At 35.4% G+C, this 57671-nt stretch carries 52 protein-coding genes (2 of these 52 only partly in view); 6 read left to right on the top strand and 46 right to left on the bottom strand.

Annotation, left to right across the window (positions count from 1 at the left end; genetic code table 11):
• The 11 genes from ACZ5R4_RS20545 to ACZ5R4_RS20495 form a co-directional block, all read right to left on the bottom strand.
• Nucleotides 1-314: the 5' portion of an acyltransferase gene (locus tag ACZ5R4_RS20545; protein ID WP_054859912.1), read on the bottom strand. It extends 208 nt beyond the left edge of the window; 314 of the gene's 522 nt are visible here — the first part of the coding sequence; it begins with the start codon at nucleotides 312-314; its stop codon lies beyond the left edge, outside the window.
• Between the two features lie 2 nt (nucleotides 315-316).
• Nucleotides 317-958 carry a pyrophosphatase PpaX gene (gene ppaX / locus ACZ5R4_RS20540; RefSeq protein ID WP_109983531.1) on the bottom strand — a complete coding sequence of 214 codons (642 nt, stop codon included), beginning with the start codon at nucleotides 956-958 and terminating at the stop codon, nucleotides 317-319.
• 325 nt (nucleotides 959-1283) lie between these two features.
• Nucleotides 1284-2120, bottom strand: a complete 837-nt coding sequence (gene lgt / locus ACZ5R4_RS20535; RefSeq protein WP_109983532.1) for a prolipoprotein diacylglyceryl transferase — start codon at nucleotides 2118-2120, stop codon at nucleotides 1284-1286.
• A gap of 27 nt (nucleotides 2121-2147) precedes the next feature.
• Nucleotides 2148-3107 carry an HPr(Ser) kinase/phosphatase gene (gene hprK, locus ACZ5R4_RS20530; RefSeq protein ID WP_109983533.1) on the bottom strand — a complete coding sequence of 320 codons (960 nt, stop codon included), beginning with the start codon at nucleotides 3105-3107 and terminating at the stop codon, nucleotides 2148-2150.
• A gap of 355 nt (nucleotides 3108-3462) precedes the next feature.
• Complete coding sequence (locus ACZ5R4_RS20525; protein WP_054787055.1) at nucleotides 3463-3804, bottom strand: phage holin family protein; 342 nt, start codon at nucleotides 3802-3804, stop codon at nucleotides 3463-3465.
• A 2-nt stretch (nucleotides 3805-3806) separates the two neighbouring features.
• A complete protein-coding gene (locus ACZ5R4_RS20520; RefSeq protein ID WP_109983535.1) occupies nucleotides 3807-4004 on the bottom strand; it encodes a PspC domain-containing protein in 198 nt (65 codons plus the stop codon).
• Between the two features lie 103 nt (nucleotides 4005-4107).
• Nucleotides 4108-4773 carry a bacillithiol biosynthesis deacetylase BshB2 gene (gene bshB2, locus ACZ5R4_RS20515; RefSeq protein ID WP_054859907.1) on the bottom strand — a complete coding sequence of 222 codons (666 nt, stop codon included), beginning with the start codon at nucleotides 4771-4773 and terminating at the stop codon, nucleotides 4108-4110.
• 23 nt (nucleotides 4774-4796) lie between these two features.
• Nucleotides 4797-5150, bottom strand: a complete 354-nt coding sequence (locus ACZ5R4_RS20510) for a YojF family protein (RefSeq protein WP_054787057.1) — start codon at nucleotides 5148-5150, stop codon at nucleotides 4797-4799.
• A gap of 252 nt (nucleotides 5151-5402) precedes the next feature.
• On the bottom strand, nucleotides 5403-8258 hold the full coding sequence (gene uvrA, locus ACZ5R4_RS20505) for an excinuclease ABC subunit UvrA (protein WP_277678764.1): 2856 nt from the start codon (nucleotides 8256-8258) through the stop codon (nucleotides 5403-5405).
• 6 nt (nucleotides 8259-8264) lie between these two features.
• Nucleotides 8265-10250, bottom strand: a complete 1986-nt coding sequence (gene uvrB, locus ACZ5R4_RS20500; RefSeq protein ID WP_464367921.1) for an excinuclease ABC subunit UvrB — start codon at nucleotides 10248-10250, stop codon at nucleotides 8265-8267.
• Nucleotides 10251-10417: 167 nt separating this feature from the next.
• Nucleotides 10418-12004: a peptide chain release factor 3 gene (locus tag ACZ5R4_RS20495; RefSeq protein WP_109983538.1), complete on the bottom strand. Its 1587-nt coding sequence runs from the start codon at nucleotides 12002-12004 to the stop codon at nucleotides 10418-10420.
• 170 nt (nucleotides 12005-12174) lie between these two features.
• Here ACZ5R4_RS20495 and ACZ5R4_RS20490 point away from each other — a divergent pair, with 170 nt between their 5' ends.
• Complete coding sequence (locus ACZ5R4_RS20490) at nucleotides 12175-15384, top strand: SNF2 helicase associated domain-containing protein (protein WP_464367920.1); 3210 nt, start codon at nucleotides 12175-12177, stop codon at nucleotides 15382-15384.
• Nucleotides 15385-15655: 271 nt separating this feature from the next.
• Here ACZ5R4_RS20490 and ACZ5R4_RS20485 read toward each other — a convergent pair whose 3' ends face one another.
• The 16 genes from ACZ5R4_RS20485 to ACZ5R4_RS20410 form a co-directional block, all read right to left on the bottom strand.
• Nucleotides 15656-16813 (bottom strand): PDZ domain-containing protein, encoded by a 1158-nt coding sequence (locus ACZ5R4_RS20485; protein WP_464367919.1) that lies wholly within the window; start codon nucleotides 16811-16813, stop codon nucleotides 15656-15658.
• Nucleotides 16814-16947: 134 nt separating this feature from the next.
• Nucleotides 16948-18429, bottom strand: coding sequence for a S41 family peptidase (locus ACZ5R4_RS20480; RefSeq protein WP_109983541.1), 1482 nt, complete (start codon nucleotides 18427-18429; stop codon nucleotides 16948-16950).
• 180 nt (nucleotides 18430-18609) lie between these two features.
• Nucleotides 18610-20001, bottom strand: coding sequence for a murein hydrolase activator EnvC family protein (locus tag ACZ5R4_RS20475; protein WP_277678761.1), 1392 nt, complete (start codon nucleotides 19999-20001; stop codon nucleotides 18610-18612).
• Nucleotides 20002-20127: 126 nt separating this feature from the next.
• On the bottom strand, nucleotides 20128-21021 hold the full coding sequence (ftsX, locus tag ACZ5R4_RS20470) for a permease-like cell division protein FtsX (protein ID WP_109983543.1): 894 nt from the start codon (nucleotides 21019-21021) through the stop codon (nucleotides 20128-20130).
• On the bottom strand, nucleotides 21011-21697 hold the full coding sequence (gene ftsE / locus ACZ5R4_RS20465) for a cell division ATP-binding protein FtsE (RefSeq protein WP_054859900.1): 687 nt from the start codon (nucleotides 21695-21697) through the stop codon (nucleotides 21011-21013). Before ftsE ends, ftsX begins: the two co-directional genes overlap by 11 nt.
• 472 nt (nucleotides 21698-22169) lie before the next feature.
• Nucleotides 22170-23274, bottom strand: a protein-coding gene (prfB, locus tag ACZ5R4_RS20460; protein ID WP_109983544.1) for a peptide chain release factor 2 whose coding sequence is annotated in 2 segments (ribosomal slippage) — nucleotides 22170-23201 and nucleotides 23203-23274 — 1104 coding nt in all. Because the reading frame shifts where the segments join, the coding sequence is not laid out codon by codon here.
• Between the two features lie 19 nt (nucleotides 23275-23293).
• Nucleotides 23294-25801 carry a preprotein translocase subunit SecA gene (secA, locus tag ACZ5R4_RS20455; protein WP_109983545.1) on the bottom strand — a complete coding sequence of 836 codons (2508 nt, stop codon included), beginning with the start codon at nucleotides 25799-25801 and terminating at the stop codon, nucleotides 23294-23296.
• A gap of 466 nt (nucleotides 25802-26267) precedes the next feature.
• Nucleotides 26268-26828, bottom strand: a complete 561-nt coding sequence (hpf, locus tag ACZ5R4_RS20450; RefSeq protein ID WP_054787065.1) for a ribosome hibernation-promoting factor, HPF/YfiA family — start codon at nucleotides 26826-26828, stop codon at nucleotides 26268-26270.
• A gap of 554 nt (nucleotides 26829-27382) precedes the next feature.
• Nucleotides 27383-27736, bottom strand: a complete 354-nt coding sequence (fliT, locus tag ACZ5R4_RS20445; protein WP_054859898.1) for a flagellar protein FliT — start codon at nucleotides 27734-27736, stop codon at nucleotides 27383-27385.
• The gene (gene fliS / locus ACZ5R4_RS20440) at nucleotides 27736-28131 is read right to left on the bottom strand and encodes a flagellar export chaperone FliS (protein WP_054859897.1); all 396 of its coding nucleotides are present in this window, start codon (nucleotides 28129-28131) and stop codon (nucleotides 27736-27738) included. Before fliS ends, fliT begins: the two co-directional genes overlap by 1 nt.
• 15 nt (nucleotides 28132-28146) lie before the next feature.
• The gene (flaG, locus tag ACZ5R4_RS20435) at nucleotides 28147-28509 is read right to left on the bottom strand and encodes a flagellar protein FlaG (RefSeq protein WP_054859896.1); all 363 of its coding nucleotides are present in this window, start codon (nucleotides 28507-28509) and stop codon (nucleotides 28147-28149) included.
• 112 nt (nucleotides 28510-28621) lie between these two features.
• The gene (locus tag ACZ5R4_RS20430; RefSeq protein ID WP_109983546.1) at nucleotides 28622-28798 is read right to left on the bottom strand and encodes a YjfB family protein; all 177 of its coding nucleotides are present in this window, start codon (nucleotides 28796-28798) and stop codon (nucleotides 28622-28624) included.
• A 21-nt stretch (nucleotides 28799-28819) separates the two neighbouring features.
• Nucleotides 28820-30874, bottom strand: a complete 2055-nt coding sequence (fliD, locus tag ACZ5R4_RS20425) for a flagellar filament capping protein FliD (RefSeq protein WP_109983547.1) — start codon at nucleotides 30872-30874, stop codon at nucleotides 28820-28822.
• Nucleotides 30875-30971: 97 nt separating this feature from the next.
• Nucleotides 30972-32291, bottom strand: a complete 1320-nt coding sequence (locus ACZ5R4_RS20420) for a DUF4129 domain-containing protein (protein WP_277679283.1) — start codon at nucleotides 32289-32291, stop codon at nucleotides 30972-30974.
• On the bottom strand, nucleotides 32272-33393 hold the full coding sequence (locus ACZ5R4_RS20415; protein ID WP_277679284.1) for a DUF58 domain-containing protein: 1122 nt from the start codon (nucleotides 33391-33393) through the stop codon (nucleotides 32272-32274). Before ACZ5R4_RS20415 ends, ACZ5R4_RS20420 begins: the two co-directional genes overlap by 20 nt.
• Entirely contained in the window at nucleotides 33390-34352 is a 963-nt protein-coding gene (locus ACZ5R4_RS20410; RefSeq protein WP_277679285.1) for an AAA family ATPase, read from the bottom strand. Before ACZ5R4_RS20410 ends, ACZ5R4_RS20415 begins: the two co-directional genes overlap by 4 nt.
• 318 nt (nucleotides 34353-34670) lie before the next feature.
• Here ACZ5R4_RS20410 and ACZ5R4_RS20405 point away from each other — a divergent pair, with 318 nt between their 5' ends.
• The 5 genes from ACZ5R4_RS20405 (at nucleotide 34671) to ACZ5R4_RS20385 (ending at nucleotide 38622) form a co-directional block, all read left to right on the top strand.
• Nucleotides 34671-35732, top strand: a complete 1062-nt coding sequence (locus ACZ5R4_RS20405; protein WP_109983551.1) for an NAD(P)/FAD-dependent oxidoreductase — start codon at nucleotides 34671-34673, stop codon at nucleotides 35730-35732.
• 162 nt (nucleotides 35733-35894) lie between these two features.
• Nucleotides 35895-36515, top strand: a complete 621-nt coding sequence (locus tag ACZ5R4_RS20400; RefSeq protein ID WP_054787073.1) for a CalY family protein — start codon at nucleotides 35895-35897, stop codon at nucleotides 36513-36515.
• A 112-nt stretch (nucleotides 36516-36627) separates the two neighbouring features.
• Nucleotides 36628-37440 carry an amyloid fiber anchoring/assembly protein TapA gene (gene tapA / locus ACZ5R4_RS20395; RefSeq protein WP_109983552.1) on the top strand — a complete coding sequence of 271 codons (813 nt, stop codon included), beginning with the start codon at nucleotides 36628-36630 and terminating at the stop codon, nucleotides 37438-37440.
• On the top strand, nucleotides 37379-37969 hold the full coding sequence (sipW, locus tag ACZ5R4_RS20390; protein ID WP_245902255.1) for a signal peptidase I SipW: 591 nt from the start codon (nucleotides 37379-37381) through the stop codon (nucleotides 37967-37969). The genes tapA and sipW overlap by 62 nt, the downstream gene beginning before the upstream one ends.
• A gap of 23 nt (nucleotides 37970-37992) precedes the next feature.
• Nucleotides 37993-38622 (top strand): hypothetical protein, encoded by a 630-nt coding sequence (locus ACZ5R4_RS20385; RefSeq protein ID WP_109983553.1) that lies wholly within the window; start codon nucleotides 37993-37995, stop codon nucleotides 38620-38622.
• Here the strand turns inward: ACZ5R4_RS20385 and ACZ5R4_RS20380 are convergent.
• The 19 genes from ACZ5R4_RS20380 to ACZ5R4_RS20290 form a co-directional block, all read right to left on the bottom strand.
• Nucleotides 38600-39589 (bottom strand): hypothetical protein, encoded by a 990-nt coding sequence (locus ACZ5R4_RS20380; RefSeq protein WP_464367918.1) that lies wholly within the window; start codon nucleotides 39587-39589, stop codon nucleotides 38600-38602. The two genes, ACZ5R4_RS20385 and ACZ5R4_RS20380, sit on opposite strands and share 23 nt — an antisense overlap.
• A 966-nt stretch (nucleotides 39590-40555) precedes the next feature.
• Nucleotides 40556-42787 (bottom strand): glycosyltransferase, encoded by a 2232-nt coding sequence (locus ACZ5R4_RS20375; RefSeq protein WP_464367917.1) that lies wholly within the window; start codon nucleotides 42785-42787, stop codon nucleotides 40556-40558.
• A gap of 18 nt (nucleotides 42788-42805) precedes the next feature.
• The gene (pseI, locus tag ACZ5R4_RS20370) at nucleotides 42806-43849 is read right to left on the bottom strand and encodes a pseudaminic acid synthase (protein ID WP_464367916.1); all 1044 of its coding nucleotides are present in this window, start codon (nucleotides 43847-43849) and stop codon (nucleotides 42806-42808) included.
• The gene (locus ACZ5R4_RS20365; protein WP_464367915.1) at nucleotides 43842-45284 is read right to left on the bottom strand and encodes a GNAT family N-acetyltransferase; all 1443 of its coding nucleotides are present in this window, start codon (nucleotides 45282-45284) and stop codon (nucleotides 43842-43844) included. Before ACZ5R4_RS20365 ends, pseI begins: the two co-directional genes overlap by 8 nt.
• Nucleotides 45281-46030, bottom strand: coding sequence for a cytidylyltransferase domain-containing protein (locus tag ACZ5R4_RS20360; protein WP_464367914.1), 750 nt, complete (start codon nucleotides 46028-46030; stop codon nucleotides 45281-45283). Before ACZ5R4_RS20360 ends, ACZ5R4_RS20365 begins: the two co-directional genes overlap by 4 nt.
• 11 nt (nucleotides 46031-46041) lie before the next feature.
• Nucleotides 46042-47214 carry a UDP-4-amino-4,6-dideoxy-N-acetyl-beta-L-altrosamine transaminase gene (pseC, locus tag ACZ5R4_RS20355; protein WP_464367913.1) on the bottom strand — a complete coding sequence of 391 codons (1173 nt, stop codon included), beginning with the start codon at nucleotides 47212-47214 and terminating at the stop codon, nucleotides 46042-46044.
• An 11-nt stretch (nucleotides 47215-47225) separates the two neighbouring features.
• Nucleotides 47226-48194: a UDP-N-acetylglucosamine 4,6-dehydratase (inverting) gene (gene pseB, locus ACZ5R4_RS20350; protein WP_464367912.1), complete on the bottom strand. Its 969-nt coding sequence runs from the start codon at nucleotides 48192-48194 to the stop codon at nucleotides 47226-47228.
• A gap of 5 nt (nucleotides 48195-48199) precedes the next feature.
• Nucleotides 48200-50044, bottom strand: coding sequence for a motility associated factor glycosyltransferase family protein (locus tag ACZ5R4_RS20345; protein WP_464367911.1), 1845 nt, complete (start codon nucleotides 50042-50044; stop codon nucleotides 48200-48202).
• Nucleotides 50034-50642 (bottom strand): hypothetical protein, encoded by a 609-nt coding sequence (locus ACZ5R4_RS20340; RefSeq protein ID WP_464367910.1) that lies wholly within the window; start codon nucleotides 50640-50642, stop codon nucleotides 50034-50036. Before ACZ5R4_RS20340 ends, ACZ5R4_RS20345 begins: the two co-directional genes overlap by 11 nt.
• Nucleotides 50643-50760: 118 nt before the next feature.
• On the bottom strand, nucleotides 50761-51720 hold the full coding sequence (locus ACZ5R4_RS20335) for a flagellin N-terminal helical domain-containing protein (RefSeq protein ID WP_464367909.1): 960 nt from the start codon (nucleotides 51718-51720) through the stop codon (nucleotides 50761-50763).
• A gap of 126 nt (nucleotides 51721-51846) precedes the next feature.
• A complete protein-coding gene (gene csrA, locus ACZ5R4_RS20330) occupies nucleotides 51847-52077 on the bottom strand; it encodes a carbon storage regulator CsrA (RefSeq protein WP_054787088.1) in 231 nt (76 codons plus the stop codon).
• Between the two features lies 1 nt (nucleotide 52078).
• Complete coding sequence (gene fliW / locus ACZ5R4_RS20325; RefSeq protein ID WP_054859878.1) at nucleotides 52079-52525, bottom strand: flagellar assembly protein FliW; 447 nt, start codon at nucleotides 52523-52525, stop codon at nucleotides 52079-52081.
• A 12-nt stretch (nucleotides 52526-52537) separates the two neighbouring features.
• Nucleotides 52538-53128: a DUF6470 family protein gene (locus ACZ5R4_RS20320; protein ID WP_464367908.1), complete on the bottom strand. Its 591-nt coding sequence runs from the start codon at nucleotides 53126-53128 to the stop codon at nucleotides 52538-52540.
• Nucleotides 53129-53186: 58 nt separating this feature from the next.
• The gene (flgL, locus tag ACZ5R4_RS20315) at nucleotides 53187-54107 is read right to left on the bottom strand and encodes a flagellar hook-associated protein FlgL (protein WP_109983562.1); all 921 of its coding nucleotides are present in this window, start codon (nucleotides 54105-54107) and stop codon (nucleotides 53187-53189) included.
• 9 nt (nucleotides 54108-54116) lie between these two features.
• A complete protein-coding gene (gene flgK / locus ACZ5R4_RS20310) occupies nucleotides 54117-55793 on the bottom strand; it encodes a flagellar hook-associated protein FlgK (RefSeq protein WP_109983563.1) in 1677 nt (558 codons plus the stop codon).
• Nucleotides 55794-55808: 15 nt separating this feature from the next.
• A complete protein-coding gene (locus tag ACZ5R4_RS20305) occupies nucleotides 55809-56300 on the bottom strand; it encodes a flagellar export chaperone FlgN (protein ID WP_054859971.1) in 492 nt (163 codons plus the stop codon).
• 26 nt (nucleotides 56301-56326) lie between these two features.
• The gene (gene flgM / locus ACZ5R4_RS20300; RefSeq protein ID WP_054859875.1) at nucleotides 56327-56575 is read right to left on the bottom strand and encodes a flagellar biosynthesis anti-sigma factor FlgM; all 249 of its coding nucleotides are present in this window, start codon (nucleotides 56573-56575) and stop codon (nucleotides 56327-56329) included.
• 133 nt (nucleotides 56576-56708) lie between these two features.
• Complete coding sequence (locus ACZ5R4_RS20295; protein ID WP_464367907.1) at nucleotides 56709-57119, bottom strand: TIGR03826 family flagellar region protein; 411 nt, start codon at nucleotides 57117-57119, stop codon at nucleotides 56709-56711.
• Between the two features lie 21 nt (nucleotides 57120-57140).
• Nucleotides 57141-57671, bottom strand: partial view of a double zinc ribbon domain-containing protein gene (locus ACZ5R4_RS20290; protein WP_464367906.1) — the 3' portion only. 168 nt of this gene lie beyond the right edge of the window; 531 of the gene's 699 nt are visible here — the last part of the coding sequence; its start codon lies beyond the right edge, outside the window; its stop codon occupies nucleotides 57141-57143.

The raw sequence follows: 57671 nt of genomic DNA, 5'->3' as shown, positions 1-57671 counted from the left end.
CCTAGCCTGTATTCCTTAATCAAGTATTCATGGGCCAAAATGGTTGTATTATAACCAATTACCGAATTCTTACCAACATGTATTTTCTCAGGGAACATAATATCTAGCATGACCATTAAAGCAAAAGCCGTCTTATCTCCTACCTCCATTTTTAACAATGTTCGGTATAACCAGTTTTTTACTTTTAAAAAGGGGGTATATCTTGCTAATTGGATCACAGTGAAGTTTTTTATAACCTTCCAAAAAGGAACGGTTTTATAGACATGCCACAATGAATTAGCTCCATATACTTTATAACGGTCTGTTTTTCGCATGATTATTCCACTCCAACTATTGCTAATAAATCGCGCATTTCTTCAAGCATGTAATCTGGATCATGCTTTTCTAAGACCTTTCTTCCCTTTAGTGACCATGCAACCCCGGCTGTTTTTACTCCAGCATTATGCCCTGCTTCGATATCATGATAATTATCTCCAACCATCAAAGTTGTCATTGGATTTGCATGTAAGAGATTCATCGCCTTTAATATTGGCTCTGGGTGTGGTTTAGCATTCTCTACATCATCTAGACCAATAAGCACATCAAATAGTTGATCCATTCCTGTAATTTTCAGTCCTAGCTTTGCTGTATCAGACAATTTTGTTGTGACGATTCCTAGCTTCAGCCCAGCTTGTTTTAGTTCATTTATTGTCTCTACAACGGTTGGATATGCTTCTACATATTGCTCATGATGGGCATAATTGTGTTCCCGATATGTCGCCATCATTTCTTCTACTAGGTCAGGATTTACTTTTTGGAAACTATCGATTAAAGGGGGGCCGATAAAGTCAATAATTTCCTCTCTCGTGTATGGTCGATCAGCATATTTCTCTATCGTATGAGTAAATGAAGCGATAATTAATTCATTCGTATCAATTAACGTTCCATCTAAATCAAACAAAACAGTTTCCATCCTCATTTTAATCCTCCTACTTTTATGAAAAAGTTTGGCTGGGACAAAAGTAATAAGGAAGAAAAAATCCGAACATTAATATTTATGCACTGAAACCGCTCCGTCAAAATACTTCGCTTTTACCGATAGGGCGTCAACATCTGCTCAAGTAAACTTTCGCAGTGTTTCCTTTACAGTGGGCACGGCAATCTGCTAACTTTGCAAAGTCGCAAAGTAAATCCAGCTCGTACTGTTCCCAAAGAGTCTACGTATTTTGACTACGCTCAGTCAGAAGATGTTCGGATTCTCATTCTCCCTATTTAGTTATGTCTCAGTCAATTACTACACCATATTATTTTTTCTCTATTTTTTTACCTTGATACGTTTTATCGGATAATCCTTTCTTACGACGATAAATAATGAGAGCAATCGCAACAATAATTAATATTACAGAAAGTAATTGTGCTGCTCTTAGATTCGCTACCACATATAAGCTATCCGTTCTCATTCCTTCGATAAAGTATCTGCCAATTGAATACCAAATGACATAGGATAAGAATAGCTCCCCTCTTCGTAGTGGATATTTTCGTAATAAAAGGAGTAAACCGAAACCAAGAATATTCCAGATCGATTCATATAAGAAGGTCGGATGATACATTGTTCCATCTATACACATTTGATTCATGATAAAATCAGGCAAATATTGATGGAAATTGTTATATGTAGCTTCTGAAATTGGACCACCATGAGCCTCCTGATTCATAAAATTACCCCAGCGGCCAATTGCTTGTCCTAAGATAATACTCGGTGCAAGGATATCTGCAATTTGCCAGAATGACAAACGACGAACTCTTGTAAACACAATAGCGGTTAGTACTGCACCGATCAGTGCACCGTGTATCGCAATTCCGCCTTCCCAAACAGCGAAGACCTTCCACCAAGGCCCGCCAGCATAACGATCCCATTCAAATATAACATAATATATCCTAGCAAATAGAATGGCAATCGGAATAGCAAAGACAACTAAATCAATGATATAATCCTTTTTAACTCCTAAACGATCTGCTTCTCTTGTTGCAACCCAAAGTCCTAAAAATGCTCCAGAAGCAATAATCACCCCATACCAATAAATAGGTAAGGAGCCAACCCAGAGAAATACTGGATCTAATGCGGGTGCTTCACATGCCAAGCTCCATCTCCTCCATTTCCGTTCCGCTTATTCGATATCGAGATCAAATTCTGATTCGATTTCGCGTTCTCCATTTTGAATCATTTTAGATAATCTTTGTGAAAACTCCTCTGCTGCGTTGACACCCATTCGCTTCAATCGGAAGTTCATTGCAGCCACTTCTATAATAACAGCAAGGTTACGTCCAGGTCGAACAGGAAGGGTTGCCTTAGGTACCTTTACATCAATAATTTGCATCGTCTCTTCCTCTAGACCTAATCGGTCATACTGCTTTTTTTGATCCCATGTCTCTAAGTTTATGACTAACGAAATTCGTTTATGAGAACGTACAGATCCCGCACCGAATAATGTCATCACATTAATAATACCAAGTCCTCTAATTTCAAGAAGGTGTTCAATCAATGGAGGAGAAGAACCGATTAATCGATCATAATCCTCTTGACGAATCTCGACACTATCATCTGCTACAAGACGATGTCCTCTCTTTACAAGCTCTAATGCAGTTTCACTTTTCCCTACACCACTCTGGCCTGTAATAAGAACGCCAATCCCATATATATCTACAAGTACACCATGGACTGCTGTAAATGGTGCAAATTTCGCTTCTAAAAAATTGGTGATCCGACTTATCACACGTGTTGTCTTATAGGGTGATCGCATAAGTGGCACCCCGGAATTTTCACATGCCTCTACTAATTCTTCCGGAACCTCCATATCTCTTGTTACTACAATGCCTGGTGTAATGTCCGTACATAATTTATAAGAGCGATCCTTTTTCTCCTCCACTGTTAGCTCAGAAAAATAAGATAACTCTGTCTTACCTAATAATTGCAGTCTATCCTTTGGGTAATATTTAAAATAACCAGTTAATTCAATCCCTGGTCGAGATACCTCACTCATAAAGATTTCTCGGTGAACCCCTTCTTTACCTGCAATAAGCTCCATCTTAAACCGATCAAGTAAATCCTGTGTACGAACTTTCGCCATTTCTAAAGCCCCCCTTTAACTACCACTTCATCTGTTGTTTTTGTTCTCGTGTTTTGTGAACGACACCTTACTATATAGCACGAATAATTTCATTATATATTGTAGCATTTTTTTAAAGTTTTCGTATACTTTTATTCTGATTTGTTGAAAAAGTGCGGTATGGATTATGTCCGGTTCATTTCACGGAATCTCTTTATTTTGCTAGGTTAATCTATTAGTAAAACGCAGATGGTTAGCTTTTCTTATACTTTGGACTTCAAAATTTTCGATTCGTCGCTTTACTTCCTGCAAAAAATTTATACTTTCCTAACGTACAAAAAAACCGTTATAACTAAATAGTCATAACGGCTCATTTCTAATCTTTTATGATTCGGTTGATGAATAAGTTTAGTATCGAAAATAGAATAGCAGCAAGAATAGCTGTTCCAAAGCCTTCAATAATAAAACCATCCCCTAATAAAAGCTGTGTAATCATTAATGTTATCGCATTAATGATGAACAAAAACAAACCTAAAGTTAAGATGGTAATGGGCAATGTTAATACTACTAAAATTGGCTTTACGATCACATTAAGAATAGATAATATGAGGCTTGCTAATATGGCGATGAGAAAGCCATCAATAATAATTGAGTCAAATAAATAATCGATAAGCATTAAGGCTAGTGCATTTAGGACGAGAGAAATGAGCCAACGCATTCTTACTCAGCCTCTCTTCTTGGAATAATAATCGCACTTGCTATATAAAGCACAAAAAGGGGAAAACCAGCAGTGAAAATAGTTAAAATCACGTAAATAATTCTTAAAATGGTTGCATCTAGATCAGTTAACTCTGCTACCCCACCGAGTACTCCTGCTAGCATTTTGTCATGATCTGAGCGGTATAGTTTCTTACCCATTGCATTTCCTCCTTAGGAAAATCATTAAAGCCTATAAGTAGAATTCCACATATTCACGATACTAAACTTATTTTATGCTAAATATTTGTTATGATGCCAATCCTTAAGACTTAAAATCCCAAATATAAAAGGATTCTACGCCCAACCAACTTTGTGCTGCCTTTTCAGCATCTTCTGACTCTTTTTTTACCTTTGCCAGCATACCATCTGCTTGTGATTTGTGAGCGGTAATTGCTGCAAATTTTTGTTTAAATACTGGTGTAATGTCATTTTTAATTTGCGGCTCTCCTAATTCCTCGACATGTGTTAAACTAATTGCTTGGGCCCATACAGTAGGTCGCTCGTCTACTGGAAACTTTTCAACAGCCGCTATTGCTGCAGCCCCAAAAGCATCATGATCCGGATGAACGGCATGTCCTGGGTAGTGTGTAATAACTAGACTAGGTTTTATTTTATTCAAATACGAAAATAAATGCTCTGCCATTTCCTCCTTTGATTCAAACTCTAATGTTTTATCCCGGTAACCAAGCATCTCTAATTGAACATCCATGATTTCACATGCCTTGATCAATTCTTTTTTCCGTATTTCTGGTAGGGTTTCTCTTGTAGCAAATGTTGGGTTTCCCATATTTCTCCCCATTTCGCCTAATGTACCACATAAGTATGTAACTGGAATTCCCTTTTCCCTAAATGTTGCAATGGTTCCGGAAGCCCCGAACGCTTCATCATCTGGATGTGGGTATATGACAACAACATGTTCCTCCTGCATGTTGATTCCTCCTTTTTTCTAAATTAGTAATGAAATGGTGTTTCACCTATTTGGAGTGCAACCATTAAACGGCCTTCTCGATCATGTCCTGCCATCAGAAGTCTACCCTCTTCATCTACTTCAAATTGGTTAACGCCCTCTGCATAAATCCAGCCGATGTCTAATTTCAAGCCAACTCGATATGTACTCCCCGTACCGACGACCTTTCCTCTTTGATAGGTTACTTTCGCATTACGTATAAACGCTCCAACATTATAAGCATCTTTATTAAAATGACTAGCATACGCTCCATTCGTCGTTTCCAAATGTACATATACTTCTCTATTGGCTAATTGATCAATTTCTACTTGTAGCTTCTTCATTTCAATTGGTTCCATGTTCGTTGCCTCCTTTGCCTCTTAATGATACATAGAATATTTTATCACAGACATGTTTTAAACGCTTGTAATGGAGCTTAGATAGAAGCTTTTAATTAGATAATAACAAAACTGCACCATCGGATGATGTCATCCATCCAAGGTGCAGTATCTTGAGGTGCTGGAACAAGAGAGTTGTAAGCAGGATCCGATCAATAATATCTGTATATTTTATCCGCTCTGTCAAAATACTTCTCTTTCCGGGGCACGGCTTCAGCTTGTTACTTCGATTCCCATTCTTTTCTTATCTCGTTCTAAAATAGGTTTTAAATAACGACCAGTATGTGATTCTTCTACCTCTGCAATCTCTTCTGGCGTACCAGTAGCTACTATGGTACCTCCACCATCTCCCCCCTCTGGGCCAAGGTCAATGATGTAATCCGCAGCTTTGATTACATCGAGGTTATGTTCAATAATAACGACAGTATCACCATTTTTGACTAGTCTTTGAATAACGTCTAACAATCTAGAAATATCATCAACATGTAAACCAGTTGTCGGCTCATCAAGAATGTAGAGAGACTTCCCATTCGAGCGACGGTGTAATTCACTCGCTAGCTTCACCCTTTGTGCTTCCCCTCCAGAAAGAGTAGTAGCAGGCTGTCCTAGACGTACATAGCCAAGCCCAACATCAAACACTGTTTCCAGTTTTCTTTTAATTTTCGGGATATTTTCGAAAAATTTTAGTGCTTCTTCAATGGTCATGTTTAGAACATCGGCAATATTTTTCCCTTTATATTTCACTTCCAATGTTTCTCGATTATAGCGTTTTCCTTCACATACTTCACACGGAACGTAAACATCTGGTAAAAAGTGCATTTCGATTTTTATAATCCCATCTCCCCGGCAGGCTTCACAGCGACCACCTTTTACATTAAAGCTAAAACGACCTTTTTTATAGCCCCTGATTTTGGCTTCGTTTGTTTGGGAGAAAACATCTCGAATATCATCAAATACCCCTGTATATGTTGCCGGATTGGAGCGGGGTGTTCTACCAATTGGGGATTGATCGATATCTATAACCTTTTCAAGGTGTTCGATCCCTTTAATCTCTTTATGCTTACCGGGCTTATGTTTAGCTCGGTGTAATTTTGCTGCAACGCTTTTGTGTAAGATTTCATTGATCAGACTACTTTTCCCTGATCCAGATACACCTGTTATAGCAGTAAATACACCGATCGGAATTTTAGTATTGACATTTTTTAGATTATTCTCGCTTGCCCCGATAATTTCAATAAAACGATCTTTAATTTCATGGCGCTCGCTTGGAATAGGGATGAATTTATTACCAGAAAGGTACTGTCCTGTTAACGAGCCTTTCTTTTTCATTACCTGTTTAGGTGTACCTTGAGCAACAATTTCCCCACCATGCTCTCCAGCTCCTGGACCGATATCAACTAAATAATCAGCAGCAAGCATCGTATCCTCATCATGTTCGACGACAATCAACGTATTGCCAAGATCTCGCATTCTTTCTAATGTTGCAATTAACCGATCATTATCACGTTGATGCAGACCAATCGATGGCTCATCCAATACATATAAAACTCCCGTTAAAGCTGAACCAATTTGAGTCGCAAGACGTATACGTTGTGCTTCTCCACCAGATAATGTCCCTGCAGCTCTCGATAAGGTTAAGTAATCCAGTCCCACATTGGACAAAAAGGTTAGGCGATCATCCAATTCTCGAATGATCATCGCAGATATCTGTCGCTCTTTCTCTGATAAATTCAATGTTGTAAAAAAATGATGTGCCTCCGTGACAGATAATTCGGTAACTTGTCCTATATGTTTTTGATTAACTTTTACTGCCATCGCTTCTTGGTTCAATCGATAGCCTTCACAAGTTGGACATGCTTTTGTTGCCATATATTTTTCCATCTGCTCACGAATGAAATCAGAGGAGGTTTCTCTATATCGACGAGCAATATTGTTTAAAACACCTTCAAAATAAATATCATTCTCTCTCGTCATTCCATAATCATTTTCATAGCGGAAGTTTATCTTTTCTTTGCCACTACCTTTTAAAATTTTATCCAACTGGCTTTTCGGAAGCTTCTTCACAGCTATATCCATATCAATACCATAATGATCACAAACACTTCTCAACAACTGGGGATAGTATTGCGAGCTAGTCGGCTCCCATGCTGAAATAGCCCCTTCATTTAGTGATAGATCACGATTTGGAATAACCAAATCTACATCAACCTCTAACTGTGAGCCAAGCCCATCACATGTTGGACAAGCACCAAAAGGACTGTTAAATGAAAATAGTCTTGGTTCTAGTTCGTTAATAGAAAATCCACAAATTGGACAGGCATGCTTCTCACTAAATAGTAATTCTTCTTGACCGATAACATCTACTACTACTTGACCGTCTCCTAATCGAAGGGCTGTTTCAAGCGAATCGGAAAGACGTCCTTCTATGCCTTCTTTGACGACAATTCGATCAATAACTACTTCAATCGAATGCTTTTTATTTTTATCCAATTGAATTTCATCACTTATTTCACGCATCTCTCCATCTACGCGTAGTCGAACATATCCTTCTTTTTGGAGATCTTCTAATACTTTAGTATGCGTTCCTTTACGTCCAGTCACAACTGGAGACAGGATCTGAAGTTTGGTTCTTTCTTCATATTCCAATATTCGGTCAACCATTTGCTCGACCGTTTGAGAAGTGATTTCAACCCCATGATGAGGACAAACGGGGTGCCCGACACGTGCAAACAGTAGTCTCATATAGTCATATATCTCCGTGACCGTGCCTACGGTAGAACGAGGATTTCTACTGGTTGTTTTTTGATCAATCGAAATGGCCGGTGATAATCCTTCAATTGCATCGACATCTGGTTTGTCCATCTGTCCTAAAAATTGACGTGCATAGGCAGATAAAGACTCAACATACCGGCGCTGTCCTTCTGCATAGATTGTGTCAAAAGCTAGTGATGATTTACCTGATCCTGATAAACCAGTTAAAACGACGAGCTTATCCTTAGGGATCTCTATGGATACATTTTTTAAATTATGGGCACGTGCTCCCTTAATCGATATTGTTTTTTTTGCCATTGAATGTCACCCTTCTGCTTTCCATTCTAAAACTAAATCACGAAGCTCTGCTGCTCGCTCGAAGTCTAATTCTCTTGCTGCTTGCTTCATTTCTTTTTCCATTTTTTCGATTAGCTTGTCTTTCTCTTTCTTTGTCATATCCTTTAGTTTCGGTGTTTCCTCACCATACGCTTCTTCTGTCTCTGCTGCCATCGTTGCTCGAATCACATCACGAACTTCTTTCTTAATCGTTTGTGGTGTAATGCCATGCTCATGATTATATTCTTGTTGCTTTTCCCGTCGACGATAGGTTTCGTCAATCGCTTTTTGCATAGAGTCGGTCATTTTGTCTGCATACATAATGACCTTTCCATTTTCATTTCGGGCAGCCCTTCCCATTGTTTGAATCAACGAACGCTCTGATCTTAAAAAGCCTTCTTTATCAGCATCTAATATCGTCACTAAGGAGACCTCAGGAATATCTAACCCTTCACGTAACAAGTTAATTCCTACTAGAACATCATATTTACCAACACGTAAATCACGAATGATTTCAATCCGCTCTAATGTTTTTATTTCAGAGTGTAGATAAGCTACCTTCATTCCAATTTCTTTTAGGTAATCCGTTAAATCCTCGGACATTTTTTTCGTCAATGTCGTAACCAACACTCTTTCATTACGTGCTATTCTTTGGTTAATTTCCCCAATCAAATCATCTATTTGTCCATCGATTGGTCGAACGTCTACTTTAGGATCTAAAAGCCCAGTTGGACGAATAATTTGCTCCGTCATTTTTGGCGTATGTTCGAGCTCATATGGCCCAGGTGTTGCCGAAACAAAGATAAATTGATTAGCTTTTTCTTCAAATTCCTGAAAGGTTAGTGGTCGGTTATCTAAAGCAGATGGCAATCGGAATCCATGATCTACTAATACTTGCTTTCTTGCCTGGTCTCCATTATACATTCCCCTTATTTGCGGTAAGGTAACATGAGATTCATCAATTACGATTAAGGAATCCTCCGGAAAATAGTCTAGTAATGTATAAGGAGTAGAGCCTGCATCTCGTATTGCTAGGTGACGGGAGTAGTTCTCAATTCCTGAACAAAAGCCCATCTCTGCCATCATTTCGAGATCATAATTGGTTCTTTGCTCAAGTCTTTGTGCCTCCAATAATTTATCCTCTTCCCGGAACTTCTTCAATTGATCGGCTAATTCCTTTTTAATGTTTTCCATTGCAACCTTTAGCTTCTCTTCTCTTGTGACGAAGTGGGAAGCTGGAAATATAGCAATGTGTTCTCGATCTCCGATAATTTCACCTGTTAGAGCATCAACTTCACGAATTCTGTCAATCTCATCACCGAAGAACTCTACACGGACACAATGCTCTTCTCTTGAGGCTGGAATTATTTCAACCGAATCGCCCCGTACACGAAATGTTCCACGCTGAAAATCTATATCATTCCGTGCATATTGGATGCTAACAAGTGTTCGCAACAATTCATCACGTTCCTTCTCCATTCCCACTCGTAAAGAAAGAACTTGACTACGGTATTCCTCAGGTGAACCTAAACCATATATACAGGAAACACTTGCTACAATTAAAACATCATTCCGTTCGAACAATGCAGAAGTAGCAGAGTGCCTAAGCTTATCTATTTCATCATTAATGCTCGCATCTTTTTCAATAAAGGTATCTGTTGATGGCACATATGCTTCTGGCTGGTAGTAATCATAATAACTAACAAAATATTCGACTGCATTATTCGGAAAAAATTCCTTGAATTCACTATAAAGCTGTCCAGCTAATGTTTTATTATGGGCGATAACAAGAGTTGGACGATTTATTTCTTTTACAACATTAGAGATGGTAAAGGTTTTCCCTGTACCTGTAGCTCCTAATAATGTTTGATATCGTTTCTTTTTCTCTACTCCATAGACTAATTCCTTAATCGCGCTTGGTTGATCCCCTTGCGGCTTGTAAGGCGATTCTAGTGAAAAAACATTTTGCTCCATCGTGATACCTCCATTCAACATATTCTCTATTATACACTAACTTCCAACAAAAAGCGAACAAATATTCGTTTGTGTAGTTATATTTTTCATTATAACCAACTAGCGAACGTCAAAACATCCCATAGCAAAAACACAGCTATCGAATTATAGCTGTGCTTCCTCTTACATCACGTCGCTTGGTCATACTGATTCACTTCAAACAAATCAATTAACTCAATATCCGCATGTTTATCTATAAACCATCTTAACGCAAAATCATTTTTAAATAAAACGAGAAACTCATCCTCACGATCCTTTACAAGTAAATTACGCTCATCAAATAATGCTGGATCTACTTGCTCCTTCTTCAACCACCGTGGTATTCTATCACCGATTGATTCAAGCAGGACCTCGACATTATATTCGTGCTTCATACGATGCTGAAATACTTCATATTGAAGCTGACCAACTGCACCTATAATGTAAGAATCCGTTGGATAACCACGAAACAGCTGAATGGCTCCCTCCTGTACCAGCTGTTCAATTCCTTTTCGAAACTGTTTAGCCTTCATGACATTCTTTGCTGTTACACGTTGAAATAGCTCTGGTGGAAATTGTGGTAATTCATCATATTCAAAGGTTTTCTTTCCCTCTAACAACGTATCTCCAATCCGATAAGAGCCCGGATCATATACTCCAATGATATCACCAGGATAGGCTTCTTCTACTGTATCACGAGATGAAGCAACGAACTGCTGTGTTTGGCCTAATCGAATGGTTTTTCCTGTTCTAGCTAGCTGTACATTCATTCCCCGCTCAAACTTCCCTGAGCAAACACGTAAAAAAGCAATTCGATCACGATGCTGAGGATTCATATTTGCTTGGATTTTAAAGATAAAGCCTGAAAAATCTGGATAATCAGGGTGGATTACCTCTTCTTTCGTTCTTCGCGGTCCTGGTGCAGGGGCTAATTTAATAAAAGTATCAAAGAATACTTCCACACCAAAGGGTGCTAATGCACTACCAAAAAATACTGGAGTTTGCTCACCTTGGAGAACCCGTTCTAAGGAAAACTGATCACCAGCCTCATTTAATAATTCCAGCTCCTCAAATGTTTCTTTGTAAGTCGGATGTTCGCTAATCTCTTTATTCTCTTCTAGATCCATATCCTTTAAATCAATATACGTCTCCGCTTCATTTCCATTAAACCGAATAAATTGATCATGATAACGATCCAAAATCCCTAAAAATCTTTTCCCCATACCAACAGGCCAATTCATTGGATATGTCTCAATATTTAATACTTCCTCAATTTGGTCTAATAAATCAAGTGGTTCTCTACCTTCTCGGTCTAATTTATTAATAAAAGTAAAAATAGGAATTCCGCGCATTTTACAGACTTTAAAAAGCTTAATCGTTTGTGCCTCAATCCCTTTCGTTGCATCGATGATCATCACAACACAGTCAACAGCGGTTAATGTTCGATACGTGTCCTCACTGAAATCCTCGTGCCCAGGTGTATCTAGAATATTAACTTTCAATCCTTCATATTCAAAGTTCATCACACTTGACGTTACCGAGATACCCCTCTGTTTTTCGATTTCCATCCAATCCGATGTGGCAAATTTCCCAGATTTCTTCCCTTTCACTGTTCCTGCCGATCTAATCAAATTCCCTTGTAAAAGTAATTTTTCTGTCATGGTCGTTTTCCCTGCATCAGGGTGAGATATAATCGCAAAGGTCTTGCGCTTTTGAACCTCTTCCTGTAATCCCATTCCAATCCCTCTTTCACCGATTTATTGATTTCATTACTTATAACGTCAACTTTTTCCGATAGTTAAAAATAGCAGTTTATTGATCAAAAGTCAATCATGATGAAATCCGTTATTTTTCTTGTTATAATATAATGATGGTTTGCAAAAGTGTTTGATAAGGATGGGATTTTATGCAACACATACAAATGAACGAACAATCGATTCGCCAATTAACTGGTGATCGTTTTTATCATAGAGGACTTCAATATTATAAAGATGGTAAGGTTTACGGCCTGTCCTACAACCCTTCTACAAATTCGTGGAGAGGATTAGTAAAAGGAGCAAAGGTATATACGATTCGCATCTATTTTACAGACAATTTAGATATAGAAACCACCTGCAATTGTCCAGCATTTGCATCAAATGAGACGTGTAAACATATTGCAGCGGTTTTGCTTGCTATCACACAGGATGCTCAATCGAATCGAAGGAGATATGCGGTGGACCGTGATACACGTTCCGCTCCTACTCAAGATACAGATTTATTTGCTAAGCAATTACTTCACACCTTCCGTGAACAGAAGAAAGCAGATGGATCGCCACAAATGCTCCAAACCGAATTTCAACTTATTCTAAAACGAGCAAATAAAAATACGCAATATGCCTTAGCTTTAGAATTAAAAATAGGGGACAAGAGACCTTATGTCATACGGGATATTCGCTCTTTTTTTAAGGCATGGCTAATGGGGGAATCCTATAAAGTCAACCATTCCTTTACCTATTTTCCATCCCAACATTTTTTTCCTTCATATGACAAGGAATTAATCGAGCTATTATTGTCCTGTTATGAGCAAGAAAGGCTATTTGGTAATAGCTATACACTAAAAATGGAGCAACCAAGAAGTGTTTATTTACCACCAAGTGTTAGTGATCTATTTTTGAAAAAACTATCGAATACGAATCATACATTTAAACAAGAGCTGAACAGAGAATTTAGTTCGATTGAATTTAGCGAAATGACCGAACAGTTAGAATTTAAAATTGACTATTTACAATCAAATGCTTATTCATTAGAAATGTCTGATTTAAGCTCCTATTATTTTCTGGAAAGCTATCGCTATTTAATTAAAGATCATCATATTTATAAGATGAATAATAAGCAAAAGTTAATTTTAGAGAAGCTATTTCGAATTGTTCCACTTCAATCTAAGAAAAAACAACTTATTTCACCATCTGAAATGGATACGTTTGTTCGAAATGTTCTGCCCCAATTCGAACAAGTTGGGAAACTGGAAATGACAGAACGGATGTCTAAACAATTAAACACAAATCCCCTTAAAGGCAAGGTGTGGGTAGAGGAAGTGGAAGGGGCTATCAGATTAGATATTGCCTTTCAATATGGAGAAACAACTATTTACCCATTAAAAAATGAAATCATTGGGGAAGGAATTGTAAAAAGAGATCCTGTAAGAGAAGAGCAACTACTCCTTCTCTTGCGCGATAGTGGTTTTATCGAGATTAATCAAGCCATGTTTTTGTTTCAAGAGGAAGCTATCTATCAGTTTCTTCACGATGGCTTAGAAGCATTAGAGCAGCTAGCTACCGTCTTGGTTTCATCCCAAGTTAAAAATATGATCATTGATCCATCACATTACACGTTAAACTCTATGGTAGATTATCAACCTTCCGAGGGTATGCTAGATATCACATTTGATATCGAAGGAATTACAGAGGAACATGTCACAAATATACTACAAGCATTAATTGAGAAAAAACGGTTTTATCGAATACCGAACGGCGCATTATTACAACTCGAATCTGAGGATTTCTCATCCTTTCAACGCTTACAGGAGCAATTACATTTAACCAAAAAACAATTACAAGAGGGACAAATCAGTGTTCCCGCAGCAAGAAGCTTTCAAATTGAGGAGCTGCTGGAGGCTAACAAGCATCGTTTCACAGATGCCTTTAAGAAAATGCTAACAGAGCTTAAAAACCCTGCACAATTAGAGTTTTCGCTTCCAGATAAGCTCAAAGCAGAAATGCGTGATTATCAAATTACTGGATTTCAATGGATGAAAACCTTGTCCCATTACCATTTAGGTGGCATACTGGCAGATGATATGGGACTTGGAAAAACATTACAAACGATTAGCTACCTATTATCAGAAGTAGAAATGACAGCAGATCGATATCAGGCATTGGTTATCGCACCGGCTTCCTTGCTATACAACTGGCAAAAGGAAATCGAAAAATTCGCACCAACTCTCAGTTCGGCGGTTATCATCGGTTCCAAGACACAACGGGAAAGCCTATTAGAAAGGAATAAGGATACGAATATTTTAATCACATCCTATCCCACTTTAAGAAAGGATCAAGATTTATATGAGGATAGCAGGTTTGATTGTATTATCTTAGATGAGGCACAAGCCATCAAAAATCACCTAACCTTGACAGCAAAGGCCGTTCGTTCCTTACAAGCTAAACAATTTTTCGCATTAAGTGGTACACCGATAGAAAATTCACTTGAGGAGCTTTGGTCCATTTTCTATACGATCTCACCTGGTCTTTTTGGTAGCAAAAAGACATTCAGCAACCTAGACTCCAGCTATATTGCAAGAATTACAAGACCATTCATTTTACGACGTGTAAAAAAAGATGTATTGGATGAGCTTCCAGAAAAAATCGAGTCTGTTCAATATTCTGAATTAACTAAGCCACAAAAAGAGGTATATTTAGCTTATTTACAACGGATACAACAAAATTTAGATAAAACGATTGAACAAGGTACTTTTGATAGAGGTAAGATAGAGATTTTAGCAGGTATCACAAGATTAAGACAAATCTGTTGTCATCCGAGCTTATTCCTTGAAAATTATCAAGGAAGCTCTGGAAAGCTGGAAGAATTATTAGAATTAGTGAAAGATCTGAAATCTCAAGGAAAAAGGGCGCTTATCTTTTCTCAATTTTCGAGTATGCTTACAATTATACGCAATGCACTAGAAGAGGCAGAAATTAATTGTTTTTATCTCGATGGATCGACACCATCTGATCAACGGATGAAAATGACCGAGGCATTTAATGAAGGGGAAAATGGATTCTTCTTAATTTCATTAAAAGCCGGTGGTACAGGTCTAAACTTAACTGGTGCAGATACAGTCATCTTATTCGACCTCTGGTGGAATCCGGCAGTAGAGGAACAAGCAGCAGGTCGCGCCCATCGCATTGGACAGAAAAATGTGGTCCAAGTCATTCGCTTTATTACAGAGGGAACGATTGAGGAGAAAATCTATCAGCTCCAGCATAAAAAACGGGAATTAGTGGAGCAAATTATTCAGCCTGGCGAAACCTTATTATCCAAACTCTCCGAAGACGAATTAAAAGAATTGCTACAATTTTAAACTTGAATATGGAATTGCTCCCGAAGATTAGATATTTAGTCTAATTTTTGGGGGTAGCTTATATTCGAGGATTTTTTTTATAATATAATTTGACATAATGAGTTGTTGCAAGGCAGGATAAAAGAATTTATCTTGGTTAAAGTAGGTTTGATTAGTGAGATCACCAAGATAAAAAAATATATCTCGGCTATACCCAGCTTGCTTACTGAGATAACCAAGATATAGACTATTTCTAGATTTTATCAAAAGCGTCGACCTATCAGCACACATGTTATTCTTTTACAAATAACGCTCCGAGCTCATGGTGCTCTCCTTCATAAAGGGCAGCCTGCGCAAATCGCACCTCTCCATTAGTGTCTTTAATCGAAAGCTTGCAAAATGCACGATTTGCTTGTACTGCGTGATAAAACTGATTTTCTGTTTCTACTTTTTCTCCATTAACCTTCACAATTCGTTCACTTGGCTTCAATCCTAAGGTAACAGCAACCGTTCTTGGTAGGACACCAAGAACCATGACCCCTTCTCCCCCAAGCTGAAAAACAGAATCCTGTTCTTGATCATGTAGTCGAAAGCCATATTGGATAATAAACCTTCCAATCATCGAAACTATAACGGCAATCAACGAAATGACCGGATAAAAATATCCGGCAATTGCCAACAACACGATGACGCCAGCTAATAGCATGACATTTCTAGCAATCCACCTTGCACCCTTTACAGGTAAAATATTGCTCACTGCATGCTCAAAACCAATAATAAACGGGATCAGCATTAAACCATAGGATTCTCCTCCAACATTTAGTACTGGCCACCAATCTGCAAAAGGCTCAATTGCACCAGACGGTAACAAACAAAATAAAGGGACAATCGTTGCTTTTTTAATGCGATGTCTACCTAGATTCTTTCCACGTTTACTTTTCGTAACTTCTGGATAGGTGTCCATTGTTTTCGTTCGGTATAATAAGATACTTTCGATTATAAGTAATGCAGCAATTAAATATGGTATGTACATAAAATCAATATTGCTCAAGTCTTTCCACCAGCTTACAGGTAAGATAGCTTCGCCAAACACGTCTAATAAATAAACCATAATTGTTAGAATTCCTAATGTATAGCTTGCTGACAAGAAAAAAAATCGTTTAAATAACGATAATACGATCATAATAATCGCCAAAAGATATACAACAGGAATGGTTACAGTAAGTCCAAGTCCTACTACTAAAATGGATAGAAGCAGTCCACTTATAATGGAGAAGGCCCATGTTCCATTAGCCTCATGAAAATAAGAAAATACTTTAGTACCAAAAGTAGCTCTTTCTTTCTTCATTCTAAAATAGCTACTCCACCATAGTAATATTAGAAACCAGTACAAAAATGGCTGTGCAAACATTCTTATAATAGCTAAGCCCACTTCTATGATCCATTCCAACATGACCTACCCCTTCCGAACAGCTTGTACTCTCTATTATGATAAAAAAATTAACTTTTGGCTACCCCTAAATTGCATTTATCAAAAAATTAAAGAAGTGAAGGAAACAATAGTCTCCTTCACTTTATATTGGTTTATTTTGTGATTATTTCTAGGGCTTTTTCTAACTGTAGATCGTCTTCCCCATTTCGAATATGTTCCATTAGTTCTGATTGTAAGACTTCAGCTGTATTTTGGTCTACTTGACCTGTTGCTTCTAGATCATTATCTGTCTGGAATGCCTTCACTGCAGACGCTGTTGATTCATCAAAATAGCCATCATTTCTATCGACTTCATATCCTAACCCATCTAACATAATTTGCAAGTTCTCAATACTTGGATCACTTTCGTCAAGACTTAAAGGATCGTCTTCAATTTGAATTGGATTAGCATAGTAATAGTCTGGCATTTTTTGTTCAACCGTTGGTTCCACCCCTTTTTCATGAATCCAGTTTCCTTCTGGTGATAACCATTTAAAACGAGTTAACTTAATCGTAGAACCATCGCCCATAGGCACTGTTTGCTGAACGGTACCTTTACCAAAAGAAGTAGTTCCAACAACCTCATAATTTAATGCTTCCTTTAAAGAAACTGCTAATATTTCCGAGGCAGATGCACTACCTTCATTTATTAACGTAACAACTGGATAATCTTTTGGTGACTCTAGCTTAGAAAAATACCTTGATTTTTTACCCGTTGGATCTTCAATCTGTAGGTAAGGTGTTTCTTTTGGAACAAACATTTTTAAGAGTTCCTCCACTGTTGGAAGTAAGCCACCAGGATTGCCACGAACATCGATAATGAGTCCATCCATTCCTTGTTCCTCTAGCTTAGTTAGTTCTTTTTTAAAGTCACTAGCTGTGTTCTCTGAAAACGAGGTAAGCTCCAAAATACCAATTAGTTTTCCATCTACCTCTTTTGTATCCACATATACCGTTTCTAATGGGATAGCATCACGGGTTATTTCTAATTCAATGAGTTCTTCAACTCCAGGTCTCCGAATTTCAAGACTAACCTTAGAGCCCTTCTCTCCTCTAATTTTGTTCACTGCTTCCTGCAAATCTAAACCTTCTACACTATTTCCATCCACTGTAATAACTTGGTCATTTGGTTTTAATCCGGCTTTTTCTGCAGGAGAATCTTTTATAGGTGCAACAATGGTAACATTTCCACCGACCATGGAAACCTCTGCGCCGATTCCTTCAAAGGAGGATTCAATTTGTTCATTAAATTGCTCCATGGTTTCTTGATCCATGTAGGAACTGTAGGGATCCTCTAAGGAACCTAGCATTCCTTGAATCGCACCTTCAATTAGCTGTTTATCTTCCACGTCTTCTACATAATTTTCTTTAATGACGGTAAATGCATTCACTACTTTTGACATTTTCCCCATGTTCTCTTGTATGGACTCTTGTTGATCAGCCAATTCTAATAAAAGATCTTGATCTGAGCTAGCTGCACCATTATCTAGTATTTCAAATTTGGATAGCAATTGAACACCAAAATATGTACCAAACCCTCCAATAAAAATTGCTACCACTACAATTAAAGCAAAATATCTTTTCTTTATATTCATTGTTCCACCCCATACGATACAATTAATTTAATTCCTTGTATTCAAGCTTATAAAAGCCTTTCCTATTTTATACTATTATTTCATTTATATTTTTAGTATAAAAATTCTCACATTATATATTATGACCGTTTAAAAAAGACATCACAAGTATTTTGTGATGTCTTACTAGTATTTATTTCTTTATGGTAGATAATTCGCTGGATTTACTCCCCCATGATAGCTCCATTTTCCAATATGAACTTCAAAGTGTAAGTGACTACCGTAAGAGTCTCCAGTATTCCCCATCCCGCCAATTTTTTGACCTTGGGAAACATTCTGCCCAGCACTTACACTTATGCTATTTAAGTGTGCATAGACCGTGGTTAGATCTAAAGCTGTATGATAGATATAAACAACATTTCCATAGCTTGAAGAGTAATTGGCTCTTGTCACTACACCAGATGCTGCGGCATGCACTGGAGTTCCTACACTATTCGCAATATCTAATCCATAGTGGAAGCCACCACCATTAAAAGAACGGTAACCATATTCTGAAGATCTTCTTCCGGTTGTCGGCCATTGTAAACTACCGCTACCACCTGCTGATAGGCCTGATCCTCCAGAAGAAGATGGGCTATTAGAAGATCCGCTACTATTTGATTTTTCCTCAGCTAATTGATTAATCTTCTGTTGTGCTTCTTTCTTTGCTTTTTCAATGATTGCTGCTTGATTTGCTAAGGTTTCTTGTTGTTCAGCCAAAGACATTTTATGACTATGTAATTCTTGCTCTTGTTGCTCTAGGTCACTCATTAAATCCTGCTTTGTATCCATCTGTACATTTAAATCTGCCTTAATTTGATCCAGCTCTGCTTTTTGGGTCTCAAGATTCGCTCTATCTGCCTCTAATTCCTTTTTATTTGCTTCTAGAGATGCTTTTTCTTGTTCGATTTCTTTCTTGTTTGCTTCTACCTTTTTCTTATTTTCACTTAATTTTTTCTTATCAGCTTCTTGATCTTCCATGATTGTTTTATCGGAATCCATGATCTTATTTACCGCTGTGGCACGATTAATAAAATCACCAAAGCTTTGTGCACCAAAAATGACTTCTAGGTAACTTATATTTCCACCATTTTGTTGAATAGAGCGCAATCTGTTTTTTAAAAGTTTCTCACGCTCTTTTATCTTCTCTTCTAGTATTTTAATTTCTTCTTCTAATGCTTTTATTTCTTCATTCAAGGTATTGATTTTTTCTTCTGTTTCTTGAATTTCATTTTCTGTTTGTGTAATCTTACTAGTTGTTTCAGCAATCTCTTGCTCTTTTGCCACTAATTGTTGTTGAGTAGATGTTAATTCAGAATCAATTTGATTGATTTCAGAGTTAGTCTCTGCTTGTTTTGCTTGATTTTCCTCTAACTCCTCTTCTGTTTCGCTTACTTTACCTTCTATTTCACTTGATTCACTCTCCACACTTTTTTTATCACTTTCTAAATCATTGATTTTATCCTTTAATTCATTTACAGATTCAGCCGAAACTGTACTCGAAGCACTAAATATGAATAATATAGCAAAAATCATTGTGAATAGCTTCTTCACACCTATTCTCCTCTCTTCTTGTAAAACATTTCTCGTCTTTATATGTAATAATTCGTGTTGTTCTATGTTTCTATGAGGAAAGCGATTCTAAAGCAAGTTCCTGCTTGCTTTAGAATGCTAATTAGACTAAACTTTTAGGAATTTTCGTACACTCATCAAGCTTCCCCAAACACCAATGGAGACTCCAATAGCGATAATTAGTCCTGCCACTTGAAAAGCAAATGGATTAAATGGAAGTATTTTTACAAAATTAAATTGCTGCAATAGCACTAGATTACCTGATAGATAGTAATATCCTATCATGATGATAGCTATTGGAATAATACTTCCTAGTAGACCTAGAATCATTCCTTCCACAAAAAATGGCCAGCGAATAAACCCATTCGTTGCACCTACTAGTTTCATAATCCCAATCTCTTTTTTCCTTGCTAAGATTGTAATCTTAATAGTATTGGAGATTAGGAAAATAGCTGTAAAGACTAATGCTGCAATTAATACAAGACCAATATTTCTTGCATATTGATTAAATGTGAACAATTTCTCCACATAGTCTTGTCCATAGTTAACCTCATACACGCCATTCAATTCTTCTATTTGACTTGCAACCTTTTCCGTATCTGTAGGATCTGTTGCTTTAACGATAAATACATCATTCAAAGGGTTATCTTGTTCATACAAGCTCCATGCCTGACCTTGTTCCCCCATGCTCTCAATCAGATTATCGAGTTCCTCTTCCTTTGTCGAAAATTCTACTGTTTCTACTTCCTCAATGCTTTTAATATTCTCTTCTAGTTGATCTACCTCTGTTTGTTCTACTGTCCTGTCAATTAGTGTTTTAATTTGTACATCATCTTCCAATGCTCCAGCTATGTGATTCAAATTTAACATCACAACTAAAAATACGCCTACGAGAATCAAAGTTGTCGTCACTGCGCCTACTGATGCTATTGTCATCCAACCATTTCTAACTGTATTTTTCGCGCCTTCTTTTAGGTGTCTTTTTAGTGTATTAAATTTCATAGCCATATTCACCTCGATGCTCATCACGGACAATAACGCCGTCTTCCATTGCGATTACACGTTTTTTAATCGTGTTTACGATCTCTTTACTATGAGTCGCCATGATGATCGTTGTTCCACTTGCATTGATATCTTCTAAGATGTGCATTATTTCCCAGGAAGTATTTGGATCAAGGTTACCTGTTGGCTCATCTGCAATTAATATACCTGGGTGATTGACTATTGCCCGGGCAATAGCTACCCTTTGCTGCTCTCCACCAGATAATTCATCTGGTATAAACCTCGCTTTATTTTTCAATCCTACTTGATCTAGCACATTCATCACTTTTTTACGAATGCTCTTTGGATTTTCCTCTATTACTTCTAAAGCAAAAGCAATATTTTCATAGACTGTTAGCTTTGGTAATAATCGAAAGTCTTGATAGACAACACCAATATTCCGTCGAAAATAAGGTACTTCTTTCCATTTGAGCTTCGTTACGTCTTGATCATTGACTAGTATTTTACCCTTCGTTGGGATTTCTTCTCTGAACATTAATTTGGTGAAGGTAGATTTCCCTGCACCACTATGCCCTACTATGTAAACAAATTCACCTTGCTTAATGTTCACACTTATTCCATTTAGTCCGACTACTCCGTTCGGATAAGTCATGTATATATCTTGCATCTCAATCATATATAAAATCACCTTTTTATTAATTTTAGTCATATTTCGCAGCATTTACCCAAAATATGATACATTCAAACCTCACAGTTGCAATTATAACATTTTTCGCGCAGAAATTCGGCTAAATTTTTATTACATTTGTGTTTCGTTTGATAGTTCTTTTTACCCAAAATAACAATAATAGTAATAAAGAACCATGAACTTATGTTCTTTTTAGGATAAATTCCCAATAAAATTAGAGCTTCATTGTATTTCATTAAATAATTACAATACTTTGCAATATGGAGAATATTTTCCCAGTCATTATATATGTATAAAGAACTAGTTTCAATTACCTGCTTTTAGGCCATATGTAAAGATTACCATTATGGAGTTTTTAGAGGAGAACCTCCTTCATCGCTGTTTATTTTCTACAATTTATGTATCTATTCGACAAAAAGCTGCAAGCCCACAAAGGTGGGATTGCAGCTTTTTCTTCCTATTAATTATTCATGACAGATCGCAAATAGGCGTCAATAAAGTTATCAATTTCTCCATCCATTACTGCCTGAGTATTACCAGTTTCGTGATCAGTGCGATGATCTTTCACCATTGAGTACGGATGGAAAACATAAGATCGTATTTGACTTCCCCAGCCTATTTCCTTTTGTTCTCCACGAATTTCATTTAATTCTTGTTGCTGTCTTTCTATTTCAAGTTGGTATAGTTTTGCTTTTAACATTTTCATTGCTTGATCTCTATTTTTAATCTGAGATCGCTCAGATTGACAGGTTACTACTGTATTTGTTGGTAAATGTGTAATTCGAACTGCTGAATCTGTTGTATTTACATGCTGTCCTCCCGCACCACTAGAACGGTACGTATCGATTTTCAAGTCTTCTGTTTTTATATCGATATCAATATCATCATCTAATTCTGGCATCACATCACAGGAAACAAAGGAAGTGTGTCGACGGCCTGATGAATCAAATGGCGAAATACGAACAAGTCGATGTACCCCTTTTTCAGCCTTCAAATAGCCGTAGGCATTATGCCCTTTGATTAATAATGTCACACTTTTCACACCAGCTTCTTCGCCAGGTAAATAATCCAATGTCTCAACTTTAAAACCTTTTGCCTCTGCCCATCTTGTATACATTCGAAGTAACATACTAGCCCAGTCCTGTGATTCCGTGCCTCCAGCACCTGGATGCAATTCCAAAATGGCATTATTCTTATCATAGGGTTCACTCAATAATATATATAATTCATATCGATTGAGTGATTCCGTTAAGTTAACGACATCCTTTTCAAGCTCTTGATGTAAATCCTCATCCTCTTCTTCTTTTACTAGTTCATAAGAGACTTCTGCATTTTCAAGACTTTCTTCATTTTTATCAAATGTTTGTACAAGTTCTTTTAAACTATTTGCTTCATTAATAATCTTTTGTGCTGTATTTTGATCATCCCAAAAGCTTGGGTCTGTCATTATTTCTTCTAATTCAGCGATGCGAGCACGTTTCGTCTCTAAGTCAAAGAGACCCCCTAAAGTCCGCTATACGTTTAGCCATTTTATCTAGTTCTTGTCTAATTTCTACCAATTCCATCTTTCCACCTCATTTATGTTTACTTACCATGGCATTGTTTATACTTTTTACCACTACCACATGGACATGGATCATTTCTACCCACGCTCTGTGCTTTTACATAAGGTTTTTTTACTTTTTTCTTCTCTTCTCCACCTGATACTGCTTGTGTATCTTTTACCACAGCTTCCCGTTTTAAATTCTCCCGTATCTGTGCTTTCATTACATATTTAGCAACCTCTTCGTTTATAGAAGCAATCATTTGTTCAAACATAGCAAAGCTTTCCATTTGATATTCTCTAAGTGGATCATTTTGTCCATATGCTCTGAGATGGATACCTTGACGTAATTGATCCATTTGATCGATGTGATCCATCCATTTCGTATCAACCGTACGTAACAGGATAACTTTCTCGAATTCACGCATTTGTTCAGGCGTAAGCTCAGCTTCTTTTTGGTCATATTTTTCTTGTACTTTTGCTAATATCGTATCCTGAACCTCAGATTTTTCCTTCCCTTTTAGGTTGGCTTCTGTTATCCATTCAGGCTCTAATAGGGTTGCATGGATATACTCTATTAAACCAGAAATGTTCCAGTTTTCAATCTCTTCTTCCGGCATATACATATCAATCGCTGCTTCCACTGTTGTTTCAATCATTTGTTCAATGATTTCTCGCAGGTTATCAGATTCAATAACATCAAAACGTTGCTTATAAATAATCTCACGCTGCTGACGTAAAACATCGTCGTAGGAAAGAATTGTCTTACGAGCATCAAAGTTATTCCCTTCTACTCGTTTTTGTGCAGATTCCACTGCACGGGAAACCATTTTACTTTCAATTGGTTGCGAATCATCCATGCCCAGTCTTTCCATCATGGCTTTCATATTATCTGAACCGAATCGACGCATTAATTCATCTTCCATAGACAGATAAAATTGAGTGATACCGGGGTCTCCTTGACGACCAGAACGACCTCGCAGCTGATTGTCAATTCTACGAGACTCATGACGTTCTGTTCCTATGACAGCAAGTCCACCTAATTCCTTTACCCCTTCACCTAATTTAATATCTGTACCACGACCTGCCATATTGGTAGCAATCGTAACAGCACCTTTTTGGCCAGCATTTTCAATAATCTCAGCTTCGCGGAAATGATTTTTTGCATTTAAAACATTATGCTGCACACGAGCACGAGTGAGGTATTTTGAAATTAGCTCAGATGTTTCTACAGCCACTGTACCAACTAATACTGGCTGTCCATTTTCGTGTCGACTTTTTATTTCTTCTACAACAGATTTGAATTTACCTTCCATTGACTTATAAATTAAGTCTGGCTTATCATCACGAATAATCGGCTTATTCGTTGGGATTGCTACGACATCCATATTATAAATATTACGGAATTCCTCTTCTTCTGTTTTTGCCGTACCAGTCATCCCTGCTAATTTTTTATACATTCTGAAATAGTTTTGGAATGTAATAGAAGCAAGTGTCATACTTTCATTTTGAATTGGTAAGCCTTCTTTAGCTTCAATGGCTTGGTGAAGACCATCACTATAGCGGCGTCCTTTCATTAACCGTCCAGTAAATTGGTCAACAATGACTACTTGTCCTTCCTCCACAACATAATCCGTATCGCGATGCATAGATACATGTGCTTTTAATGCTTGATTAATATGATGCGTTAATGTCACATTATTTAAATCAAAAAGATTCTCTATGTTAAAAAATCGCTCGGCTTTGTTCATTCCTTCTTCTGTTAGTTGAACTCCTTTTGATTTCACATCATATGTGTAGTCATCTTCATTTTTCAATGTTCGGACAAAAGAATTTGCTTGTTGGTACAATGCTGCAGACTTTTGTGCTGTACCTGAAATAATTAATGGAGTTCTCGCCTCGTCAATTAAAATGGAGTCTACTTCATCAATCACTGCAAAATTAAGCGGTCTTTGGACCATTTGCTCCTTATAAAGCACCATATTATCACGCAAGTAGTCAAACCCGTATTCATTATTCGTACCATACGTAATATCTGCTTGGTATGCTTCTCGTTTTTCTTCCTTAGAGAGACCGCTTTGATTCAATCCAACAGATAGTCCTAGGAACTCATATAATTCTCCCATCTCACGTGCATCACGATCTGCTAAGTAATCATTGACCGTAATAACATGAACACCTTCACCTGGTAATGCATTTAAATAGACCGGCATAGTGGAAGCTAATGTTTTCCCTTCCCCTGTCTTCATTTCCGCAATATCCCCGTGGTGCATCGCAATCGCACCAAGAAGTTGCACATGGAAAGGGCGCATCCCTAATACTCTTGTAGAAGCTTCTCGAACTACCGCATAGGCTTCTACAAGTAGATCATCTAATGATTCACCATTTTGATACCTTTCCTTAAATTCCACTGTTTTATTTTTTAATTCTTGATCAGACAATTGCTGCATTGTTGATTCTAATGCAGCAATTTCTGTTGCTATCTTCTCTAAACTTTTTAATTGTCGTTGATTTCCATCACCAAAAACTTTTTTCAATAATCCACGCATTCTAGCCGCTCCTCTTTTCTACCAGAAAGTTCAATTACGTCTATCTTATATCATAACATTTGCATGAATAAAATGACAAGAATCCTACGATATAAGTCCTTATTTATAAATTGCGTCAACACTATCCTAATCTCAAAGATGGTTTAAGCTATGTTAAAACAAATGCACGATCTGAGGAAAAGAAGTAGTCGAAGGAAGCGACTACTTCTTTATATAGAGAAGGTTGAAATTGGAGGAGCAAAAACACCTTCTCTGGAGAGGAAGTAAATTAGTTATACCACGTTTATTTCTAAGAGCAAAATAGACAAATAGCGATTTTTGACGTATTCTCATTCTACAATTTCATCTTATGGACATTAGAAAAGGAAAATAGAATGGTCATATTCTAGCTAAAAAAAAGCAATTTGATCATAAAAAGAGGTGGCCAACTCTAACTAGAATAGGCCACCTCTTCTCTATTATTTATTTAACTTGGTTCGATCAAGCCGTAACGGCCATCTCTGCGCTTATATACTACATTGGTATTTCCAGTAATGGCATTTTCAAAAACGAAGAATGCATGTCCTAACATATCCATTTGTAGAACCGCTTCTTCTGAATCCATTGGTTTTAGATCAAACCGTTTTGTTCGGACAATTTCAATTTCATCATCATCAAACTCATCTTGTTCCTTTGTTAGTACCGCTTCCTTCTCCAATTCAGCAAAAACATGCTTAGGAGCTCCTTGCTGACGGAATTTACGGTTTACTTTTGTTTTATGCTTACGAATTTGCCTTTCTAGTTTGTCAACAACAAGGTCAATAGCTGCATACAAATCCATGTGCTGCTCTTCTGCACGAAGCAAAAGATTCGTCATCGGAATTGTTACCTCAATTTGTTGCTCCTCATTATAGACACTTATATTTACATTTACATCAGAAGTAGGAGTGGAATCAAAATATCTTTCTAATTTCCCTATTTTTCTCTCAACATATTCCTTAATAGCTCCTGTAACTTCTACATTCTCACCACGGATGTTGTATTTCATAAAAAGTGTCCTCCTTTCAAACTATAAAGCTATATAAGCTATATATCTATAATACCACACTTGAGATAGAATAAACGAGCAATATGTCAAGATCATTCAAATAATTTTTACAAAAACTTAACTTAGCCATTAAAGTGATCTTTAAGGAAAGCCTTAAAATTGAATTACGCTCGTACATCTATGTTATTAACGTCATTTTAAGCAAAGTCCCAGCCAAAAATGATGCTTACTCTTGCTATAAACACCATTTCAAGCTAAAACCCAGTCGAAAATGACTCTTATTCTTGCTATAAACACCATTTCAGACTAAAACCCAGTCGAAAATGACTCTTACTCTTGCTGTAAACACCATTTCAGACTAAAACCCAGTCGAAAATGACTCTTACTCTTGCTATAAACACCATTTCAGACTAAAACCCAGTCGAAAATGACTCTTACTCTTGCTGTAAACACCACTTCGTCTATTCTACAGCCCAAAATGACTTTTACTTTAAGGATGTCTTCTATACAAAAAAGCCTTGCTTCCTATAATGGATGCAAGGCTTTGAACATCATCACTTTTTAGAATCCATGAATCTCCCATCAAGTGTGGATATACTTTGATAAGGATTTAAATATTTTGTATTTGATCTTTGTTGCTTTTTATTATTGCGCATATCCTTTTTTATGCTTTGAAAAAGCTGCTGCAGCTTGTCATTTAGCTGTCGGTCAAGAATCACTGTTTGCTTCCCAAGCTCTTCTTCCTCTTGCGTATATGGTGGTTTAATTTGTTCCATCCATTGTTGTCTATTGTCGATCATTTCTGTGATATGGTCAATTAATTCCTTGCGTTTTTGGCTACCTGATGGAACATTTAGTAAACTTAGCATCTCTTTTGTGAGCTGATAATATTTTTGAATGGCTTCCATTATGCTTTAGCACCTTGCCCGTATTGTCTTCTACGTTCCGTTTGAATGACTTCCTTCCATGTATCACGAAACTGGCGAATAATCTCTTCAGCCTCCGATAATCTCTCTAGGTCATTATGGACATTTGCTTGGGTCAATGATTGGTAAGCAAAATCATATAATGGTAGCATTTCTTGAGAAATTGTAGCCTCCGGATTCAGTGTTACCATTAATTCTCTTATAATATTTTGAGATTTTTGTATATATTCATTCCGTACTTGATGATTATTTTCTTCGATTGCTTTTCTAGCTTGCTTTATAAATTTCAAGCATCCATTATAAAGCATTAAGGTTAGTTCTCCTGGAGTTGCTGTTGTAACTGAATTATTTTGGTATGCTTGATATTGTTTAGCCATAAATTGAACGCTCCTCTATATTTTTTCGTCAACGATAAATCCCATTAATTCCGCCATTGAGGCGTACACATCCAATAATTTTTTCGGAGGAATTTCTTTTACAACTTCATCTGTCTGAGAATCCACAATGGTAACATAATATCTATCCAATTTTTCATGAAATTCATAGCGAATACTTGTATCATATGGTTCTAAAAAAGAATTAAGTCCATCCACTAAATCCTTTGTTTCTATCATTGAAATTTCATCATTATCTGAATTAGGTTGTAATTCATCACTCTCTTTTACTTTAGAACTATCTTTTGGAAGCAAAGATATATCTTGTGCTGATTCATGCTGAGGGGAGAGAGTTCCAATGTTCATTTTACTTATATCCATAACAACAATCATCTCCTCTTACGCCATTTAATTATAGTATCGGTTAAAAGTATTATTTTGTTAGCTTCTGATAGAAAAATCTAGAGCAACTTGAGCTCTAGATTTTTCAGCACTATCCTTTGATGTCAATGCTACTTCCCAGATGAGGTTGCATGGATTGTTCTAGCATTTTTATCATTTCGTTCGAATCTACTTGTTGCTCATTGATTGCTTTCTTTAATACGGCAATACTGGCCTCTTGTTTTACCTGTGCTTGATTCATTGCAATCGACATTGCTGCGATATCCATAAAAATTCCTCCCTATTATCTTTAGCTCATTCCGCCTCCAAATTGTTGCATTAAATAGCTTGATTGCTGATTATATCGTGCAATGGCTTGCTCCATTGCTGTAAATTGTGACCAGTATCTTTCCTCCACTTGTGCTAAACGATTTTCAAAATTAGAAATTCGATCCTCGATATCTTCTAGATTTCGGCCGATCGTAAATTGGTAATTCGTTGCGGTTGCTCTGCCGGCTCTTTCGTAGATTTTATCCATCGCACCTTCTACGGAATCTGTCAATCTTCTAACAATTCCTTTTTCACCATAGGAGTCTCCATCTCCACGGAAAAGGTTTTCTACTGCATCAGGGTCCGCTTCAATGGCTTCTTTTAGCTTTGCTTCATCAATAACGAGCTTACCGCCCTCCATGTAGTTTTTTGTGGTAGTAATTCCGATCGCAGCTAGCTGATTGAATACACCTGTTGATTCATCATTATTGACTGGTGTGTAAAAATCCCTTCTCATTTCTGATAATACACTCTGAAGAATTGGGTCTCCTTTTAACAAACCACTCTTTGCCATTGCCTCCCAATCTTCCTGTTGCTTTTCTGAAAGAGACTCTCTTTCTTCGTCTGTCAAAGGCTTGTAATCTCGGTGGTACTCTTCATTTAATTTATTATTAATATTGTCTATTAAAGTATTATAGGTTTCTACAAATTCTTTAATATTTTCGAATACTTCTTCCGTATTATTGGTAACCCCGATCGTTACTGGCTGTGCACCGTCTACCTCGTCAAAGGTTTGTTTAAGACTAAATGTCACTCCATCGATTTGGAAACTATTTGAATGTCTTTCTGTACTTAGTCCATTTATCGTAAACTTAGCATTTGTTCCTTCCTCATAATTGGTTCGGTTATTTGAAAATTGCAACACAGAGGTCATGAAATCTCCACTTACTTGAATATCCTCTGTGGTAGAATCAAAATCTCCTGTTTCTGTTCTAGATAAGGTCAATTGGTCAGAGAAAGAATCATACATCATAGAAACACCTAGCTTTGCACTATTGACTCTGTCCACGATTTTATTTAATGATTCATTTCCTGAAACGATAAAATTCCGGTGTGTTTCTCCATTAGCAGTGCTTGCACCAATTGAAAAGGAAGTATAATTTTGCTGGTAGGTAACACTAATATCAGTAGTTTCTGTCAGCTTTTCGTCAAATGTAATGGCACCTGAATTTGTGTTGATTTTCCCTATTGAATTACCCGATCCATCTACTAAAGCATATTCGTTCGTTCCTGTTGATGCCCCGATAGAATAGTTTGTCCCATTAACGGTTAAAGAAAAATTGCTATCAGCTACAATCGATCCACCATCTAATTTATAACCATTAGAGCCTTCCGACAAGGTTGTATCAATTGTTTTGTTATCTTTCACATATTGAGCACTAATGGTATCACCTGTTTTTACTGCACCATCAGCAAAAGTTAATTCCCCTGTACTAGCATCAAAATATACTTGATTTGCTTCTAAATTATTTGCGGAATCAACTACCTCAAATCCTTTTCCATTGACTTGGATATCTAGTGATGTATCGACATCATACACAATATTGTCATCCAACTTAACAGTCTGTCCTGATTCCACTTTAATATTTTTCTTCTCGATAACCCCTTTATTCCATGTTAAATTATTAGCTAGTTTGTCAGCTTCATTGTACAAGCTTTTGGATGCATCTATTTTATTCGTTTGGTCACTAGAGATTTTCCCATCATTTACCCATGACGCAGCTGTTGCTAGTTGCTCCACCTTAGAAATTTCAAAAGATGTCTGATTGGCAGCACTAGATGCTACAGCAGTAATAAAATCTTCATTCGATGATGTAACTTGTCGAGCACGAAATCCCGTTGTTAATCTCATATTAAATAGTGAATTATCTCTAAAATCTAATAACAACGTATTGATAGAACGATAATCATCACGTTTCCATTCTAAGACTTGCTTTTCTTGCTCCATTTTTTGCAATGGAAGTCTTTCTACCTTCATTAAATCATTTACGATTGACTCAATGTCCATTCCGCTTGCAAATCCACTAATTCTCATCTTCATTCACGTCCTTTTTACACTCTTTTTTTCTATATCGGAATAAACTCCCATTTGTTAAATGGATATTTTGAACTATATTTCAATGAGCCAATCGTTATTTTATTGTTTTCCAAATACTATTCAGTTCAGTTTCCATGGTTTTATCCAACTTATCTTTCCCATATCTCGCATCATCATATAGCTCTCTCAACCGAGCTAACTGTTCATTCTGTTCAGCATTTTGTAACACTTCATGTGCCGTCATTGAATGCCTCCACTTATGTTGTCTTTTAAGCTCTGTTGCTATCTCTTTATATAGAAAACGTGCTTTCTCTGCTGGAGACAGCTGCTCAAATTTCGGTTTGCGTTTCACGATTCTCGTAATCGCTTCTTGGAATTCTTCCTGTTTTGTTTTTCTCCAATCCTTCCAGTTGAACAAGCTTTGTTTTTCATCTGAGTAGTCTGTCGATATTTCATCTGTTTTTCTTCGTGAAAATACTTGTGTTATAATCTGCCATAATTTTAGTAAGACTGTTTTAATAGCTCTTCGCACCTTCTTGATAAATATAGCAAGAAATAATAGGAGGAGAAAAACAATTAAAACAAATCCTAAGATAATCATGATCTGTTCCATCAACTCCGCAAAAAATGAAGGATCCTTTGGTTCTTCTTCTGGTAGCATTGGCGTCATACTGGATTCTTGCTTCTCTTCTCGGATAATCTCTTCCTCGTTCGAGAATAAAGAAGCAAACCAAATGAAAAATCCAATGATGGAGCGTGTACCATTATAGAGTGCTGATTGAATGATGTGGAGATTGGTGATGGCAAGAACAAATAGTATAGTAATGATTATAAATAGATCGTTCATTTTTTTCATATCCTGATTTGGTTTATGCTTGCCCTTGGCGAGAGACTCTCTTTGTAAATGTTGTTGATTCGTAATAAACAACAGACAAATGATAAAGCTAACACCGAATATTGTTAATAATCCTTTGAACGGAGTTAAGCTAGCAAAATAATGAAAAGCCAAATAAGCGACAAAATAACTAGGCAATCCAATTGCCCAAAGAAAGCGACTTGGCAAAATATCCTCCCATTCATTTTCCCCATGCTGCACCCCTCGAAATGCCACGACGATGGTGACAATGAAACTCCCTATGTATGAGAACAAGGACTGCCCTATCAGGATGGTTAAGAGTACTGCTATCGTAGAAGCAAGCACGATGGATAGCACACGCTTCTGCTTTAACAATGTACGAATAATGGCTGTTAAAGTCAATAAGACATATAGGGAGAGGAGCCATGGAAAAATAAATTCCTGTCGATGAATAAGTACACCAATCAACAATACAAACGGAAATAAAGCGAGATACTCCACAAGCCCATGCCAACATAATGGTAGTAAATTCTTCTCTTTAGCTAACATTTTCTTCACCCACTTTTCCCGCATCTTCCTCTAATAACACCACTTCCACAGCATTACCAAGCTGTCTTAATCGAGCCATTTGGATTTCCATTTTTTCTGTAACTCTGCGTGAAAAAATAATGATATCTGTTTTCGTCAAGCCACGATCAATATCCTCCTGTAGAAAAGCACGGAAATTTCGCGACCGATCCATCTTAATTTTGGCAATAGAATCTAAAATATATTCGGATTGCTGGCCACTGCTTGCCGGCTCTATTCTAATCGAAGGCTTCATACGATCTGTTGTGTTCGTAAATGGTTCAACAAAATATCCATTACATCCAAAGCCTGTTGCAATACCCTGTTCTAATGTATATGTAGCTAACGAAGCCGCATAGGATAATCCCTTTTCAATCCTAACTGGATTATCAATAGGTAACCGAATGTCTTCATCCCAATCAAAATTAACATATATCATTAAATAGTGATCAGCCGTATAGTCCTTTTTGTTAATTTGTAAGGATTGAGCACGAGCAGTTGCCTTCCAATTAATCGAGTTCAATGGATCTCCTTTCTGATAATCCCTTACACCAGATTGTAAAAAGGGATCCTCGATTATCCAGCGCTTCACGGTTATATCTCCAAGCCAGCTATGAGAAGGTAACGGAATATCTTCAATGGGTACCAACTTTGGATAAACAGTAACAGCTGTTTTTGCATTAAATGAATCGAATACTTCCCCAAATCCAATCGCATCTCCAGTCGTCACCGAAACGGTTTCAAGTGGGTAATACCCTCTTTTTGCTCCAATGAGATAATGCCTTCTCGTTATTTTTTGGTAAGGAAATAAGCTGAAAAGAGTCCGATGAAACATCTCTTCTTCCTTACTTTTTCCAATCTCGGATTGCAATTTTAAATTTCCACTCATTTTAGATTCCAAACGGATCCACGGAACCGGTAACAACTTGTTATTTGCAATTTCATCGACCATTTCAATTTGTTCCCCTTCAAAAACAGTTTTCTGCTTGAAGGCACGATGATATGTTATTCCCTTTAAGCCCCATTTACTATAAATCATTCCTTGCAAGAATATAATGATTAATAAGACAACTATGATCCAGGCAATATTCATCCCTTTACCAAATCCTTCTCAGTTGGCACTGGGACATCCTTTAATATATCTGCTATTACATCCTCTACCTCTCCATCTCTAATTCCAATACGCTTAGCCAAAACCAATCGATGGCCCAGCACTGGCTTAGCCATTTTTTTCACATCATCAGGTATAACGTAGGTTCGACCTTGGAGTAAAGCATACACCTGTACAGCTTTTAAAAGGGCTTGACTTCCACGTGGACTAACACCTAACACGATTGCTTCATGATTTCTTGTTTTTTCAATCAGATCCATTAAATAATGAAGAACATCCTCACTCACCTCTACCTCACTATAGACTTTTTGCATACTAATAATCGCTTCCGTGTCTATCACAGCTTTTAAGTTATCTAACGGGTTTAGCTGTTTAAATCTTTTTAATATTTCCATCCCTTCTTGCTTGGACGGATAACCCATATGTATTTTTAATAAAAAACGGTCTAGCTGTGCTTCAGGTAACGGAAATGTTCCTTGATTTTCAACTGGATTTTGTGTGGCGATAACTAAAAAGGGTTCATCCAACCGATGTGTCTCGCCGTCAATAGTCACTTGGCGCTCCTCCATACTTTCCAGTAGACTTGATTGGGTTCTCGGAGTTGCCCGATTAATCTCATCCGCTAATAGAATATTCGTAAAAATCGGTCCAGGTCGAAACTCAAACTCCCCCTTCTCTTGGCTATAAAAATGAATACCTGTAATATCAGAAGGCAACAGATCTGGTGTAAATTGAATCCTCTTAAACTGTCCTTCCAAAGATCTTGCTAATGCTTTTGCCATTAAGGTCTTTCCTGTGCCCGGTACATCCTCTAATAGAACGTGACCTGAAGCAATGATTGCTACCATTAATAAGTCCATCGTATCTCCCTGTCCAACAACGACCTGCTTCATATTCTCTTTTATTTCTTCCGCAACAGTTTGCACATTTTGTAATTCCATTAAATAATCTCCCTCTCTCTTTTGTACACGCTTACAATATCTATATTTCATTTATACCATGAACTATATCTTATTATCAAAAAATTACGTTAATTCTAAAAAAGAGAAACTCCTAAGGGAGGTATGATACAAAGTCAGACACTGTGATAAATATAATTTTCTTCTAAAGGGAAAAATAAGCATTAAATAAAGAATTTTCTGAATTTAATGTGTTTTGCTCTTTCTAAAGGAAAAGGATAGTTTTTTTGAACTAATTTTGTTAGTCTTAAATATAGAAATAATCACTATGAATTATATGATAGACGAGGAGTTTTGAAGATGAGAAAAGTTGTCATCATTGGTGGTGGCTATGGTGGTATGAATGCCTTACATCAATTGCTAGATCATGATTTACCTGATGATGTTCACATTAACGTAATTGATCGAAATCCATACCATTCATTAAAAACAGAATTTTATGCCATTGCTGCTGGTACGAAATCTGATAAAGAAGTACGGATTGATTTTCCAATCCACGAACAAGTTAACTATACCTTTGGAGATATTATTGAGATCGATACAGAAAATAACCAGATCCGTTTAAAAAATAATGAAGAGGCTGTAACCTATGATTACTTACTGATTGGGCTTGGCTGTGAGGATAATTATCACGGCATCCAAGGTGCAATGGAATATACAGAAAGTGTACAAAGTATTGCAAATGCTCGTCAAGCTAATATAAAAGTAAATAATTTGCCAGCATATAGTCAAGTCTCTGTCGTAGGCGCTGGACTAAGTGGTATCGAAGTAGCTTCCGAAATTAGAGAAAGTCGTCCTGACTTAAATATTCGTTTATTAGACCGAGGTGCATCTGTTTTATCTGCATTCGACGAAAAAATCCAATCCTATGTGGAAGAGTGGTTTCATCGTAACGAGGTCGACATTCTTCACCACTCGAACGTAGAGCTAGTAGCAGAAGGTATTTTTTATAATAATGGTGAGGGTATTGAAAGTGATGTCATTATCTGGACTGCAGGTGTGCGTCCGAATTACTTAGTTCGTAGCTTACCTTTTGAAAAGGATCGTCACGAAAAAATTATCATTAATGATTTTTATCAAGTTCCCTCCAATGATAATGTATTTATTGTTGGTGATTGCGCTGCGTCCAATTATTCACCAAGTGCACAGCTTGCCGGAATTCAAGGAGAACAAATAGGAGAAATATTAGCCGCGATATTACGAAATGAAACACCTAAAAGGCCAAAAGAAATTAAACTGAAAGGACAATTAGGCTCTCTCGGCAAATCTGACGGCTTCGGTAACATGTATCGTCAGCCTGTCACTGGACTACTTCCTAGACTAGCAAAATCAGGGGTACTTTGGTTAAACAAACGACATTAAAATTAGATATACAAAGAAAATAGAAGAAAATAGAAGGAAATCACTTGATAAATATTTAAAACGAGTGATTTTCTTCTTTTTTGGTTCTTTTCTTTTTCGGTATATGCGTTATAATACACTTAATGTTCTTTATATAGAACAAAATTTTGAGGAGGAATTAACATGTCGTTAAAGAAAAAGCTTGGAATGGGATTAGCGTCTGCTGCACTTGGAATTGCATTAATTGGTGGAGGTACATATGCCTACTTTAGTGACACAGAAGTGTCGGCAAATTCATTCACTGCGGGTACATTGGACTTATCTGTCAATCCTTCTACCATTATTGATGTAGACAATTTAAAGCCTGGAGATTGGATGAGCCGTTCTTTTGAGCTAGTAAATGATGGTAGTTTAGACATTTCAGCAGTTGATTTGCACACAGATTATACTGTCATTGATGCAAATGGTGACAATGGCTCTGAAGATTTTGGTGAGCATATTCGAGTAAACTTCCTTAAAAACTTAGATAAGGATTCCTTGTTCCAATATCCTCATGAGAATGTCATCACGTCTGCAACATTGGCAGAGCTTCAGGGAGAAGTTCCAGATGCCGTTGAAAATAAAATCTGGGCATTCCTTGGTTGGGGTGACGAAGCAAGTGGAATTGAAGTAGGAGAATCCGATGATTTAATCGTCCAATTCGAATTTGTGGATAATGGTCAGGATCAAAACGTCTTCCAAGGCGATTCTTTAGAGCTAGAATGGACATTTGAAGCACAACAAACGGAAGGTGAAAGTAGATAATGATTTTACATGGGGAGAGAATGCTTCTCTTCTCTCTCCCTTATTTTTATGCCTATATGCTTTCATATGTGTATAAAAATGAGAATGTCCTAATTTAAAAGGGGGGACCAGCTTGAAATTATTTGTTCGTTATAAAAAACTAATTATGCTATTTGCATTACTGATTTCTATTTGTTTAATTGGTCTATCCGGGCTAACCCATCTTACTTCTGTTACCCAATCGAAATTGATTCATTCAACGAGGGATTCTTTTACTGTTCAACTAGGGAATTGGTGGGATAAGAGTGAGCTGGTTATTACTGAACAATCGTATCAAATGAAAGATGCTTGCCCTTCTGTCCAAATTCATTTTACTGTTCAGAATCAGGGGGTTTCAATGTTAGAGTCTACTCATTATTATCTTTATTTTTCAGAAAATGGATCTCCTATAAAGAATGGAAATTTAATCAAAGAAGGTACGATCTCACCCCTTGCCTCAATGGAGGAAAAAACGTTAGTATTCCCTAATCTACAAAATGGACATTACCAACTCAAAGTAAATCAACATCCACTTTACCAAAATAAAAAGGAACAACAGTTTACAAAAAGCCCAGTCATTAAGGCATTTTGTGAATTAGAAAAGGGAAATGTCAATAAAGAGCAGATAGAGTCCACCCCAACTAAAGAACAGACAACCGATCATCCGACGCAGACGAAAACTCTAACCGAAGAGATAAAGGAAAATACAGAACAGAAAATAGAAAAAACAACGGAAGAGAATGCTGACGAAATAATAAACAATGAACAAGAAATAACGGAGCAAGAGGAAGAAGTAGTAAAAGATCATAAAGATGAAGCTTTGAATACAGAGGAGGAAAACGAGGATGGAGAAAAATCAAATGAAGGAATCGAACAAGAAAATAAAGTTCAAGAAAATACTGAGTAATACTATAACAGCCATATTGTTCGTCCTATTAATTACGATTTCTATCTTCGTAATTATAACAAGAGTTAGTGGCAATGAACCGGAAATTTTCGGATACCAGTTAAAAGTCGTCCTCTCAGGGTCAATGGAACCAACCTTCCGAACAGGCTCTGTAATTGCTGTGGAGGAATATACCAATAACTCCTCCATAGAAGTCGATGATGTGATAACATTTGTGGACGAATCTGATCAACTCATTACTCATAGAGTAGTCGATATTCAACAGAATGGTACTCATACACTTTATCAAACGAAAGGGGATAACAACCGTACTCCCGATCAAGCTCTTGTCCAAGATGACAATGTAGTGGCGACATATTCTGGAATGACCATCCCCTATTTAGGCTATATTGTGCATTATATGCAATCACCATTAGGCAGTGCTTTATTATTGATTATTCCAGGTCTTGGTTTATTAGGCTATGGTATGTATAACGTTTGGAGTACGATTATTAGGCTAGAGCGTAAGGCTAAAAATATTTCCGAATGAATGCTTAGGAGGAGGTGTTAATCATGAAAATACTTTTCATTCGAAGTGGGATAATAGGCATTGTGAGTTTGTTCTTATTCTATTCATACCCTATCCATGCTACAGCCTCAAATTTAATTGACATATCTGGCTCACTTACAAAAACGAATCATTTATTTTCAATTGAAAATATTAAGCCAGGTGATTGGGCTGATCGTGAATTGATAATCTCCAATGCTAGTAAGGAAGAAACAACCTATGACTTCGACATCCGTTTTGTGAATGGTTCTAAAAAGTTTTTTCATGCATTAACAATGGAAATTCGTTATGGTGATGCCGTTCTCTTCCATAATAAATTACATGAATTATCTGATCTCCCCTCTCAAACATTAGCTGTAAATGGTCAGGACAATTTAAACATGAGACTCTCTATTCCAAAAGAGCTCGGCAATGAATACCAAGGTCTTTCAGTAGATGCAGAAATTATCATTACAGCCAAGAGTAAAAAAGGGGAGCAAGATAGTATACTTCAGCTTTCCACCAACAGTCCAATAAGCGCTGATAAGCTCCCAAATACAGCCTCCTATATTTTCAACTTCTTACTAATAGGATCTGTTCTTTTATTATTGGGAAGTTGCATTATCTTGCTTATTAAGAGGAAGGATTTTGCTTAATATATTGATCGAAGCTTTGTTGATATTGAAGAACAAAAGCTGGATCAATATATCGTTTTAAACAATTTAAATAATTCTTTTGAATAGATTTTATGAAGTTGTCTTGTAAACGGAATTCAAAAAAGCTAGCTTTTGGCGTTTCTAATTCAAGTAAGTTGTACAATTTGGCAATATCTGAGTTTGTAGCATGCTCGACTAGCTTTCGATATAGTGAATGAATCTTTAATGATTCATATTTTTCCATTACATTGTCATATGGTACAAAATTTAATAATTTTTCATTTTCATCAGGAGGCATTTGATTAAGATATGATAATAAGAATGCTTTTTCTAAATCGAGCGATTGATTCAGCTTATTCTCTATTCTTGTCTCAATTGCTGGAAACTGAAAAGTATCCGTGATCGTATGCCAGAATTTATCTTCGTTTTCTTTTAACAATTCAAATGGCAAAACTAAAATCTTTTCGAAATACCGCTTGTAATACCTTAATATCATTTTCAATTGGAGCGAATAAAATAAAAACAGCCCTTGTTCTTCAACAAAGTCCTGTGCCGAGCCAGACCATCCTTGTTTTATCGATTGAATATAAATAGATCTAATCCAAGAGATCGGTTCTCTAACTGTAATAAGAAGCTGATTCGTTCTTGTTTTATAACGAAGTTGACTACTTGTATAATCAATAAATTTCCAAACCCGCTGTTGGCGACGTATCTCATTTAAAAATGCAGTAGAAAACCCCTCATTACTTAATATCATTATTTGATTATCTTGTTTCGGTCTATCTGTAGAAATATCCGTCTTAATAAGACTATTCATTTTTCCCTTTCTCACTTCTCTTCGTAAATGATGAAGATACTCATTACTACCTTTATTAGACAAACAATAGTTAGGGTCTCTTAACCAAATCTTCTGCATATAGGTAGTGGCAGTCTTCATCATTCCGATATGGATGAGATCGAAGTTCATTGGATCACCAGCTTTTTAAGAAAGTTGTGATATTTTATATTGAACATATAAAATTATTAATCTGATCATTTATTATATGTGTTAATCAAAAGAGCGTTCTCCCATTAGCTTATATAAAACAACTATAATACTGTATTATTTTGAAAAGGTTTAGATATAGGTTGAGGTTGAAAACTAATTCAAAATAATATTCTTACAATTTAACTCTATAAATAATTTAGGATTTAGTTTGTGCCAATTTTTAGTATAAAAATTTTACTTTCCCTTATCTTAACATATGCATCCATAATTCTTTGATCTATAATTTTGCTTTGTATTTTCACAGATTTTTTCATACTCAGTTTCTAATTTCCGTTCTTTTTCAAGTTCATTCTTGATTGCTCGATTAATACAATTAATTTGCTCAGGGATTGGTTAATTGTCCATTAATATTCATCAACTCGAAATACTCTGTAATCCTAAAGGTATACAATGATTAATTTATCCAAGTTGGTGTTCGCTAGCTTTGAGAACTGACTCAATATTAGAAAATGAGTTTTTTCATTCGTACAAATAAAAAATATAGCTTTTCAAAGATCTTATCTAAAAAAACTTTTTTGTAATTATCATTGCTTTTAATGCAAGAGACTTATTAAAGACATTAGCAATGCCAAGCAGATCAGATCTAAAGGTTCCTATGTCTACTTGTCCTAACAATTTTTCATTAGGTAGGTAGTCTAAATTTTAATTGGCGAGTTTCTTCTTAAAAAATACCAAAACACATTTAGTGAAAGCGCAACTTTTGTTTTACCATTTTCAGATTGAAAATCTATTTCAGTATAAAATTCTGTTAAAGCTAGCATCAAAACAGATAATAGATCATTGGTTTAACATAAATTAATTGCAATTATTTAGAAATAATTTATGTTAATGGATACAATCTAGTCCCTAAACCACTGCTAGTATGATTCCTTTCATTATTTCACTTCAGTTACTCTTTAGAATTATTTCATTGAAAATTTCTATAATTTGTTTTGCCCAATTTATTGGATTTTTCAGTTGTTCCTTTTCATACATAACCTGTCCATCATATATTCTTCTTTCTTTATTGAAATAGTAATATTTTAGTCTATCAAAGTACATACTCTTATCTATCGTAAACTCTTCTCCAATAATCTCTGAAATATCAGAAGATTCATTATGACTTATAATAGGCAGTCTCATATTCATTGCCATTCTTCCAATTCTACCATTACCTTCACAGAAAGGATTTACATAAATATCACAGATTTTTAGTAAAGATTGTAAATCATCTTCATAAGTTATAAAAGTAATTTGATTATTTATAATTTCTTCTTGCATTTCTTTATGAACTACTCTATGTTCAGCATTTCCAACTAATAACCACTTAATACTTTTAGTTTCTTTTAAAAATTTTTTAATTATCCTAACAAATTGTATATCAATATCTCCATCTAATCGGTTTCCAGCAGTTACCATTATAAAATCCTTTTCGTCAAATGCCAAATCTAATCTTCTTATATTTTTAAACGGTACTGGAAGTTGATTTGCATGGATAACTTGCTTAAATTGACGCTTTTTATTAACATTAATTTTTTCATATTGACTTTCAACAAATTTTTCATTATGCATTGATGTATAAAGAGTAGCATTCACAAAGCTTGAAGGTTCAGGGGACATACTCATAACCACCACTGGCATGGCTTTAGCTAATACCCATGAACGCAAACTAAAATCAGCTCCCATTAAATAAATTACATCTGGTTGGAATTCTATTATTTCATTAATCTCATTTTGCAGTTTTTCCTGTCTATTCAATAAATAATTTGTGTATTTAATTGTAACATTGAAATCTTTTAAAAATTCATCATGTATATTCTTTAATTTTTGTGAAGGTGTTGAAGAATAAAGGTTTGGATAAACAAATTCTTCTTGACAATAAATGTAAGTGTCATCCACAAATATTGTAATTTCTATATTCTGATCTAGTTTTTTAAGATATTTAGCTATTGTAAGAACTAACAAAGTTGGTGAATGTTTCAGCCCTAATAGTTGAGTAGCAACAATCGCGATTCTTTTCAGTTCCTTATGGTTATGGGATGTTCTATCTGGATAACAAGTACTTATCTTATGTCGATAAAAATTAACGATTCTATCCATTATATTCATCCGATCGCTGATAATATCGGGGTATTTTTGTACTCTTTCTTTAGAAACATTGAATAATGAGTTAATAAGAAATGGATAATGATATTGGATATGTTCTTGGTCATTTTTTAATTCATCCATCATATCCTGTAAAATTCTATCTTTAATTCCTCCTAATTTAACTAACACACTAAAAAAACTCATTTTCTCTACAAAAGGCATTTTACTCCTACTAATATAATTTTTAAAGTGTACATAAAATGCTCTTTGTTTCTCTAATGCAAAACCTGAATAAAGTTCTATTAGTTTATTTAAATCGTCATATTTTTTCTTCTTTTGCAGACATAAATTCGAGATGGTAAGGAAAAATGGCAACATAAGCTCATAATTCCTTTCTACAAAATTTAATAAGTTATCGTCAATAGTTAAATAAGTATCGGGTAATTCTTCAATTAACTTTACGTTTATTCTTTTATAAGCATCACTAATTATAAAAAAATAATCATTTTTTTTAAATGTATAATTCTTTTGTTGTACTTCTGGTTTATCCTCAATCTCTTTAAAGTTAGCCAGACTTTCAAAAAAACAATATCTTCCGTTTGTTAGCATGAAGTTACCGAATTCAGATTCTACATTAAAATTACTAAAATATATTTTCCCTAATAAATTATCTTGCTTAATAGATTTATCATTAAGATTAGATAAAAAAGATACGATTTCTAATTGTTCTTTGTAATTTCTAGAACTTTCGTCACTATTAACAAAAAACACAAAATCATCAACTAGTGTATTGTAGCAGCGATACCAACCTAATAATAAGGGTTTAATATTTGATAATAATACTAGTCTAGATAATTCTTGTTGATTTGAATCACTATATTTTATTTGATCTACTAAAATTGGTAGATGATCTATATTTAGTTGATTCTCGTTATCTACAAACTGTTCTATGATATAACCATTTTCGGAAAAAAATCGATATGTATTTAATAAAGATTCCTCATCCTTAGAAGAAAGATCAGTTATAATCGACAGTACTATTTTTTTCATATAATCACCTATTTCTTATCAATTGACCATAGTCCAGTTTAGAGGTGTTCCCCTTCTCAAATTACATTTTGCTTCTCTTTGTAGAATATTTTCATAGTATTTTGGAGATATACCATATCCTGGCCTAATAGATTTTACATTTTCTTTAGTAAATTTATCGCCTTTTTTTATGTCTTTAACAACAAATAAGGACCGGGACAAGTTTCTATTTTTCTTCTTTGTTTCAGTTAACTCATAGTTCACTTTTCCTAAAGCCAATTCAGCATCCCGCACTGAATTAACCATCTGCTCGAATTCATTTTTATCTAGTGAAAAACTAGCGTCGGGGCCACCTAAAGATTTGTCTAATATTAAATGCTTTTCAATAACTCTTGCACCCATTGCAACAGCAGTTATTGGTACTGTGGTACCAAGAGTATGATCCGATAATCCAACATATACACTAAATGTTTCTTTCATATTTTTCATTGTTAAAAGATTAGCATCCTCAATTTTAGCAGGATATGAGGAAGTACACTTTAATAAAATAATTTGTTCATTTCCCATTCGTCTACATGCTGATATTGCTTCTTCTATTTCAGCTAATGTGGCAATTCCAGTTGAAATTATTACTGGCTTATTTTTTGATGCTACATATTCAATCAATGGTATATCGGTGATTTCAAAAGAAGCGATCTTATATGCAGGAACATTTAAATTTTCTAGGAAATCTACTGCTGAGTAGTCGAACGGACTCGAAAAACATATTAATCCAAGTTCATTGGCATAATTCATCAGTTCTTCATGCCATTCCCAAGGTGTATATGCTTCCTTGTAAAGATCGTATAATGTACGTCCATCCCAAATGGTACCAGTGTTAATTTGGAAATATTCATTATCACAATCAATAGTAATAGTATCTGCTGTATATGTTTGCAGTTTAATAGCATCTGCTCCCGCTTCTTTAGCAGCCTTAATAGTATTTTTTGCTACTGTAATGTCATTACCGTGGTTTGCTGATAATTCTGCAATAATAAAAACTTGTTGAATAATGTTTTTGTTTCCAATTAACAATTCAAGCACCTACCGTTATTGTATATTTAAGATAATCTCCTTGGTTCTCTACAAACTTAAATCCAGCTCTTTCAAATAGTTTTTTTGAAGCAATATTACTAATCTTAATATAGGCTATAATGTTTTTAACATTTTCAAAATATTGCGTGCATTCTTGAACACTTTTTAGTAAAATTGATAAACTTATTCCATTTCCTCTATATTCTTTTTCAATACTTATACTTATTAGTGCTACTTTATACTTAATTTCGAAGCGAACTTGCCCTACAAATTTATTATTTTTATCTTCAATAATGAGGAATAGATATTGATCATTATTGATTACTTTATTAAACCATTCCCTATGATTCTTCCATATTATTTTTTTTTGATTAATCGAATTAGCTCTGACAGTAGAATCATTTGATAAGTGATAGACATTATAGATATCTTCGTTAGTAGCTACTCTCAATCTAAACTTATCTTCTATATCATGGTTAATTAGGAAGTAGTTAACAATATTTTTAGTACTATTTCGATCAATAAAATTAGAAAACTTTTCATATTGATTCTTTCTAACAGAATATGGAATATTTTTTTCAAAGTTATTTAACAAATTTCTAAGCGGGTCATCTTCCAAATAATTTATAAAATCATTAGTTAGGCTTAATTCCAATAAATTACTTACAATTGATTGTTGGTTTTCTGCTACTTTTATTGGTATAAAAGGGGTTCTTGTAGCTATTAATTCATATACTGTTTGTCCGGATCCCGTAATAGTTAGATCTGACATTAGCATTAACTGCTTCATTTCTTCAGCTGTTAAATCAGTGTATAATTGGACATTATCAAATTCTTCACTTTCAATATTGATATTTTTTCTCCCTGATACAACATGGAAGAAGATATTTGGATATTTTCTACAAAGACTCTTAATAATCTGTTTTAAAAAAGCAGTTATATCTGAACCACCTAATGTAATTAATACATTGGCCAAATCCTTTCTTATGGATCTACTTTCAATTTTAGTAAAGTTGTGTCTTAAGCATATTACATGTGGACCTGCTATATAACGGGTTAAAGTTGTAGAATCTACAAATTCTTTTTTCTTCAATGATGGTATGATAACAGTCCCTTTTGGATACTTTATTCTGTAGTAATCATCGAGAAATAAACATGTTCTTGCTAAATTTGATATAACCTCATAAGTATCTTCTTCTGCAATGTATGAATCAACAATACAGTAGTCATCTTCTTTTATAAAATCTTTTAAATACGAATGGAAATACCAGTTTATATTTTCAAATTTTACATTTTTTAATATTTCAGTTGATTCAAAGTCCCCATAAGTAATAAAATATGTCTCTATTCCACGACTTTTCAATTCTTCATAAATGGACGAACATCTAATAATATGACCAAAACCAGTATTGCTACCACCTTCAGTGAATATTAATACTCTCATAAGGGAACCTCTCCATTTATCTTTTTTTGCTCAATATGTGCGTTTATGTTGATTAGGTCTTTATTCTTATCAAACAATTCTAATATCTCATTTATATAAAAGTTGTGTTCCCCCATATAAAGATTATTATAGATCTCTTCTATTAATCGATAATCCTCTTTGGTATCAAGCGTCCATCTATGATTAGAGTTATCTTCCTTATTTTTATAATAAAATATACTAGCTTCATTTTCATATATATATGGAGTCACATGTTCTCTTTGATAAGGTAGAGTAGCATTTATATACGCCTTTTCTAAAGCTTCTCTTGAGAATATTTCAACGTCTAAGCCTCTCGGAAAGGTTCTGAGAGATGCATCTGCTCCTGCGTTTGTAACTAGTGAATAATTATTATTGATAAACACTTCCACCATTTCATCTATCACAATTGGATCGATTAGTGGACAATCCGAAGTTATTCGAATAATGATATTTGCAGAAGATTGAAGAATAGCCTGATAATATCTTTCTAACACATCATTCTCTGATCCTCGATACACTGTGTAACCAAGATCTGTAACTTCTTTAACAATTTGATCATCGTCTTTCTGTATAGTAGTAGCTATAACAATATTATCTACATTTTTAGATTTAGAAACACGGTTGATTACGTGTGAAAGTACCGTTTCCCCTTTTATCTTTTTAAGTACTTTACCTGGTAGTCTAGTTGAACCCATTCTAGCCTGAATAATTGCAACAACTTTCAATTGAAATCACCTTAATTTCTTTTTGAATACTTCGTTATGATATTAATTACAACCTTAATTACATGACTTAATTCTTCATCTGTCATACTTGGAAATAACGGCAATGTAATAATTGTTTCATAAAAATGCTCAGAATTTGGACAAATTCCTTTATGAAAACCTAACTCTCGATAAAATGGCTGATAATAAACTGGTATGTAATGAACATTTACGCCAATATTTTTTTCGCGTAATTCCTCAAAGATCGTTTTTCTACTGACACTTAGTTGATCTAAATTTAAACTAATTACATACAAATGCCAGCTACTATCATTATATTCCTTCTGTTTAGGAATATTTATTTCCGATATAGTAACAAAAGCCTTATTATACTTATTGACTATTGACTGTCTTTTCCTTAGAAATTCATCTGACTTATTTAATTGACTTACACCTAAGGCGGCTTGGATATCTGTCATTCTGTAGTTATAACCTAAAAATTGCATCTCATAATACCATGGACCATGGTTATCTATGAATTTAGTCTTATTCCTTGTAATACCATGTGACCTAAATTCAATTAATTTCTCATAATATTCTTTATTGTTGGTGGTTATAATTCCACCTTCACCCGTGGTAATATGTTTAACTGGATGAAAGCTGAACATGGTCATGTCACTTATGCTACCTACTTTTTCCCCTTTATATCTTGCCCCTAACGCATGTGCTGCATCTTCAATAACCACTAAATTGTGCTCAAGAGCAATTTCTTTAATTTGGTCTAAATCACAAGGCTGTCCAGCGTAATCAACAGGTACAATTGCTTTTGTTTTCTCGGTAATTTTTTTTCTGATTTCACGTGGGTCAATATTAAAAGTTTCTTTATCAATATCAGCAAATACAGGTGTTGCTTCCATATACAAAATGCAGTTACTACTAGCTACAAAGGTCATAGGTGAAGTAATTACTTCATCTCCATTCTGAATTCCGGCAGCATAGCAAGCACCGTGTAACGCGGCTGTACCATTTGAAAAGGCAACAGCATACTTTGCATCAACATATTTTGCAACAGATTCTTCAAATCTTCCAACTGTTGGACCTGTAGTCAAATAATCACTCTTTAACACAGAAATTACTGCATTAATATCATCATTATCAATCGTTTGACGTCCATAGGGTATGAAAGCATTATTATCAATATTCATTTTAATACTCCTTATTCATCAATAAGAGTCTTTAGTTCTTCAATTCTTAACCAATGCTCATTTGTTTCACTACTGTATTTAAATCCATCTTTTAATATTTTAAAATCCTGTTCTTTAGTTTCATCCCACCACGGAAATTCAGGCTGTATAATATAATAATTATCACATTCCACTGTCCTTCTAGCATCATCCTCTGTAATCATCACTTCATGAAGCTTCTCACCAGGCCTTATACCAATAATATCAATCTCACACTCTGGGCCAATTGCCTTTGCTAAGTCTGTAATCTTCATACTCGGAATTTTAGGTATAAATATTTCTCCGCCCTTCATTCTTTCAAAACTATCTATAACAAATTGCACACCCTGATCAAGTGTAATCCAAAAACGGGTCATTCTTTCATCAGTTATGGGTAAGTGCCCGGTTTCTTTCATTTTTTTGAAAAATGGTACAACACTTCCTCTACTTCCAACCACATTTCCATATCTCACTACAGCAAATCTTGTATTTTTATCTCCAGCATACGAATTTCCTGCAACAAATAGTTTATCAGATGCTAGTTTTGTTGCACCATATAGATTTACTGGTGCTGCAGCTTTATCTGTACTAAGCGCTACAACTTTTTGCACCCCTTTATCAATTGCGGCTTCAATAATGTTTTGTGCGCCATGAATATTCGTTTTAACTGCTTCAAATGGATTATATTCACATGCATCTACATGCTTCATCGCAGCAGCATGAACAACATAATCAACACCATCAAAAGCTCGATATAAACGCTCTTTATCCCGAACATCCCCAATAAAAAAACGCAGTCTCTCATCAGTAAGTTCTTGTTTCATTTCATATTGTTTTAACTCATCACGACTAAAAATAATTACTTTTTTTACATTTAGATTTAATAATTGTTCAGTAATCTTTTTACCAAATGAACCAGTACCTCCAGTAATAAGTATTGTTTTATTTTCAAGATAACTCATTAAGTCTACCCCTTTTCTTCTACTATCTTCTCTACCAGCTCATTGAAATGAGAATCTAACTCTTTATATTGCTGTGTTAGTTGTTGTAAAAAAACACCAAAGGTTACTTTAAAATGATCCACTTTTACATCTATTCTAGTTTCAAATTTTATCTTTTTCGTTTTTTTGACTAAATTTTCTATTTGAACCCTTAACATAGGTAATAAGAAAGTTAGATAATATTTATTACTTTTTAATTTCTTGAATTTTTTATCAAATTTAGCAAATTCCTTTTCAATATATTGTGAATTTTTTACGTTGACGCTATTATTAGATAACTTCCCTAACTTCCTTATAAAACTATTTAATTCGCCAAGTTGTTGTTCAAATGTCGATTTAGCAGATTTTAAAAATAATAGATTTTTTTTAATCTTGTCAATTTCATACTTAGAATCTGTCTTATACCATTTATGGTTAACCTGTTGATCATGGACAAAATGCTTTTCAATAACTTCTTGTAAGGGTATAAAAGGAGCTCCATTTATTCTTGCCCCCTGTTTAGTCGTGTTATAAACATTAACATTTGAAGTGGCTTTAATATATGCCTCTAATTGCAGTCGCATTCGATTATAACCCTCATCAGTCCAGATATCATCGTTATTTACATCTTTAATTGACAATAGTTTTTTTTTCGACGATATCTCATTATCGTATTCGATCCCTTTAGCATACCTCCTATTATTCTGGTATGATAGATTTTGTCCAACTAAATAGATATTTTTAAACCCTAAATTTGTTAATAACTGATACGTGACTACCGCAATAGAGGGGGCATCATAAACCACCTTAAAATCGTCTACTTCTCTTAATAAAAAAGGGGCTAATGTATCTTGACTAGTAAACATATGAAGCATAGGGCCATTGTAATCATCCAATGTTTCGTATCCAACTGTACTACCAAAAATTAATGGTATATTAGTAATATTTTTATCCTTCACTTTTTGAATGACCATTTGATTCCGTTCCTGAGGGTCATATGTGCATGTCGCATCAGGATAGATCCCCTGATCTATTAAAGAATTAATTGCTGAACCAACTGAAAAGATGTAAGCTAACCCCTTGTCTTTAATCTGTCGTAAATTTTCAAATTCCTCATTCAAGCTAGGTCCTGCTGCAACTATAATGGCAGATTTGTCTTTAAATTGGGATCGCTCAACATCTTTTAAGATGTTTGGTGTTTTCACGATTGTGGGAAAATTCTTTATGGCATTGATAGTCCATCTCTTCTGAAATGAGAAACTTGTTACTATTTTATTTTTTTCATTTTTAAAGAAAGAAACAATAGAATCGTAAAACATCTGTAGTTCCTCTTGATACAACTTCTCATAGATCGGTAGACAAAAGGTTTGAAAGTTTTCATTTAATCTCGTACTGATTTTTTTTATTTGTTCGTCTAGTTGGAAACTTTGATAAAAAATTGTATGTAACCTTTGATTTGACAATTTAGAGATATCATACTCGCTCAAAAATGTTGTAAGTATATCTTTATTTGGTTCATAAATAGAGAAATTAACATTAGGATATTTGCTAATTAATTCGTCTAAATGATATCCTAAGCCTATCCCGAAGATAATAATGTGATTAGTGCCCTCTTCAATAGTAAATTGATCAACTAAACGTCTTGCTTCATTTTGTGGATCATATTTGCTATGAATATATTTATATGTCTCTCCTTGTTTAATCTTTAAGGTTGGAATATTCTTTTTTGTTTGTTCAACTAGAATATGATCTTTATTTAAAACATGCTGCGTTAAATCATTTAATAACTCTCTGTTATATAGTCTCAAATAATTTCTATTTTCAATTAGCATCTTTACGACTTCCTTCTATGTCGATAGTATAAGTGATTATGTTTTTTAGCTTCTCATAGGTAGGCTTAAATTCAAATAAAATAACGTCAGCAATAAGTGTATTATCATCATTTTCTATACCTTCATTTAAAATTTCAACTTGTTCTTGTATTTTATTGTAAGAATCAATATATTCTATCCAATTGCTTGGTTTTTCTTCAAATGAATCGATTTTTGTAATCAATTGTATAAGCCATTGTAATCCTTCTGTAAATTCTGTAAAGCCATTCCACTCCTCATTAGTCGGATTAGAATAAAATTTATTACCTAGATCCTCTAAAGGGATGATTGCTTGATTAATATACTTTTCTGCAGAGTCTAACGTATCATTTATAAATTCCTTTTTCGATTTTGCGATGATTTGCACCGTGGTTATTGTCGCTAAATACCTGTCTAAATATTGCTCTATATCATTATAGAGATCTTTACCGTCTATGACTAAATGACTAAGTATTAATTTGTTATTTAGAAGATTATTTATCTTTTCAATTACCTCATCCACAGATCTTAGGCTATTCAATTCAACTATCTTCTCATCATTATTTAAGATTAATTTCATGTATATCCTCCAATATTACTATTCGTAATAATTATATCGACATATTTTTTTAATAATTAAGAGTAAAAATAAAAAAAGAACCTGGAATTAATATCCAGATCCTTTTCAATAAAATTAATTATCCTAATAATTGAAGTACAGATTGTGGTTGTTGATTTGCTTGAGCTAACATTGATTGAGATGCTTGAGAAAGAATGTTTGCACGAGTCATCTCCATCATTTCTTTTGCCATATCTACATCACGAATACGAGATTCAGCTGCAGATAAGTTCTCAGAAGAGTTATCTAGGTTAGAGATAGTGTGCTCTAAACGGTTTTGGAATGCACCAAGATTAGAACGTTGAGCAGATACTGTTTCAATTGCATCATTGATTACTTCAATTGCTGCAGAAGCTTTTTCATGATCCGCTACAGATAATCCATTTGCCGTACCACTTGTTCCGTCTTCAAGTAATACACCACCATCAGTAGAGTAAGCTGCACCTGAAACTGCTCCATAACCAGAAGCACCTGCCATTAATCCTGACACTGAAGCACCAACTGTATGAGCTCCACTTCCAGTTAATCCTAAAGCTTCAGCACCCATATCTTGAATTGAAATAGTCATGCTTTGACCATTATTCGCACCAACTTGGAATGTTGCTGTAAAACCTGTTGCACCACTTACATTTAACATCTTTTGAGTGTTAAACTCAGTAGTTTCACTGATACGGTTGATTTCTGTAGTTAATTCGTTAATTTCTTTTTGGATTTCGTTACGATCCACACCTACGTTTGTATCGTTGGCAGCTTGTGTAGCTAGCTCACGCATACGTTGAAGGATATTTTGAGTTTCTTGAAGAGCACCTTCAGCAGTTTGGATCATAGAGATACCGTCTTGAGAGTTACGGCTTGCTTGATCTAAACCTTTGATTTGAGCACGCATTTTTTCAGAGATTGCAAGACCTGCTGCGTCATCTCCAGCACGGTTGATACGTAGACCTGAAGAAAGCTTCTCCATTGAGTTTTGCATTGCGCCTTGGTTGATTCCTAGTTGGCGATAAGTATTCATCGCTGGAATATTAGTATTGATAATCATAAATAAATTTCCTCCTTGAAAGTTATGTTTTCCCACATCCTTGTGGAGTTACCGACTAATGTGATTGCGGCCGTCAATCACATCAACCAGCTTCTAATAGTATTATCGGCTCATGTATCGTGATGTTTAATTATTTTTATTATTTTTTTTCAATAAATCAATGATACTGTCTGAAAGATTCGCTGCATCACTATTCTCCGCTTGAATCGACTCATAAACCTCTTGTCGATGGATATCGACATCTCTTGGGGCTGAAATACCTATTTTCACTTGTTCTCCATCAACCTCGAGTATCTTGATCTCGATATCTTCACCAATTTTTATTGCTTCATTAGACTTTCTTGTTAAAACTAACATACTACGCCTCCTTTGTGTTGGAGGATTGCTGGAAGATCGCTTCCCTCGTGGTATATTTTGAATGCATGGTAACTAATTGTTTGGCTTGTTTGTTTGATTGATTAATAATCACTGGTGCTTGAAGATTGGCTGTGCTGGTAGTTAAAGGTTCCCTCACTGTTACAATAGATAATGCTCTTACTTCCTCCTTCTTTTCGATAGAAAGCTGATTTATCGTAGCATCATCTAATTTAAACTGATAGTCTTCCACAAACAAAAACGGATCGATCACCACAAATGCAGGGTTTTGTTGATGAATAGATTGCAATACTTGAAATAAACCACTTTCTTCAAAATTCAATAACACAAAATCTTTTTCATCTAAAAAGCCTGGTATTCCTTGTGGAAAACGAATAATGTCCTCTTCTTTTATTTCTACCACACCAAAATATTTCGTTTCGATTCTCATATGTCACCTCTTTTATAGATCCATTTCAAAATGATTGCCTACAAATTTCATATTAGTAAAATCAATTTCCAGCCAGTTTTTTTGTTTTAAATAGACCTCTACTCCTCCTGGTCGATACTGAAATTGATTTTTCGTTTGTTCTGTACGTATAATAGGCTCGTTTGCCTTTGCTTTAATATCCACCCTAGCTGGTTGGTAATCAAACTTCACACCATCCAAGGAGGGGATCCAGCCAATATTAAACTGCTTCATCGGTCTTTCCCCGTTTTGTTTCGCTATTTGTGCAATACGATTACCACCATTTTCGATTTTCATTAATTGATCACCTTGATGGCGACGTTTTTTTGAGCCTTGTATAGCGGTTTGCATGGCTTCTTGTGCCATTTTTTTCACAGATTGATCAACAGGTATTATACCAACATCTGCTAACGCTTTTGATTGGTCTATCGTTAACTTACCTGGTTCCACATTAATTTGGAGCTCTGCTTCTGGCTGTTTAATTGTTTGTTTAGCAGGTCCTGAATCAATGCTAAGCTTTGCATTTTTAATATTCAGTCCAATCATTGCATTCTGTGACTGAATGCTTATTTGAGGTAATTGCATGATCATTTCTCCTTTTGCGAAAAAGCCTCACCTTAGAATGTAAGGTAAGGCTTTTTAATCAGCGTAAAAAGTCAAGTAAAGTAGGCTGGATCACTCTCGCTCCTGCGCTTAGTGCTGCACGATGGACTGCTTCTTGTGATGTTAAATTCAAAATGACTTCTTCTAAGTCTGCATTTTCATTTTTTGACATCATATCCGTTGCGGTCACTTGTTGTTCTAATACCCGATTTTCGATTAAATCAATTCGATTTTGTCGAGCTCCAAGGTCTGCTCGAGCATTGACGTTATTATCTATATGTCCATCAATTTTTTCTATAAATTGGGCAATTTCCTCATCTGATGCATTATCATCATCTAAAGTATTTGCGAAATCAGTTAGGTCTTTGAATAGGTCTTCTGTAAATACTTCATTCCCTTTTGTATTTACTTGGATTTTTGACCCGGTAGAAACTTCAATATTTACTGCATCTTGATTGCCATAAAATTGAAAGAAATCTGGATTTGCTGCTGAAGTATCCTCTCCATCTAATACATATGGTTTGTCTCCACCATTACCAGTTGTTGCGGTTCCACTGAAAATATACTTATTATTTACTTTCGTGTTAGCAATCTCTAGAATATGCTCTTTTAGTTGTCTCACCTCAGAAGCCATATTGCCTCGCTGGCCTTCTTCATAAGTACCATTTGCCCCTTGAACAGCTAACTCCCGTAAACGTTCAAGCCCCTTTTGTACTTTTTCAAGCGCTGAATCTGTATTATCCATCCAGTTATGTACTTCCCCAATATTTCGTTCATATTGCTCTAATTGATTCACCTGTGTGCGATAATTCATCCCTTTCATCGCAATCACTGGATCATCAGATGGTCGATTTATCTTCTTTCCTGTAGATAATTGCTCCATATATTTACCTAAGCTATTATAGCTGTTACTCAAATTACGCAGCATATTGTTCGTTAACATACTTTGTGTGACTCTCATTTACTCTACTTACCTCCCTACTAATCCCATATTGTTAATAATTCGATCTAACATCTCATCAACCACCGTCATGTTACGTGCAGCAGCATTATAAGCATGTTGGAATTGAATGAGATTTGTCATTTCTTCATCCAGTGAAACCGTACTAATAGACTGTCTTGTTTCTACTACCTGTTTACGGAGAATTTCCGAGTTTCCTTGCATGCGAATGGATTCTTCTGCCTTTACTCCCATTTCTCCAATGATTGATTCAAAATAGCTCTTGATAGAAGCTTTCTCATCTAATGTTGGAACAAAATCCGGAGCTGTATTGTTAGAAGTGATGTATTGTTCTACTCGTTTTGTATAAACATCAGCAAGTGAGATAGCATTTTCACCGTCTCCTGATGCTCCATCACTACTAGCTGCTATTAAATCTGTATCATTTTTAATTGCCTCTGCAACATCAATGGTATCGGCTGTGCTTCCTACGAAAAAGTCAATCCCCTGATCTCCTAAGCCATCCCCATCTGAATCTACTAAGGAGTAACCATTTTTATGTACTGCATTGAATTCATTGACAAAATGCTCAACCATTACATCTAATTCATCTAGCATTTCGTTATATTCACCGGCAGGTACATTCGTTCCGGTACCATCATAATTAAAATCTTGTAAATAACCTGCTCCATCTACTATTGCATTCAATTTACCCTGGACTTCATAATTCTCCCCATAAATAAAAACTTCTTGGTCATAATTAGCAACAAGTGCCTCTATTTGTTCTTCAGAGGTCAGATCTCGATCTGGTTGTGCAAAAAACATAGCTTGTACATTATTTTGATTATCAAAATCAACAAATACGTGGTTAACTGCCTCATCACTACCAGCAATAATGTCTACACTACCATTTACTAAGGTAATTGGGTCTGATCCATTGTTTTCTACACTAGTATTCTCTGTATTAAGAGTTATTGTTACAATCCCTTCTGCTATCGGACTAGGTTGTCCAGTACTCTCACGATAACTCACATTTATATCTACATATTCCGATAATTCATCAATCAAACTATCCCGTTGATCATATAAATCATTTGGAACATAACCGTGTGGCTCTATTTTTGCAATCTGACCATTAAGCTGATTAATTTGATCAATTATAGAATTAACATCTGTCTCTCCAACCCCAATTTCATTTTTTAAATTGGCTCGGACATCTTGTAAGGAGGAATGAACATACTGAAAGGATTCTGCTAATGCTATTGCTCTTTCTTTTACCACGGAACGAGCACCTGAATCCTCTGGGTTAACGGATAAATCTTGTAATGCTTGCCAAAACTGATCCATTGTATGAGACAATCCTGCTTCCGATGGTTCATTAAGAATAGTCTCCATCTTGGACATGATATCTGCTTTAGACGTATAATACCCTACCTTCGCATTCTCCTGACGATATTGCTTATCAATAAAACTATCTCTTATTCTCTCAATAGATCCTGCTTCCACACCTGTTCCAATCTGCCCCGGAATTTGTGGGCGATTCCTAGACGCTGGCGGGAATGGTGTTGTAGCATTAAAATTCACCCGTTGCCTCGTATATCCTGCTGTATTAGCATTTGCTATGTTATGACCTGTTGTATATAAGGCGGTTTGCTGTGCATGTAAAGCACGTTTTGCTACCTCTAATCCACCAAAGCTTCCTAACATTTCTTCTCCTCCTCATTATGCCTTTGAATCAAATACGGATCGTTTCGACAAGGAATCCTGTGAAGATTTCCCATTCCCATAGTTCAAATTTTTAAGGGATGGCTGCACCATATCCAAGGACAAACGAACAAATTGAAGTGATTGTTCCGTCAATTGTTTATTTAGATCCTCTTGTCTTCTTAGATCTAACAGTAATTCTGCTAGCCTTAAGGTTACCGCTTCAAGAGCAGTTCTCTCTTCTCCTTCTGCGTATTCCTCAATAATAGTGGAGACTGAAATATTCTGATCAAGCTGATTTGAATTAGCCCAGATCTCCACCATTTCATTACGCTTCTGTTCCATTTGATTAATCGCCTGCACATGCTTTTGCTCTTGATTCAATAAGCGTTGTAATCCCTCTATATTGCCTTCCTTCAGCACTTCTGTTTTTTGTTTTGAAACGTGAAGTAGACTTTCATGTAACTGAATCATTTTCTCTAACTGTTGCGTTATTTTCCGAACTGACATGTAAGTGTCTGCTCCTTTTAGCTTAATTATTTCCAAAAATTCAAGATTTTCCTTGCTGTTTCTTTTACATTTACTTTATATTCGCCTGTTTCGATTTGCTGCTGAATTTCCTTCACATAGGCTTGGCGACTATCCTTTGCTTGCATTTCTTTTGCTTTATTAGAAATTTGTAATTGGTCTTCCTGACGTGTAGTGGATTTATGGGATGTTTGTTTTTTCTGTATCTGTTGTTGATATGGATTAACATTCGTATGGTTTGGTCCGTTCACTTTCATGACCACTCACCTCTTTCCTAACTATTGCGTATCCTATATTCTATATCATGTATATCGACAACTCAGCCAAAAAGTTAAATATATTTTTAGTATAACTAGGTTGAGCGACAATGAGAAGTAATTTTTAAGAACGCTAGTCTTTCGTAAAATATGTTCGAATTTTCTTTTCGTCTTCTTCATTTCGTTGCTTTATTTGATCTATCTCATGATGTTTTTTTAAATCATATTTTATGTCATTCTTACATTTATCACATAGTACCCCAGATGACACGGGCTCACCACATCGTTCACAAGAAGTATACAAATTAGGAAACTGAGATCGCCGTAAACGTTTATCCTTCACGAATTGTAGAATAATTTCATGTTCGACTTCTGTTGCTTCTGAAATCTCTGTTATTGTTGCTTGTCTATTTTTTCTTATTCGTAAAAACTGAACTACACTTTCATATTTTTTCTCTTCTTCCTTCATACAATCTGGACAGATCGATCTGTTTATCTTCGCAAAAACTTTATCACAATATTCGCAATTTGCCAGTTCAGCCATCATGGGCTACCTCCCTTTTATCTATCGAATTAACGTAAAACTATATACATGTGGGCAACCAGCTAATTTCAATGTTTTGGCTGCATGATAGATTGTAGTACCTGTTGTATAAATATCATCGACAATAACAGCGGTTTTGTTTAGGCCTGTTTCTAGATAAAATGGATTGTTAGATTCTAAACGAGCTCTTTTAGATTTTTTGGATTGTTTTTCTGTTTTTGTTGGATCCCTTTTTAAAATCGATGGAATAATAGATTTCTTTGATATAATCATTGCAATAGCTTCTGATTGATTGAAGGCACGCTCATATAACCTCTCTTCTGTTAGTGGTATTGGTATCATAACAAAATTTGAATCTAATTTTGAAAAATGTTGATCAAATACTTCGAGAATATATGGTTTGAATATTTCAATTAAATGGTAATCACCTCTGTATTTCCATTGTGAGATAATTTCTTTCATGAAGGAGTTATACTGGAAAACTGCACGGTTTTTCTCTAGTACTTCTTTACACTCCCCACGCGTTTCCCACCTTATGCAATCCGAGCATAG

The organism is Gracilibacillus sp. JCM 18860 (assembly GCF_055395245.1).
Note: the sequence above shows the minus strand (reverse complement) of the source record. Positions and strands in the feature narration are given on the sequence as shown.

Coding starts and splice junctions, on each gene's coding strand:
- ppaX (WP_109983531.1), bottom strand. CDS start 958: ATGAGGATGGAAACTGTTTTGTTTGATTTAGATGGAACGTTAATTGAT.
- hprK (WP_109983533.1), bottom strand. CDS start 3,107: ATGGCGAAAGTTCGTACACAGGATTTACTTGATCGGTTTAAGATGGAG.
- ACZ5R4_RS20525 (WP_054787055.1), bottom strand. CDS start 3,804: ATGCGTTGGCTCATTTCTCTCGTCCTAAATGCACTAGCCTTAATGCTT.
- ACZ5R4_RS20520 (WP_109983535.1), bottom strand. CDS start 4,004: ATGGGTAAGAAACTATACCGCTCAGATCATGACAAAATGCTAGCAGGA.
- bshB2 (WP_054859907.1), bottom strand. CDS start 4,773: ATGCAGGAGGAACATGTTGTTGTCATATACCCACATCCAGATGATGAA.
- ACZ5R4_RS20510 (WP_054787057.1), bottom strand. CDS start 5,150: ATGGAACCAATTGAAATGAAGAAGCTACAAGTAGAAATTGATCAATTA.
- uvrA (WP_277678764.1), bottom strand. CDS start 8,258: ATGGCAAAAAAAACAATATCGATTAAGGGAGCACGTGCCCATAATTTA.
- uvrB (WP_464367921.1), bottom strand. CDS start 10,250: ATGGAGCAAAATGTTTTTTCACTAGAATCGCCTTACAAGCCGCAAGGG.
- ACZ5R4_RS20495 (WP_109983538.1), bottom strand. CDS start 12,004: ATGGGATTACAGGAAGAGGTTCAAAAGCGCAAGACCTTTGCGATTATA.
- ACZ5R4_RS20490 (WP_464367920.1), top strand. CDS start 12,175: ATGCAACACATACAAATGAACGAACAATCGATTCGCCAATTAACTGGT.
- ACZ5R4_RS20480 (WP_109983541.1), bottom strand. CDS start 18,429: ATGAATATAAAGAAAAGATATTTTGCTTTAATTGTAGTGGTAGCAATT.
- ftsX (WP_109983543.1), bottom strand. CDS start 21,021: ATGAAATTTAATACACTAAAAAGACACCTAAAAGAAGGCGCGAAAAAT.
- ftsE (WP_054859900.1), bottom strand. CDS start 21,697: ATGATTGAGATGCAAGATATATACATGACTTATCCGAACGGAGTAGTC.
- secA (WP_109983545.1), bottom strand. CDS start 25,801: ATGCGTGGATTATTGAAAAAAGTTTTTGGTGATGGAAATCAACGACAA.
- hpf (WP_054787065.1), bottom strand. CDS start 26,828: ATGAAATACAACATCCGTGGTGAGAATGTAGAAGTTACAGGAGCTATT.
- fliT (WP_054859898.1), bottom strand. CDS start 27,736: ATGGAAGCCATTCAAAAATATTATCAGCTCACAAAAGAGATGCTAAGT.
- fliS (WP_054859897.1), bottom strand. CDS start 28,131: ATGGCTAAACAATATCAAGCATACCAAAATAATTCAGTTACAACAGCA.
- flaG (WP_054859896.1), bottom strand. CDS start 28,509: ATGGATATAAGTAAAATGAACATTGGAACTCTCTCCCCTCAGCATGAA.
- ACZ5R4_RS20430 (WP_109983546.1), bottom strand. CDS start 28,798: ATGGATATCGCAGCAATGTCGATTGCAATGAATCAAGCACAGGTAAAA.
- fliD (WP_109983547.1), bottom strand. CDS start 30,874: ATGAGAATTAGTGGATTTGCAAGCGGAATGGACATTGAGTCAATCGTA.
- ACZ5R4_RS20415 (WP_277679284.1), bottom strand. CDS start 33,393: ATGAATATTGCCTGGATCATAGTTGTCTTATTAATCATTATATTCTTG.
- ACZ5R4_RS20410 (WP_277679285.1), bottom strand. CDS start 34,352: ATGGAATTACAAAATGTGCAAACTGTTGCGGAAGAAATAAAAGAGAAT.
- ACZ5R4_RS20405 (WP_109983551.1), top strand. CDS start 34,671: ATGAGAAAAGTTGTCATCATTGGTGGTGGCTATGGTGGTATGAATGCC.
- ACZ5R4_RS20400 (WP_054787073.1), top strand. CDS start 35,895: ATGTCGTTAAAGAAAAAGCTTGGAATGGGATTAGCGTCTGCTGCACTT.
- sipW (WP_245902255.1), top strand. CDS start 37,379: ATGGAGAAAAATCAAATGAAGGAATCGAACAAGAAAATAAAGTTCAAG.
- ACZ5R4_RS20385 (WP_109983553.1), top strand. CDS start 37,993: ATGAAAATACTTTTCATTCGAAGTGGGATAATAGGCATTGTGAGTTTG.
- ACZ5R4_RS20380 (WP_464367918.1), bottom strand. CDS start 39,589: ATGAACTTCGATCTCATCCATATCGGAATGATGAAGACTGCCACTACC.
- ACZ5R4_RS20375 (WP_464367917.1), bottom strand. CDS start 42,787: ATGAAAAAAATAGTACTGTCGATTATAACTGATCTTTCTTCTAAGGAT.
- ACZ5R4_RS20365 (WP_464367915.1), bottom strand. CDS start 45,284: ATGAGAGTATTAATATTCACTGAAGGTGGTAGCAATACTGGTTTTGGT.
- pseC (WP_464367913.1), bottom strand. CDS start 47,214: ATGAATATTGATAATAATGCTTTCATACCCTATGGACGTCAAACGATT.
- pseB (WP_464367912.1), bottom strand. CDS start 48,194: ATGAGTTATCTTGAAAATAAAACAATACTTATTACTGGAGGTACTGGT.
- ACZ5R4_RS20345 (WP_464367911.1), bottom strand. CDS start 50,044: ATGCTAATTGAAAATAGAAATTATTTGAGACTATATAACAGAGAGTTA.
- ACZ5R4_RS20340 (WP_464367910.1), bottom strand. CDS start 50,642: ATGAAATTAATCTTAAATAATGATGAGAAGATAGTTGAATTGAATAGC.
- ACZ5R4_RS20335 (WP_464367909.1), bottom strand. CDS start 51,720: ATGATTATCAATACTAATATTCCAGCGATGAATACTTATCGCCAACTA.
- csrA (WP_054787088.1), bottom strand. CDS start 52,077: ATGTTAGTTTTAACAAGAAAGTCTAATGAAGCAATAAAAATTGGTGAA.
- fliW (WP_054859878.1), bottom strand. CDS start 52,525: ATGAGAATCGAAACGAAATATTTTGGTGTGGTAGAAATAAAAGAAGAG.
- ACZ5R4_RS20320 (WP_464367908.1), bottom strand. CDS start 53,128: ATGCAATTACCTCAAATAAGCATTCAGTCACAGAATGCAATGATTGGA.
- flgL (WP_109983562.1), bottom strand. CDS start 54,107: ATGAGAGTCACACAAAGTATGTTAACGAACAATATGCTGCGTAATTTG.
- flgK (WP_109983563.1), bottom strand. CDS start 55,793: ATGTTAGGAAGCTTTGGTGGATTAGAGGTAGCAAAACGTGCTTTACAT.
- ACZ5R4_RS20305 (WP_054859971.1), bottom strand. CDS start 56,300: ATGTCAGTTCGGAAAATAACGCAACAGTTAGAGAAAATGATTCAGTTA.
- flgM (WP_054859875.1), bottom strand. CDS start 56,575: ATGAAAGTGAACGGACCAAACCATACGAATGTTAATCCATATCAACAA.
- ACZ5R4_RS20295 (WP_464367907.1), bottom strand. CDS start 57,119: ATGGCTGAACTGGCAAATTGCGAATATTGTGATAAAGTTTTTGCGAAG.